The sequence below is a fragment of the Comamonas avium genome, assembly GCF_014836675.1.
In the GTDB taxonomy this organism is placed as follows: Bacteria; Pseudomonadota; Gammaproteobacteria; order Burkholderiales; family Burkholderiaceae_C; genus Comamonas; species Comamonas avium.
The window spans coordinates 467,841-525,511 of the sequence record NZ_JACSQK010000003.1 but is presented as its reverse complement, the minus strand read 5'-3'; the positions used below and the strand labels follow the sequence as shown (position 1 = coordinate 525,511).

Sequence of the window (57,671 nt, the reverse complement as noted above, 5' to 3'; positions counted from 1 at the left end):
CTTGGTGGCATCCGACAGTGGCAGGCCCACAGCAACGTTGGCTGGAGGAATAGGCTTGACGAACCACTTGTCCCACAGCTTGGCCAGCGTGCCATCCTTGACTTGGCGCGCGATCGAATCGTTCACTGCCTTCAGGAAAGCAGGGTCGTTCTTGCGCACCATGCAAGCGATTGGCTCAGTGGACAGAGGCTCGCCCACGATCTTGAAATCCTTGGGATTCTTGGATTTGGAGATGTTGCCAGCCAGGATGGAGCCATCCATCACAAACGCATCGGCACGACCTGTTTCCAGCAGCAGGAAGCTGTCTGCGTGGTCCTTGCCCATGATGTTCTTGAATTCGATGCCTTCAGCGCGCTTGTTTTGGCGCAGCAATTGCACCGAAGTGGTGCCCGTAGTTGTCGCCACGGTCTTGCCATTCAGATCTTTCACATCATTGATGCCAGACTTGGCATTCACAGCAATGCGCACCTGCTCCACGTAGGTGGTGTTGGCGAAGTCCACATCCTTTTGACGGTTCAGGTCATTGGTCGTAGAGCCGCACTCCAGATCCACTGTACCGTTGACGACCAGTGGAATACGGTTTTGCGATGTCACTGGCTGGTATTTGGCTTCCACCTTCACGCCCAACTGCTTGGCCACATCGGCGGTGATGTTTTCAGCCATTTCGGTGTGAAAACCCACGTACTTGCCATCGCCCAATGTGTAGCCCAATGCGCCCGAGGATTCACGCACACCCAGTGTCAGGCTTCCAGACGACTTGACCTTGGCCAATGTATCGTTGGCTTGTGCCATGGCGCTACCAGCAGCCAGCGCCATCACAGCTACGGCCAGCAAATGTTTCTTCATACAGTGCTCCTCAGATCAAACTTAGTGAACAGGCAGACCCACACGTCAAACGCATAAGGTCATGCATGATGTACATAATTTGCCACACATTGTCGAATGCGTGACAGAGATTCCCGCCCTCCTCGCGTCGCCAAGCGGAATGTCTTCCATCGTAAAAGCTTCAGCAGCTTTTACAGAAGAAGTTTGATGCGGGGAAACACCTAGAAATTCGTGTTTTCTTGCACCAACATGATTTCGCCAATAAAAAAGCGACTTCCCCTACCTCAGGAAAGTCGCTTGACAAGAGGAGGATTACCCCAACTCTTATGCAATCTCTATGCCAGTTAATCGGCTTTGGATTTGTCTTGGCCCACCGCTTGCTGCTGCAAGAAACTCCACAAAGCCTGCACCACCGTTTTCTGGCTGTCTTTGCCAGTGGGCTTCTCCCGGTAAGCCAGCACATCCATTGGCAGCTGAAACTTGGTGGTGCCTTCGGGCAATGCACTCACCAAGCGCCCAGACGCCAGCTCATTGCGTACCGCGCTGTATGGCAAGAACGCGATGCCATGACCTTCAATAGCCATCGCCTTGAGCCCTTCAGCCATATCGGTTTCATACACACGCTCCAGATGGACGGGCATGTCCGCCTCTTTGAGCAGCAGTTCCGTCAAGCGCCCCAAATAGGCTCCAGGGCCATACGCCAAGAAAGGCAAGGTGGCACCCGCCGATCCCGGCAGCATGAACATGGGCTTGCCTTTCGCATCGGGCTTGGCATAAGGCGCTAGCAGCTCTTCACCCAAACGCACCATTTCATAGCGCGAGGTGTCCAGCTGGAAAGGCTGTGAACTGTGGTGATAGGCAATCAGCAAATCACATCCGCCCTCCACCAGGCGCATGACGGCGTCATGCACGTTCAATGCAATCAAGCGGCTTTTGAAAGAGCCAAACTGCTCCTGCACCTGAGATACCCATGCGGGAAAGAACGTAAAAGCCAGCGTGTGGGGCACGGCAAAACCCACCATGCCCTTGTCGCTGCTTGAGTGGGCGCGCAACATCGAACGTGTGCTTTGCAGCGACTGCAGCATCTCCAGCGCCTGGTCGTACATGGTCTTGCCCGCCGACGTCAGCCGGGTGGGGTAAGAGCTGCGATCGACCAGATCGGTACCCGCCCATGCTTCCAGCGCCTGAATACGGCGCGAAAAAGCGGGCTGGGTGACATGGCGCAGTTGAGCGGAGCGGCTGAAGCTGCGCGTTTCAGCCAGACTGACAAAGTCTTCAAGCCATTTTGTTTCCATACTGCAGATTATCGCCTTGCCGCAGCCTGACACCTTGGGATGTTCCGCATAGTCAGCGCAAGCAAATGCTTCAATAATGTTTGGTGGGTTCTGGCACACATCCGTGCTAGCTCTCAACATCCGGCTGGCGTGCACAACACCGACCACACCGGAATCGACATTGGGCGTTGGGTGACCCCCAAGCAGTTGGCGCTTCACACGCCTGCACGCCTGATCACTTGCTTAGCTTTTGTTTCCGATTCCGCGACATGCCCGAACCTACATCCAGCCCGGCTTCCAAGGCCGAAGGCTCTCAAGAGCCGCGTTCCCTGCGCATTGAAGATTGGCTCACCGTCATCATCATGGCCTTGCTGGCCTTGATCACCTTTGGCAATGTACTGGTGCGCTACTTCACCGATGCATCTTTTGCATGGACGGAGGAGTTCTCTATCTTCCTCATGATCTTGCTGGCCATGGTGGCAGGCAGCGCCGCCGTAGCGCGCGATCAGCACATCCGCATTGAATTTCTGACCAGCCGTGGCAGTTCTGCACGAAAAAAGGCACTCGCCCTTTTGGGGTCTACATCCGTAGCGCTTCTGTTCATGCTGATTGCCGTTTTGAGCGCGCGCATGGTCTGGGACGACTGGCGCTATGAAGAGACCTCCCCCGGTATTGGTGTGCCGCAGTGGTGGTATTCCATCTGGCTGCCCATTTGCTCACTGGCCATCACTGCGCGTGCCGTGGGTCTGTTCATGCGGCAAACCAAGCCCGGCGCATTTGAAGGCGAGACCATCGACGCCAGCGACAAGGAGCAAGCATGATCGCCACGCTGCTCTTTGTCGCCTTTCTGGTTCTGATGTTTCTGGGCGTGCCAATTGGCGCAGCCCTGGGTCTGGCGGGTGCTGCATGCATTGCGCTGGCCAATATGGATGCGCAGTGGTTCGGCCTGCTGGCAGTGCCACAGAATTTGTATGCCGGTCTGGGCAAATACCCACTGCTGGCCATTCCCATGTTTGTGCTGGTGGGCTCCATCTTTGACCGCTCTGGCGTGGCCGCACGGCTGGTGAACTTTGCCATCGCCATCGTGGGGCGCGGCCCCGGCATGCTGCCACTGGTCGCCATTGTGGTGGCCATGTTTCTGGGGGGTATTTCAGGCTCCGGCCCCGCCAATGCTGCCGCCGTCGGCGGCGTGATGATTGCAGCCATGTACCGTGCCGGCTACCCCGGTAGCTTCTCCGCCAGCGTGGTGGGGGCTGCGGCTGCCACCGACATTCTGATTCCACCCTCTGTGGCCTTCATCATTTACTCGGTGCTGGTGCCCGGGGCCTCGGTGCCTGCACTGTTTGCCGCAGGCATGATTCCCGGCATCTTGGCGGGCATTGCCTTGATTGTTCCAGCCGTATGGATGGCGCGCAAACACAAGATGGGCCATCTGGAAGCCGCCCTGCCCCGTCCTGAGTTATGGAAAAGCTTCAAACAAGCCATCTGGGGTCTGGCTGCCCCGATCTTGATTTTGGGTGGCATGCGCGCGGGCTGGTTCACCCCTACCGAGGCGGCGGTAGTCGCTGTGTTCTACGGACTGTTTGTTGGCATGGTGATTCACCGCACGATTGGCGTGCGCGATCTGTTTCCCATTCTGCGTGAGGCTGGCGAGCTGTCGGCCGTCATCATGCTGGTGGTGGCGCTGGCGGGAATTTTTGCCTTCTCGCTGTCCACGCTGGGGGTGATTGACCCAGTGGCCAAGGCCATCGTCAACTCTGGCCTGGGTGAGTATGGCGTGCTGATGCTGCTGATCTTGCTGCTGATCACCGTGGGCATGTTTCTGGACGGCATCTCCATCTTCCTGATCTTTGTGCCGCTGCTGCTGCCCATCATGAACCACTACAACTGGGACCCCGTGTGGTTTGGCGTGATCCTGACATTGAAGGTGGCACTGGGCCAGTTCACCCCCCCGCTGGCCGTGAACCTGATGGTGTCTTGCCGAATCGCCAACGTGCGCATGGAAAGCACCATCCGCTGGGTGATACCCATGCTGATTGCCATGTTCGGCGTCATGCTGCTGGTCATTGCCTTTCCGCAACTGGCCCTGTGGCTGCCTGCCAAGCTGGGCTACTGATTTCCCCCGAGTGCTTGACAACTTAAACCCAAAGAGGAGACACACCATGAAACTTCGCACCTTCTTGAGCGCCACCGCCGCTGCGGCCACCTTGCTGAGCATGGGCCTGCCCGTAGCCCACGCCCAAGCCAAGTACAAAGAGGAATACCGCCTGTCCGTCGTACTGGGCACCGCTTTTCCCTGGGGCAAGGGCGCAGAAATCTGGGCCAATAAAGTACGCGAGCGCACCGAAGGACGTATCAACATCAAGCTGTACCCCGGCACTTCGCTGGTACAGGGCGATCAGACGCGCGAGTTCAGCGCCATTCGCCAGGGCGTGATCGACATGGCCGTAGGCTCTACCATCAACTGGTCGCCCCAGGTCAAAGCACTGAATCTGTTTTCGCTGCCCTTCCTGTTCCCGGACTACGCTGCGGTCGATGCCGTGGTGCAAGGCCAGGTAGGCCAAGAAATTTTCAAGACCATCGACAAAGCAGGCGTGCTGCCTTTGGCTTGGGGCGAAAACGGTTACCGTGAAATTTCCAACTCCAAACACGTCATCAGCAAGCCTGAAGACTTGAAGGGCCTGAAGATCCGCGTGGTGGGCTCCCCCCTGTTCCTTGACACCTTCACGGCACTTGGCGCCAACCCCACCCAAATGAGCTGGGCCGATGCACAGCCCGCCATGGCCAGCGGTGCGGTCGACGGCCAGGAAAATCCTGTGTCGGTGTACATGGCTGCCAAGCTGAGCACCGTGGGCCAAAAGTACATGACGCTGTGGGGCTACATGAATGACCCGCTGATCTATGTCGTGAACAAAGACGTATGGAACAGCTGGACCCCCGCAGACCGCGCCATCGTCAAACAGGCCGCACTGGATGCCGCCAAAGAGCAGATCGCCATATCCCGCAAGGGCATGAGTGAAGCCGACAAGCCGCTGGTCAAAGAAATCACCGCACAGGGCGTGACCGTAACTGACCTGAGCGCTGCACAGCGCAAAGTGTTCGCCGATGCCACCCGCAGCGTGTACACCAAGTGGAAACCACAGATTGGCACCAACCTGGTCGACATGGCTGAAAAGGCGATTGCCGAGCGCAAGAAGTAATTCACAGAGGCGGCACACCCACACGCGCATGCCAACGTAAAAAAGCGCCCTTGCCCAATTGCTTGGCCAAGGGCGCTTTTCATTTCACGTTGACCGTCAGCGCACTGTGCCTGTGACACATGCTCGCAAAAAGCAGTGGCAGATGCGCTTTGCGCTGCAGCAACCGGAATATTTTCTGAACATCAGCTGCCCGCCTGACGAGCCATTAATACCGCGCCAAGGGCTAGCGCTGCCGGAACCGTCTGGATAAAGAAAATCTTTTTCGATGCGGTCAATGCACCATAGGCCCCCGCCACCATGATGCAGACGAGAAAGAAGATTTTGAACAGCTGCCCCTGATCCCCCAGCAGCAAGCCTGTCATAAGACCTGCGGCCAGAAACCCGTTGTAGAGGCCTTGGTTGGCCGCAAGCACTTTCGTCTGCTGTGCAAACTCCTGCGTCATGCCAAAGGCTCGTCGCCCTTGTGGCTGGGTCCACAGAAACATTTCCAGCACCAGAATGTAGATGTGCAGCAAGGCAACGGCAGCAACAACAATATTGGCAAACACCTGCATATACGTCTCCAGTTGAGATGAAAAGCCCCTTGCCATGGTTCACGCATGGCATCAAAGACACATGCATGGCGCCATTGAAGGCAGGCAACCTGAAATCTTGAGCATGCATTTACACACAAAAGATTACCAGTAGCACTTGTCACGCAAGCGCCCGCCGTGCATTGAACGGAAACAGCCATTACACAGGGCGGAGCGAGTTTTTCTTATCTGCTCATGCCGCTTGAATCAACGGATCATCGCCCATCAGCAACTGCAGCTGGCGTGCGGCTTCATGCCCTTCACCCAAGAGCAGCACATGGCGCAGCCCCTGAATGATGTTCTGTGCAAAGCCCAGATCATTCATGAGTGAACTGGCGGTGAAGCTGTCCAGCAAACCTCCACGAATGGATGCGAACAAATGTTTGCGAAACTGCGTATCAAAAGCTGCAATGCGCTCATCCAGGGCCTGCAACTGAAGTGTCCATTCGGCTTCCGGGGTGTCCGATACGCTCAGTACGTGCATATCCTTGAGTGTCTGCAGCATGTGCATGCGCAACTCCAGATAGCTGCTGCGTGCAGCAGAGTCATCCGGGCCTTGCAAGTATTTGTGCATGTTGCGCTGCAGCCTGTGTGCATCTTTCACCGCCTCAACCAGCTGAAAAGCTGCAACCTGGCTGTTGTGCCAGAAGTCTTGCTGCGCCCCATCCAGAGGCTGAACCATGCTGCCCATGAACTCCAGCAAGTCGGCGTACACCCCTTTGATGTGCGTTTTATAAAGTACATCGGCATTGATGGCTTGCTGCTGCAGGCGGCTGCGCAAATCCGCATCCTCTCGCACCAGCTCATCACGCATATTGGCTGGTGCGTACAAGGCATGTGCCACCACCTCCAGCCCCAAGCGCCCCATGTGCTGCAGCTCTTTGGACACTGCGCTGCATGCGCTCTCTACGGTTTGCAACGATGCAGGCTGCAGGTAGCGCGCGCGTGTGATCTGCGTGGCTTGCTCGGTGTGCGTGGCGATCAAGACTGCGGGCTCTTGCGGGTCAGGCATCCAGCGCAACAAAGCCCGTGCCAGCTGGCCCTGCAAGGGCCAGAAAAACAGCACGCCCATGACGTTAAACAGGGTATGGAACATGGCCAGCTGAATGAGCTTGTTCTCGCCCATGCCCATCCAGCCCGTTGCTTGCAAGACCAGCCACGTCATGGGAGAGAGCAGGAAAAAGGCAATCACCGCCGTGGTGCAGTTGAACACCACGTGCGCCACTGCCAGCCGTTGCCCGCTGCGCGCACTGCCGATCATGCCCATCACCCCGGTCGAGACGGCCGAGCCTACGTTAGAGCCAATCGCAATGGCCAGCGCCTGTGACAGCTCCAGCTGCTGGTTGGCCAATGCAGCCAAAGTCAGCATCAAAGTGGCATGGCTGGACTGCAGCACCACGGTAATCAAGGTACCGATACCGATAAACAGCAGCGCCCCCTTGATGCCTTCTGCGCTGTAGCGGTCCAGTTGCAAATCACCAAAGCTGGAAAAGCCCTCCTTGATCTCATCGATCCCCAGAAAGATCAGCGAGATACCAAGCAAAAAGCGGCCTATTGCCTTGCCTTTATCGCCTGCAAAACCCAGCAAGACACCAAACACCAGCAGCGGCATTGCCAGTGGTGCCATGCTCAGGTTTTGTCCTGCCATAGCCAGCAGCCAGATGCCGCTGGTAGCCCCCAGGTTGGCACCAAAGAGCACTGAAATACTGCCCGCCAGGCTGATCAGCCCCGTACTGAGAAAAGCAATCGTCAGCAGCGAAACCAGGGTGCTGGACTGCAGCACAAAGGTAGCCGCTGTACCAAACAGCAAGCCTTTGAACGGCGTAGCAGTGCTGGTGGACAGCCAGCCTTCCAGCTTGCTGCCTGCCAAACTTTTCAGGCCTTGCTCCAGGTTCTGCATACCGAACAAAAACAGGGCCAGGCCTGCACACAGCACCAGCCAGCCGGAGCTATACCAGAACGACCATGCCAGGGCCGCAAAAGCCAGCACGATCAAAGAATGTTTCGAATAGACGGGACTGATCACGCCACACCTCTGCAAATTATTGGTTTTAAAGGCCTGAGTCTTGCACCCAGGCCGCGCCTCTCCCGCGTGTGGCGTGGCGCACAGGCTTGCAGTGTATGACGACTGTTTTTGCTATACAGGCGTCACCAGGGGTTGTCCGGAGAAATGTCGCTGTGCATTGTTCAAAAACAAATCCACAGTGGCCTGCACAGCCTCGGGCGACCAGCCTGCCACGTGCGGAGTCAGCACCACGTTCTCCAGCTCCAGCAGTTGTGCTGGCGGCAGAGGCTCACTTTCGTACACATCCAGCCCGGCACCAGCGAGCTTGCCGGTGCGCAATGCCTGTGCCAGCGCGGCTGTGTCAATCACAGAACCACGCGCAATGTTCACCACATAGCCCTGTGGGCCCAAAGCCTGCAGCACCTGTGCGTTGACCAGATGCTTGGTGGCTGCGCCCCCTGGTGTGGCCACCACCAGCACATCTGCCCACTGCGCCAGCTCCAGCACGCTGGCAAAGTAGCTGTAGCCCACACCGTCTTTGGGCTTGCGGTTGTGATAGCCAATGGGCATATCAAACGCCTGCGCACGGCGGGCAATTTTCTGGCCAATGGTCCCCATGCCCAGAATGCCCAGGCGTTTGCCCGAAACGTTGGGGGGCAAAGGAATGTCGTTGCGCCACGTACCTTGCCGCGTGAGCTTGTCCAGATGCACGATGCCGCGCACAGCGGCAATCACCAGGCCAAATGCATGGTCTGCCACGCAGCTGTCATTGGTGCCCGCACCATTGCTGACTGCAATGCCGCGCGACTGGGCATGGGCGAGGTCAATATTTTCATAGCCAGCACCCAGCGCCCCCACCATGCGCAGCTGAGGCATGGCATCCATTTGTGCAGCACTCAAGCCAATTGCACCAATCGTCAGCACCACATGAATGCGCCCACCGTCTTGCGCAATAGCCTGCGCTGCTTGCTGCGAATCGGGCGCATAAATCACCTCATAGGACGCAGCAAGCTGGGCACGGTGCGCCTCAGACAAAACATTCAGGATCAATAAAACCGGCTTAGAGGCAGACATGGCAATGCATCTCACAAACTATAAAAGTGGGGGAAATTATTAAGCGTCAGAGCTTTGCTGCAGGGCCCACATTTCGGCATACCGCCCACCTTGGCCCAGCAATGCCGCATGCGTGCCTCGCTCAATGATCTGGCCTGCGTCCATCACCAAAATCTCATGGGCATCGACCACCGTAGACAAGCGGTGCGCAATCACCAGTGTGGTTTTGCCCGCTGCTGCGCTGGCCAGCTCCTGCTGAATGGCGCGCTCGGTTTCACTGTCGAGTGCCGAGGTGGCCTCATCAAAAATCATAATCGGAGGGTTCTTGAGCAACGTGCGCGCAATGGCCACACGCTGCTTTTCGCCACCTGACAGCTTCAGCCCCCGCTCACCCACCTTGGTGGCATAGCCTTGCGGCGTGGACATGATGAAATCGTGAATGCGCGCTGCTTTGGCGGCAGCCTCCACCTGGGCCTGCGTTGCACCTGCACGCCCATAGGCAATGTTGTAGGCCACGGTGTCATTGAACAGCACCGTGTCTTGCGGCACGATGCCAATTGCTTTGCGCACGCTGTCTTGCGTTACCTGCCGAATGTCCTGCCCGGCAATGCTGATGTGACCGCCCTGCACGTCATAAAACCGGTACAGCAGACGGGCCAGCGTACTCTTGCCCGCTCCCGAAGCGCCAACCACGGCCACAGTCTTGCCCGCCGGGATACGAAAACTCAGTCCTCTCAAAATCGCACGTGCAGGCTCATACGCGAAATACACGTTGTCAAAACACACATCTGGCTGACCATGTAACTGCAGCGGCTGCGCGCCAGGGGCATCGGCCACTTCGCGCTCTTTATCCATCAGCGAGAACATGCGCGACAGATCCGCCATGCTCTGCTTGATCTCGCGGTACAGGGTGCCCAGGAAATTCAGCGGAATGTACAGCTGAATCATGAAGGCGTTCACCATGACAAAGTCACCCAGCGTCAGCTCGCCGGCCACCACCCCTTGCGTGGCGCGCCACAGCATTGCCACCAAAGCGGTGGCAATGATCAGCTGCTGCCCGCCATTGAGCAAACTGAGCGTGCGCTGGCTTTTCAAACGCACCGTGCGCAGTGCCTGCAGGTTCTCGTCGTAACGATGGGCCTCAAAATCTTCGTTGTTGAAGTATTTGACCGTTTCGTAGTTCAGCAATGCATCGACGGCCTTGGTGTGCGCAGCGGAGTCCTGTGCGTTCGCCTCACGGCGGTACTGCGTGCGCCATTCCGTCACTTTCACGGTGAACGTGATGTAGCACACCAGCGCCACGGCCGTAATCGCTGCAAAGCCCACATCAAAGGTGAACGCCAAAATGCCCAGCACCAAGGCCATTTCAATCAGCGTGGGCAAGATGCTGTAGAGCGAATACGACACCAGTGATTCGGTGCTGCGCACGCCACGCTCAATATCGCGCGTCATGCCGCCGGTCTGACGCTCCAGGTGAAAGCGCAGGCTCAAGGCATGCAGGTGGCGAAAGGTCTCCAGCGCAATCGAGCGTGTGGCCCCTTGCGTGGCTTTGGAAAAGACCAGGTCGCGCAGCTCCGAAAACATGGAAGTAGAAAACCGCAAAACACCATACGCCAGCAGCAGCCCCACCGGCACCACCAGCAGGGCAGCGGGGTCAGTGGCTTTAACGTTGAGTGCATCTACCAGTTGCTTGAGCAGCAGCGGCACTCCCACATTGGCGACCTTGGCACCCACCATGAAAAGCAGTGCGGCAAGCACACGCCATTTGTACTCCCACAAATAAGGCATAAGTCGGCGCAAGGCCGACCACTCAGCGGCATTAGCCACGTTGGAAGCTGAGGGTTGTGGAGAAGCTATTTCGCCGCTACGTCGCATGGGGGACAATTCCGAGCTGTTTTTGTACTCAGATTGTCACCCATGCCCCGTTCACCCGTACTGCCCAGCGTTGCCCTGCCCACCGACAAAGAGTTGGTGCTCAAGGTTGTGCCTATGCCTGGAGACTGCAACGCCAACGGTGACATCTTTGGTGGCTGGGTGATGTCGCAGGTGGACTTGGCAGGTTGTGTGCTGGCCATGCGGCTGGCAGGAGGTAACCGCATGGCCACCGTGGCTGTGAAGGAATTTATCTTCAAGCAACCCGTGCGCGTGGGCGATGTGCTGTCGTTTTACTCCTGCGTGACACGCGTGGGGCGCACCTCCGTCACTGTAGATGTCGAGGTGTTTGCCGAGCGCATGACACACCAGGGCGAGTTCGTCAAAGTGACCGAGGCCGTCCTGACCTATGTGGCCATTGATGCGCAGGGCCAATCGCGCCCCTTGAACCTGCCCGCAGAAGAGCGCACCCCGGCCTGATGCCATCTTGGCCCTTCAGTAAAAAAGCCTGAGCGCGTTCTGCACTCAGGCTTTTTTTATGGCCGCACCGCTGAAATCAGGCTGCTGCAGCCACCGTTTGTGTTCCAACCGGCTTGAGCGCGCTGCTGCCTGGTTTTTCCGCACGGTTGTGCACACCCACCTCAATTTCACCGGAAAGCTGGCCGCCTTCTTCAATCACAATTTTTCCGTAACGGATTTTACCGCTGACCTTGCCTGTGCTGTGAATGACCAGCTTCTGGCGCACCGTGAGCGAGCCTGTGAACTCACCATGGATCTCGGCAATATCGATCTCTGCCGAACCATGAAAAGCGCCTTGCTGCGTAATCTGAATCACGCGCGAGTCCATGGTGGCTTCCACTGTGCCTTCCACCACCAAGGTATCGCAATCCGTGATCTCGACGCCCTTGAGCTTGATATTGGGCCCTACGGTCAGCTTGCTGCCGCCATGTTCTGTGGTTGCCGCCTGCTGCTCTGGCACATGGCTGCTGGTATCCACCGGGCGGGCACCCACTGCGTCACTGCTGCTGGATGCTGCAGGGGTTGATTGCAAGGTACTGCTGGTTGCGCTCAGGCCGCCGGGCGTAGTCGTGGTGCGGGTGGAAAATGTCTGTGGTTCACGCTTGGTAAAAAAGGGACTGTTCACGGCCATGCTTGCTCCTGATAGAAAGTCTTGAGCTTAGGAATGGTCTGCGGATACTTTTTCCCTCGTTTCGCAACAAGCGTAAGCAAAGACTACGGCTGTGGCGTCTGCTTACGCGTGTTGCCTGCACATACAAGACGTACAGGTACTCAGCGCCACCCAAGTGGCAGATGCTTGCCCTCAAGACGTGATGTAAGCGGCCATGCCCACTGCCAGCATCTCGCCCTCTTCACTCAAAAAATCCATGCGTGTGGTTGCCACGCGCGAGCCCAGCCGCAGCACTTCGGCTCGCACCAAAAAGCGCTCTCCAATGCCCGGGCGCATGTAGTCCACGCGCAAGTCAATGGTGCCCAGTCTGGCAAACCGCTCGGTGCGCTTCATCACGGGCTCGTCCATGTGTTTGGCGCCAATGGCGGCCATCACCGCCACCCCGGCCATGGCATCCAGCGCCGCACTGATAGCACCGCCATGAATGCGGTTGTACGTGGCGTGCCCTACCAGGTGCGGCTGCATCTCCATGCGGGCCGTTACCGTGGTGGCATTGGCGCTCTGCAGCTTGAGGCCAAGCACTTTGTTGAAGCTCACAAACTCTTCCGTCAAATGCTGGAGCACGGCCATGAACTCAGGCTCAAATTGCAGCACTGCCGCATCGGTTTTGGTAGATGGCATAGACATTCAGAAAAAAAAGAGAGCTACCTTCGCTTTAAATTCAATAGTTTCAGATAGTTTTCTATCTGAAAACCAATGTACATAAGCGCTAACAGCTCTTATTTATGAAACTCCGCGAGCAACCCACACATCCAAAGGATTGCGTCTGCAGCTGCGGTTCTATGCAGAGCCTTCGCACCACACAGCGTTCGATACAAGCGCAACGTCAGCTGCGACTGCTGCAGTCAGCCAGCCTCGTTGCACGCAAGCTCCTGCCCACTTTGCGGTGCGGCAGGCTGCGCCTGCCTTCTGACTTCAGCAGTTGCGCAAGTCAGGCTTGCGTTTTTAGTGGAAGACCACACCTTCGCTTCGCTCTATGACCGATACAAGATCGGCCTAGATTTCAGCACTTGCTGAAATCAGGTTTTCTCTTCTAACGAAAACGCTCGCCCACTTTGCAGTGCGGCAGGCTGCGCCTGCCTTCTGACTTCAGCAGTTGCGGAAGTCAGGCTTGCGTTTTTCCATAAAAGCGGTGAATGCTTCGCGGGCAGCGGGCTGGGTCAGCATGCGACCAAAACTTTGGCCTTCTTCGGCCATTTGTGCCTTGATGGCATCGCGCTGGCCGCCCTTCATCAGTCGCTTGGTTTCCACCAGGGCTGACAAGGGTTTGGCCGCCAGCTTGGCCGCCTGTGCCTGGGCCACGCCATTGACTTCAGTGGGTGGCACTACGCGGTTGACCAGACCTACTTCCAGCGCTGCTTCGGCCATGAAAGGCTCGCCCAGCAACAGGGCTTCTGCGGCACGCTGGTAGCCCATCAAGCGGGGCAGCAGCAGGCTGGATGCGGCTTCAGGACACAGCCCCAGATTTACGAAAGGCACAGAGAAAGCCGCGTTGTCGCCGGCATAAACCAGGTCGCAATGCAGCAGCATGGTGGTGCCAATGCCCACAGCCGGGCCAGCAACGGCGGCAATCAGTGGCTTGGGGAAATCAGCCAATGCATGCAAGAACTGAAACACCGGGCTTTGCTGGGGCAGGCCATCGCCAGCGCCTTGGCGCGACAAAAAGTCACCAATGTCATTGCCTGCGCTGAACACGGTGGCATCGCCTTGCAGCACCACCACGCGCACAGCGTCATCGGTGGCAGCGCTGGTCAACGCGGCTGCCATTGCGCCATACATGGCCTGGGTGATGGAGTTTTTCTTATCGACACGATTGAGTGTGACGGTGCGCACACCGGCTTCGGTGTGTACCAGGATGTCTTGGGTAGCGGTATCTGTCATGGGTTTTCCTGCAAAAAATTCAACACAAAGGCCGTGCTGCGCCGAGACGAGGTCAATACACCACGTCTAGGGCGTGCAACCACGGCACCTTACTCTTTGTAATAAACGATTTGATGGCTGGTTGCCAGCAAGCTGCCTTCGCTGTCCCACAGCTGGGCGGTCTGGTCAAAGTAACCATTGCGAAAGGCCTGCGCGCTGGCCTGGGCCAGCAGGTGCTTGTCGCCCTGCTTGGTCAGCTGCTCACTGCTGGCATGGAAATATACGGTCATCCCGACGGTGCCCGCAGGAACCCGGCGGGCACGGCGCAGCCAGACACGGGGGAAAAACACATCTGACAAGGCGGTCAGTGCGGGAAAGTCCAGCGCGCGCGCAGGCTCGTCGCGCACCCACAGCTGGGAAATGCTTTCGTGCCCGCTGTCATCCCAGGTTTTAGGGATTGCGCCCTGCACCACGCGCATGTCGTAACGCTGCAGCCATTCCATGGCGCCGCGCGTGTCAAAGCGCTCGCAGCTTTGTGGATCAGGCATGGCCGGATGCGCAATGTCATCAAGGCTGAATGTCTCTCGGCGCACGGCGGTAATCACCGTTGCCGTGGTGGACACCACCAGCTCGCCTTGCGCATTGCGTTGCCCCATCAGCACCGTCCAGTGCTGGGTTGAGCGATTGGTTCGCACAGGAGTGGCTTCAATGCGCACATCCCCCGCCTCAACAGGCCCCGCGAAATTGACGGTGATGGATAACGGATCGCCCAGCACCTGGGGGTGCTGCAGTACCGCTTGCAGCATCTGCGCTGCGGTGATGCCGCCGTACGGCCCCACCATGTTCCAGTAGGCTGCAGGTGCCTGGGTGTGCACACTGCCATCGTGCTGGGGCGTCATGCGCAAAGCAGCATCCAGAGGATGTATATCCGTGACAGTCATGTCCTTGTGGGAGTCTTGCGGGGCGCTCATATCATGAAATCTCCGAGAAAAGCTCACCTTGCCCTGGCTGCTTGGAAGCTGCCAAGGCGCTACGTTCTATCTTAGAGAATGTAGTGCCATGGCCCGCAGGTGGCTGACCCTTAGGTGTCATCTGTGTAGTGCCATCCAGCCAGCGCTCCAGCACCGACAAGGCGCGGGGCCACAGCGAGCGCTCCATCTCTGCGCGGAAAAATCCAAAATGGCCAATGCGCCGCAGCGGGGTGTCCAGCATGCGCAAGCGCTCAATACTTTGCGGACAATTGCGGTACCAGCTGACCAGCGAAGCGGTGGAGCGCCACGACATCATTTCGTCATCCTCCATCGAAAATGCATGCAAGGGGTAACGCGCTGCGGCGTAGGCCTTGCGCAAGGGCTCGCCTTCTACCCCGATTCCGTAATTGGGGTGCATGCACCACTTGCGCCATTGCCAGATTACGCCAGCGGGCAAATCGCCCACCAGGCCCCATTTCTTGCCGGGCATGCAGCCGCACACACTGGTGATCAACGGCGCAATCCCCCACCACCACAGCAAGACTTTGCGCCGCGTGGGTGGTGCGTTATCACGCCAGTAACCGCTGCCACTGGCAATACAGAGCAAACCATCAATGGGCAGGGGGGGTGCATTCATGCCGGGCAGCTGTGCCCCTACGCTGTGCCCAATCCAGTACAAAGGCACGCTGGGCGACTGGATGCGCAAATGCGTTGCGACGGCCGCGCAGTCCGCAGCCCAATCCATAAGATTGACTTTGGCCTGGCGCAAAGGGCCATGCAAAGACTCGGCATGCCCCCGGTAATCAAACGTAGTGACGGCATAGCCATGGGCCGCCAGCCACTGAGAAAATGCGGTGTAAAACCGCTGCGGTACGCCGATGGCTGCGGCCACCACCACCTGACCCCGCACCCGGATATCTACAGGCAGGCACTGCCGCAGGGCCAGTGGCCCTGCGGCAGTGCCTGCAACCTCTAATGTTGACGCTTGCCAGCGCACCTTTACCCCTTGGCCCGCTGTAGCGTCGTGCATGGCTTAAACCCGTTCGAAAATACCAGCAGCGCCCTGACCTGTGCCTACGCACATGGTGACCATGCCGTACTTGAGGTTGTGGCGGCGCAGGGCGTGCACCACCGTAGCGGCACGAATGGCACCTGTGGCCCCCAATGGGTGGCCCAGCGCAATCGCGCCTCCCATGGGGTTTACTTTGGCGGGGTCAAGACCCAAGGTGTTCATCACCGCCAGTGACTGAGCGGCAAAGGCTTCGTTCAGTTCAAACCAGTCAATGTCCTGGTGGTTAATGCCGGCATAACGCAGCGCAGCAGGAATGGCTTCAATGGGGCCAATGCCCATGATCTCTGGCGGCACACCGCGTGCGGCAAAGCTTACAAAACGCGCCAGCGGGGTCAGCCCAAACTGCTTGACAGCTTTTTCACTGGCCAAAATCAATGCACCTGCGCCATCGCTGGTTTGTGACGAATTACCGGCTGTGACCGATCCGCGTGCCGCAAACACCGGGCGCAGTTTGCCCAAGGCTTCCAGCGTGGTGCCTGGACGCGGGCCTTCATCCAGGCTCACAGTGCGTGTCTTGGTCATCACTTCACCAGTGGCCAGATTGGGCATGCGATCGATGATGTCAAACGGTGTGATTTCGTTGGTGAACTCACCCGCCTGCTGCGCCTTGACGGCGCGCAGGTGCGACTCCAGCGCAAACGCATCTTGCTGCTCGCGGCTGATCTTCCACTGCTGCGCCACCTTCTCTGCGGTCAGCCCCATGCCATAGGCAATGCCCACGTTTTCATCGCGTGCAAACACCTCGGGGTTGAACGATGGCTTGTTGCCGCCCATGGGCACCATGCTCATGGATTCAGCACCACCAGCGATCAGCACGTCGGCCTCACCCACACGAATGCGGTCAGCGGCCATCTGAATGGCAGACACACCCGATGCGCAAAAGCGGTTCACCGTGATACCGCCAATGGGGTGATCAAACGCCAGCCCCACAGCGATACGCGCCATGTTCATGCCCTGCTCTCCCTCTGGGAAAGAGCAACCGATGATGGCGTCTTCGATTGCCTTCGGGTCCAGCGTCGGCACTTGCAGCATGGCCGATTTCATCGCGGCCACCAGCAAATCATCGGGACGGGTATTTTTAAAGTAACCGCGGCCAGAACGACCAATAGGGGTGCGTGTTGCGGCAACGATGTACGCGTCTTGTACTTGTTTCATGACCAAATTCCTTGGTTGTCTCTTCGCTCTTTAAGCTGTTACGGGGCTTCTCACACTGTGCGCAGCGCATGCCAGCAGTCAGCGCACAAGGGCCACCCCGCAGCGTTGCTGGCGCCCCCCGTCCCGCGAAGCGAGAGAAGGGGGAAGGCGCGCAGCGACTCAGTGGGGTGCTTCAATTTCGAACAGGTTTGCCCGTGTTGAGCATGCCCAAAATACGTTCATGCGTTTTGGGCTGGCCAATCAGATGACAGAAAACTTTGCGCTCCATGGCCAGCAGGTACTCCTCGGTGACCAGGGAACCTGCGTCCACCTCGCCACCGCAGACCACCTCCGCAATCATGGCTGCGATCTTGAAGTCATAGGCGCTGATAAAGCCGCCATCACGCATATTCACCAGCTGCGCCTTGATGGTGGCAATACCGCTGCGCCCCGCCACAGGGAAAGCGCGCTTGATGGGGGCGCGCCAGCCGCCCGTGGCCATGGCCTTGGCTTCGTTGATGGCCACAAACAGCACTTCGTCCTTGTGCGGCACGATGATGTCGCTGTCCAGCAAAAAGCCCAGCTTGCGCGACTCGATCGCACTGGTACCCACCTTGGCCATGGCCGCAGCGGTAAAGCCTTCGGTCAGGAAAGGCAGCACATCTTTGCTGGTGGAGCTGGCCATGTTCTCTGCAGCGCGGCGCGCAATATAGGTCAGGCCACCGGCACCAGGCACCAGCCCTACGCCCACCTCAACCAACCCGATATAGCTTTCCATGTGTGCCACGCGGCGAGCCGAATACACGGCCAGCTCACAGCCACCTCCCAGTGCCATGCCATTAATGGCCGCAACCACCGGTACTTGCGCATAACGGATGCGCATCATCATGGCCTGCAGCTCTGACTCGATGCTATCGATCGCATCAGCACCACCGACCAGGAAGGCGGGCATGGTGGCTTCCAGGTCAGCACCCACGCTGAACGGCGCATCGCCCGACCAGATCACCATGCCCTGAAAGTCTTGCTCGGCGGTATCCACCGCTTCAACCAGGCCTTCCATGACTTCCGGGCTGATGGCATGCATCTTGTTTTTGATGCTGGCAATCAAGATTTCACCGTCCAGCGTCCAGGTGCGCAGAGCTTTGGATTCGAACAGCGTCGTGCCTGCTGTCTTCCAGTCGGGCAAGCTGGTTTCACCCAGCAGTTTTTCAGGGAACAGCTGGCGTTCATATACGGGCAGCACGCGGCGGGCCACAAACTTGCCCAGCGCGGGGCTCCAGGAACCTTCACCCGTGTGCACGCCACCGGCGGCAGCCACCGGGCCTTCAAACACCCACTTGGGCAAAGGTGCTTTGGACAGAGCCTTGCCTGCGTCGATGTCTTCCTGAATCATCTTCGCAACGTCCAGCCAGCCTGCTTCTTGCCACAGCTCGAACGGACCTTGCTTCATGCCAAAGCCCCAGCGCATGGCCTGGTCCACATCGCGGGCGGAATCGGCAATGCTCTCCAGGTGCACAGCAGCATAGTGAAAGCTGTTGCGCAAAATGGCCCACAGGAACTGGCCGGGCGCGCCTTCTGCATTGCGCAGCAGCTTCAGTCGCTCGGCAGCAGGCTTTTTGAGCATGCGCGCATACACCTCATCGGCCTTTTGGCCGCCGGGAATGTAGTCCTCGCTGTCCAGCTCAAACTGCAAAATGTCACGGCCTACTTTTTTGTAGAAACCGGCCTTGGTCTTTTGCCCCAGATTGCCCAGCTCCAGCAACTTCTTCAACACGGGCGGTGTGCCAAAGCTGTCGTAGAAGGGATCGGTCTCGGCGCTCAAGGTGTCTTGCAGCGTCTTGATGACGTGGGCCATGGTGTCCAGACCCACCACATCTGCGGTACGGAAGGTGCCCGACGATGCACGACCGAGCTTTTTGCCAGTCAAGTCGTCCACCACGTCGAACGTCAGGCCAAAGTTTTCGACCTCCTTCATTGTCGTCAGCATGCCGGCAATGCCGATGCGGTTGGCGATGAAGTTGGGCGTGTCTTTAGCGCGCACCACCCCCTTGCCCAGGCCGCTGGTGACAAAAGCCTCCAGTTGGTCCAGCACTTCGGGGTTGGTAGTGGGCGTGTTGATCAGCTCCACCAGCGGCATATAGCGTGGCGGGTTGAAGAAGTGAATGCCACAGAAACGCGGCTTGATGGCTTCAGGCAGCGCTTCAGACAGCTTGGTAATGGACAGACCCGAAGTGTTCGATGCCACCAGCGCGTGCTTGGCAACAAACGGCGCGATCTTGGTGTACAGGTCCAGCTTCCAGTCCATGCGCTCGGCAATCGCCTCAATGATGAGGTCACAGCCCTTGAGCAGCTTGAGGTGTTCCTCGTAGTTCGCGGGCTGGATCAAGTCCGCGTCTTCCGCCACGCCGATGGGCGATGGCTTGAGCTTTTTCAGATTGGCAATCGCCTTTTCAGCGATGGCACTTTTAGCGCCTTCCTTGGCTGGCAGGTCAAACAAAATGACCGGCACTTTGACGTTCACCAGATGCGCAGCAATTTGCGCACCCATCACGCCAGCGCCCAGCACGGCGACTTTCTTCACATTGAATCGGGACATGAGAATGTTCCATTGAATGCTGCCCATAGGCCTGCATGACGCCCCACCAGGTAAGCGCCATGCAGGCCGGGTCAGCGTTGTTCTTCTTTACTGTACGCGCACCCAGGTCTGGGTACGCCCGAAGGGGCCGATAGAGCCGCGCACTTCCAGCTTTGCACCGCCTTCAATCGGGGTCATGCGCAGCGTGTAGGTTTTGCCGTTTTCGGGGTCAAGAATCTTGCCGTCTTCCCAGACGTCTTTGCCCTCAGCCTTTTTGGCACCACGGATGATTTCCAGACCCACCACAGGCTTGTCTTTGCGGTCATCCGCGCACTTGTCGCAGACCGCGTTGGGGTTGGCACCCTCACGCAGCACACGCTCCACCTTGCCGGTCAGTACGCCACCGTGGTCGGTGATGCGCACTTCCGATTTGGGGGCCTGGGTTTTTTCATCCAGGCTCTTCCACAAACCGACTGGTGACATCTGCGCCATGGCTGGCGCACCGAAAGCTACGAAAACCAGAGCTGCTAACACTTTATTCATGAGAACCTCCGTATCAAAGACTTTCACATTGAAGGAAATACGTGCGCTGGCAGCTACTTAACTAAGAGCTGCGTCGGTATCCATCAGCACCTTGCTACCGGCACGTGCGGTACGCATCAGCGTGACGGTTTCGGGGAACAGCTTGGCAAAGTAAAAGCGTGCGGTTTGCAGTTTGCCGACGTAGAACGGATCGGTATTACCGGCCGCAATGGCACGCAATGACACCTGGGCCATGCGGGCAAACAGGTAGCCGAACACCAGGTGGCCGGCTACACGCAGGTAATCCACCGATGCAGCACCCACTTCGTCAGGGTTTTGCATGCCCTTGAATCCGATTTCGGTGGTGAACTTGGTCATCTGCTCGCCCAGCATGGCGATGGGGTTGATGAACTCGGCCATCTTCTCGTTGACGCCCTCTTCTTCCACCAGCTGCGCCACCAGCTTGCCAAACTTCTTCAGTGTTGCGCCCTGATTGCCCAGCACTTTGCGGCCCAGCAGATCCAGTGCCTGCACGCCGTTGGTGCCTTCATAGATCATGTTGATACGGTTATCGCGTACGTACTGCTCCATGCCCCATTCTTTGATGAAGCCATGGCCGCCAAAGACCTGCTGGCTGGCGGTGGTGGCAATCCAGCCGTTGTCGGTCAGGAAGGCTTTCACGATGGGCGTAAGCAGTGCCACCAAGTCAGCGCTGTCTTTTTGCACCTTCTCGTCAGGGTGGTTCAGCTCTTTGTCGATCAGCAGTGCGCAGAAAGTTGACAGCGCACGGCCGCCTTCGGCATACGCCTTGGCCGTCAGCAACATGCGGCGCACGTCGGGGTGCACGATGATGGGGTCGGCAGGCTTGTCTTTGGCTTTGACGCCCGAGAGGCTGCGCATTTGCAGACGATCCTTGGCGTAGGCCAGCGCGTTTTGGTAAGCCACTTCGGTCAGACCCAGCGACTGGTTGCCCACGCCCAGACGTGCGGCATTCATCATCACGAACATGGCTTGCAGGCCCTTGTTGGGCTGGCCCACCATTTCGCCAACTGCATCTTCCATCACGATCTGAGCGGTCGCGTTGGACTTGATGCCCATCTTGTGCTCCAGACCACCGCAGTAAATGCCGTTACGCTCACCGAGCGAGCCATCGGCATTGACTTTGTACTTAGGCACCACAAACAGGCTGATGCCCTTGGAGCCCACAGGCGCATCGGGCAAACGTGCCAGCACCAGGTGAATGATGTTGGAGGTGAAATCGTGCTCACCTGCCGAAATAAAAATCTTGTTGCCCGTGATCTTGTAGGTGCCATCCGCCTGTGGCTCAGCCTTGGAGCGCAGCAGTCCCAGATCGGTGCCGCAATGGGGTTCGGTCAGGCACATGGTGCCAGTCCACTCACCACTGGTCAGCTTGGGCAGGTACTTGGTCTTGAGGTCATCAGAGCCATGGGCGTGCAATGCTTCGTAAGCGCCATGCGACAGACCCGGGTACATGGTCCACGCCTGATTGGCGCTGTTGAGCATTTCGTACAACGCCGAGTTGACGGCAAAGGGCAGCCCTTGTCCACCGTATGCCGGGTCGCACGACAGTGCAGGCCAGCCACCTTCTACAAACTGTGCATAGGCTTCTTTGTAGCCCTTGGGGGTGGTCACTTCATGCGTGGTCTTGTCCAGATGGCAGCCCTCTTCATCACCGCTGATGTTCAAAGGAAATGCCACGTTGGCAGCAAATTTGCCTGCCTCCTGCAGCACGGCATTGATGGTGTCGGCATCCACCTCGGCATGCTTGGGCAGCGCTTTGTATTCTTCTTCGATCTTGAACACTTCGTGCATCAAGAATTGCATGTCGCGCAGGGGCGGGTTGTAGCTGGGCATGGTTTGTCTCCTCGTGTATCAGCAATAACAGTTGTGAAGGGTGTGGCTTACGCCTGAAGGGGCTGTGCGCCGTAGCGCAGCAAAATGCTTTCAAAACCTGCCAAAGCGCGCTGCATGGCACCCGAGCTGCGCATGAAGCGCGCCTCGTAATGCAGCACCAGAATCAGGCCGTGAATTTCTGACAGAACCTGGCTTTCATCGACATCTGCGGCCAGGTCACCAAGTTCTTTGCACTGGGTGATGGAGCGGCGCATGGCCTCGTGCCACGTGCCCACGGAGTTGACCAGCGCATCGCGCACAGGACCAATGTTGTCGTGGAACTCAATCGCGCCACTGATATAAATGCAGCCCGAGTCCAACTCGACGCTGGTGCGCTTCATCCAGTTGTCGAACAGTGCGCGCAGTCGCAGCAAGCCGCGCTCAGCCTGCAGCGCCGGGTAAAAAACCTCTTGCTCAAAGCGCTGGTGATATTCACGAATCACCGAAATCTGAAGTTCTTCGCGTGAACCGAAGTGGGCAAAAACGCCTGACTTGCTCATCTGCGTTGCTTCGGCCAAGCCACCAATCGACAAGCTTTCCAGGCCGTTGTGCATGGCCAGCTGCAAGGCAGCATCAATAATGTGGGCCTTGGTCTGCAGCCCTTTGGGAGAAGCGCGATGGCTGGCCCCTGCTCCCCGCGGCTTAGGTGCAGCGGCAGAGCTGGTTGGGACGGTGGGAAAAATGTGTGGGGTGAGAGACATGCATTACCAATAAAAACGAACGTGCGTTCTTTTTTAATCGTAAAAACATCCCTCTGCTTTGAGCATAGGTGCAAACCCTTGGCTTCAAGGATTTTTTATTCTCACCCCGGCATCCGTGATTCCAGCAGGTAACAAAAAAGGGCGGCAGCCTTCGCTGTCGCCCTTTGGGGTTGGGTGCCTGGTATTTTTAAATCAGCATCGCCAGGCTGGCATCCATGTTTTCTGTGGGCTGCCGGCGAAAGCCTGTACGCACGAAGCGCTGCATGCGTCCTAAAACAAAAGACATCAGCACACTGGCTGCAACCTGCGCTTCCACCGTGGGCGTCGCAGAGCCCAAAGCACCCGCAGCAGGACGCAGGCATTGGCGAAGTGTCGACTCGATACGGTCAAAAAACTGATTCATGCGTGCTTGCAAGCGGTCATGCTCCAGCTGCAAGGCATCGCCCACCATCACTCGCACCATACCGGGGTTGCGCTCAGCAAATTGCAGCAGCAACGCAACAATGCGCGCTGCGCGGCGAGCACCGTCTTCTGGCGTCATTTCAACTGCTTCCCCCTCGCGGCCAGCGACCTGCTGCACCAAGGCGAAGACTGACTGCTCGATAAAGTCAATCAACCCTTCGAACATCTGCGCCTTGCTGGCGAAATGACGGTACAACGCCGCTTCACTGACAGATAGATTCGCTGCCAGGGCTGCCGTAGTGATGCGGTCACTGCCAGGCTTTTCCAGCATGGCCGCCAATGCCTGAAGAATCTGCTCACGACGCTCACCGGGTTTAGGGCGCTTGCGCGTGCGGGGCTGCTCCTCCAGCGAAGGATTGGCAACTACAGTCTCGGCTATTTCGGTCAGTGGGCTCAGAACTTCAGATACGGACATAAGGCAGGCAAATCAACAGGTAAATCAATTCATTCTCTCACAGAGCATAGCGGAAGTAACCGTTTGTCAGATCAAGAGAATCAGAAGTTGTTACTCACTGAATATGAGTTGTACTTTCATTCCTTGGTCATACGCACCTTGCCCAAAACGCAGGTCAGCACCGTGGCCTTGGGCTATTTCTTGTGCAATCGCAAGTCCTAATCCAGTCCCCTCTGCGACAACACCAGGCACACGGTAAAAGCGCTGGGTCAAACGTGTGTACTCACCCACTGCAACACCCGGGCCATCATCTTCGACTTCGACATAGGCGCGCATACCCCGCTCGTCTGCAATTTTTCTGCCGCACCGCAATGTCACTTGCCCGCCTTGCGGCGTGTATTTGATGGCGTTGTCTAAGACGTTGCTTATTAATTCACGCAGCAACCATTCGTGACCTGTGACGTGGGCTGACTCCGCCTCCAGCCCCAAATCCAGGCCTTTGACCAAAGCGCTGTCCAAAAATGACTCCAGCAACGCCTCGCACAGGCTTTTCAAATCCACCCGCTGCGCCGCTGCGCCCTGCTCCAGGCCACTGTCTACACGCGACAAGGCCAAGAGCTGGTTGGCCAATTGTGTGGTTCTGCGCGATGCCTTGCGCAACTGATCGACTTGCTCAGCCGACAGCACAATGCTTTTGCCTGAAGCACTCTGGGCCATCAAAGCCCACGCCTCGACTTGCGACTGCAAAGCCGCCAAAGGTGTGCGCAACTGGTGTGCAGCATCAGCGATAAACCGCTGCTGGGTCTCATTTTCAGCATGGGCTTTTGCAAAAAGCCGATTTAGCGCATTGGCCATGGCCTGTACCTCGGCAGGTGCATCCGGTACGTTGTCAATCGGACGGACATCTTTGGGCAATCTGGATTGAACGGCCTGCGCCAAAGTGAGCCAAGGCGTCAGCGCCCTGCGAGCGGCCATATGCGCCATGGCTGCCAGCACCAGCAGCATCAGCAAAGCGGGCAAGCTGGTGAGCAACAGGTCTTGCACAGCAGGCGACTGCCCCGGATGCTCGGCAATCTGCGTGGCCACGCTGTAACCCAGCCAAACGGCCGACAGCATCAGCCCCAGCATGGGCAGCAACATTGGCAAAAACAAAGCCACCCAGCGCTTGCGAATGAGTAATTGCATAAATATTAAAAAATGAGCTTATAACGCTTATGCACATTAGATTTCAATGTAAATAAGCATTGAAATCATTGAAAACAAAGCGCTTGCAGCTATTAAATTCAAACAATCACAGTTTCTTGTTGAAGCAAATCCAGGCGGTATCCAAAGCCTCGGATTGAACGCAAGGCCACCCCATACGGCTCCAATTTGGCGCGCAGGCGCGATACATAAACTTCCACTGCGTTCGGTGTGATCTCTTTATCCCAGCCTGTCAAGGCCTGAAGCAGCTTGTCTTTGCTGGCGGGCTTGGGCGCATGAATCAGCAAGTACTCCAAAACAGTCCACTCACGAGGCCCCAGGTCAATGGTCTGCAGCTCGCCACTGCCCTCCTGGCCACCCGCCCATACACAGGCACTGCGCGCTGCAGTATCCAGAGCCAGCGGACCAAAGCTCAACACCGCACTGTTAGCGGCTTGTGAGCGGCGCAGCAATGCACGCAGCCGCGCCAAGAGTTCAGGCAGCTCATAGGGCTTGACCATGTAATCGTCAGCCCCCAGATCAAGCCCACGTACACGGTCATGCAAGCCATCACGTGCCGTCAGCATCAGCACTGGCATACACGTGCAGTTCATCCCTTTGCCACGCATGCGAGACAGCAATTCCAGCCCGTCCATGCCTGACAGGCCAATGTCCAAAATAGCGATATCGAAAGACTCCTGCGCCAGCACTTCCAGCGCACGCTCAGCGCTGCTGACCCAGTCCACGGCATAACCAGCATCGGCCAGACCCAGCTTCATACCGCTGGCCACCATCAAATCGTCTTCAACCAGCAAAAGCCGCATCACATGCCCCCTATGTGCGCCTTTTTATGCTCTTGGCGCTCCATCTGCGTTGAATGGTGCAATCCGCACGCGGAACTGCCTTGTATACCTTCACGCGATAGTAGTGACTTTTCTCACTGGCTTGGCAGTGGCCAATTCTCGCTCTTGCATCAAATGCATAAAAAAACGCTGAGACTTTTCAGTGCTCAGCGTATTCGTGGATTAGTGGCTGCGAATCATCGTGCCATAGGCTTGGTCCGTCAAAATCTCCAGCAGCATGGCATGCGGCACGCGGCCGTCAATGATGTGCACGGCATTCACGCCAGCCTTGGCCGCATCCAGCGCACCGGCAATCTTGGGCAGCATGCCGCCAGAGATAGTGCCATCTGCAAACAAGCCGTCAATCTCGCGCGCGGTCAGATCGGTCAGCAGGTTGCCCCCCTTATCCAGCACCCCTGGAGTATTGGTCAGCAACACCAGTTTTTCAGCCTGCAACACGGTGGCCAGCTTGCTGGCCACCACATCAGCGTTGATGTTGTAGCTCTCGTTCTCTTCGCCAAACCCGATGGGGCTAATCACCGGAATGAAGGCATCATCCTGTAGCGCCTGCACCACATTCGGGTCAATTGCCACAATGTCACCCACTTGCCCCACATCATGCTCGATCGATGGATCTTTGTTATCCAGCAACTTCAATTTCTTGGCACGAATCAAACCACCATCGCGCCCTGTCAGGCCCACGGCCTTGCCACCCGCCTGATGAATCAGGCCCACGATGTCCTGCTGCACTTCACCGGCCAGCACCCACTCCACCACTTCCATCGTCTCGGCATCGGTGACACGCATGCCTTGAATAAACTGACCCTTTTTGCCCAATCGGTTCAGAGCGGTTTCAATCTGCGGCCCCCCGCCATGCACCACCACCGGGTTGATGCCCACCAACTTCAAGAGCACCACATCTTCCGCAAAGTCCGCCTGCAGTGCAGGATCGGTCATGGCGTTACCGCCATACTTGATGACCATGGTCTTGCCATGGAACTTGCGTATGTAAGGCAAGGCCTGAGCCAGAATTTCGGCCTTGTCGCGAGGGGCAATGTGGGTGGTGGAGTCGGTCATGATTGCTAATGTTCAGTCACGTGGGACAATGATCAATACGGATGGGCTGCATTGTGCCGCAATTAGAGCCTCAATTCAGATGCACCAAGACTGCCGACAGACCAATAACTTAGCCCCTAAAGAAAAAACCGGATGTCTTCAAGCCAATTTTCATTTTTAGAATTATTAAGGTATGACGCATTTATTGCACTTCTTGCCTCGTTTTTTACCTGCCTATTTCTGGTATTGACAAAGAAATGGCATGGCAATTTTTCAATGGACTCAAGTGATGGTGTTCAAAAAGTTCACACAACCCCAACACCCCGCATCGGTGGCATTGGTATTGCGATTGGCATACTTGCAGGATTTGCAGCCTCAAGCCATGACATTGCAGCTAGTGAAAAAAGAGTCATTCTGAGTGCTATTTTGTTAGCGGGTATACCTGCATTTATTTTTGGTCTACTTGAAGACCTGACCAAGAAAGTATCAGTCAAAGTCAGGCTTTTGGCGACTATGGCCTCTGGTGTACTTGGCTGGGGTATTACAGGCGTATCACTTACCCACGTTGATATACCAGGATTTGATTACCTTCTCGGTTTCACTCTAATTTCTGTTATTTTCACTGCCATTGCAGTTGGTGGTGTCGCCAATGCAATCAATATTATTGATGGCCTGAATGGACTTACAGCAGGTACTGCCCTTATTATTTTAGCTGCATTTGGATTCATTGCCCGCCAAGTGGGCGATATTCCACTAGCGTTCACATGCCTGATCATAGCTGGTGCCGTAGGTGGATTCTTTCTTGTAAATTGGCCCAAAGGAAAAATTTTCCTCGGTGATGGTGGTGCTTATTTTCTAGGATTTACGCTTGCTTGGATCGCTGTACTTCTTCCAGAGCGTAACAGCAGCATCTCGCCATGGACAAGCCTTCTTATATGCTCTTACCCGATTATTGAAGTAGCTTTCAGCGTTTTGCGTCGTTGCTTGCGCGAGGGTTACAGCCCCACTGAGCCAGATTTTTCTCATTTGCATTCTCTAGCCAACAAGCGTTGGGCAAAAAAACTTTTTTCTAATTTTTCTAAGGCAATGCAAAATGGCCTAACTTCACCTTTTCTCTGGGTTTATGCAATGATTCCGTGTGGATTGGCCGTTCTAACGTATCAAAGCAAATTACTGACCGCAGTGTCTTTTCTATTTAGTTTCGTTTTTTATCTGATGTTCTATAGCAAGCTTGCATTTTTCAGGTGGATACCTAAATAGATTGAAAATATTTTCTCAAACGTTCTAAGTAATTTTCGCTTTCCAGCGTCATTTCATCAGGGGCCCAAGGTGCAAAATATTTTGGGGCTTCTGGATTAAATGGCCCACCCTTAACTTCCAATAATACAGATCCCTCTTCTAATGAGACGACGGTGTGCCATTGCCCTGGCTGAACCTCAACGCCAATTGCCACACCTTTTTCACCTGCATGCCGCCCGGCACCAAATAAATGCGTGAACTCCACCTCACCTTTATTATCAAAAATCACTAGCCCTAACAAGCCCTTCACAGCGATCAAGGTTTCCGCTCCTTGCTGGGAGCCATGACAGTGCGGCCTTAAATAGCTCTCAGGTTCAATCGCATTAAAAAATCGCTGACAAGCCTCTTGAAAGTCAGCATGCAAGTTCTTGTGCTGTCTTTTTCTAAGGTTTTTTTTAGCCTGAGAGCTCAACTCATTCAAAATATTTTCTGAAAATATATTTGCATGCATAAGTTACTTCTTCAATCTAGACACAATTTGTTTGACTGCATTTTCAGGTGAAAAAAGTTCGCGATAAATCAGACGACATTTTGAATAAATATCTTTATCAGTCTCTATATCCTTCATTAAAATTATTAATTTTCGCTCCAACTCTTCCACATTGGCATTCTCACAAACAACTCCTACTCCATAACCATCAATAATTTCCTTCAGATCATTTCCAGGATTGATATTTGCCAATACAGGGAGACCACTTTGCATGTAAGAAAGAAATTTACCAGGAATGTTATGTGATTTATGCCTTTGGTCTAGAGAAACTATGCCAACAGCACATTGTGCATAGAGAGCGGGTATATCATCAGGATGAATTTCATCTTTAAACAGAACATTATCCAGCAACCGTCGCTCTACTTGCGCAGTCAATCTTTTCACTTCGCTACCGCGACCAACAAACAGAAATCCGATATTTTTTTGATATTTTAATTTTTCTGCCAAATCTATCAGGACATCCATTCCCTGAGCAATACCCATATTTCCAGCATAAACAAAAATTTTACGACCTGCTAATATTGTATTTTCTATATCTATCGAGCATTTATCAGGCTTTGTATCAGCCAGCCAATTTTGAAGAACAACGACTTCTTTACCTTTATTCTCTATCCACTCTTTAAAATACGTCAAATTACCTGGAGTTTGCACCCCTATGGTATCTGCCACAGAATATTGATATCTTGCAATCGCGTTGAAGAAATGATAGGGAGCCCCTTTTCCCATCAATTCCATGTCTACCGCCCATTGAGGAAAGATATCTCTAATAATTAAATAACTTTTGCAATTATTTTTCTTTTTCAAAAAATTAACAAAGTATCCATGAAAAATGGAAGGCGCGTACCACACGACCGCATTCCATTGCACATTCATGAATGGGCTTTTTTTAAAATTTCTCCGCATGGAAAAAGACATCAGCAATTCTGCAATTGTTCTTCTTAAATAGCTGACATCTTTACTCTTTAAGGACTTTAACCTTAAAACCTGAAACCCATCCATTTCTTCAATTGAATAGTCTTCCTCAATATCCCACGAGGGAAGAATTACTGTCAACTGATGGCCTTGCGCAACAAACTCTCGTGATAAATCCCTTAGTTGTACTGCACCAGAATTACGCAAAGGAGGAAAAGTATCAGCAATTAAGGCTATTCTCATTATTCAATAATATTTAATATTTTTTCCACACTACACGGTTCACATAATCGGTATAGCTATGTACGATACGTAGAACCTTGTCACTCACATTCGGCATGCTGTAGTCATACACAGGGCGAATTCCGTGCGGATTACTGCGATCACTGCCACGTGGCTGACTGGCCAAAATGGCCAGCCCTTGCCGCACACGATTGACCTCTAAGCCCACCATCATGGCTGCAGCCTCTTCCATGCCTTCGGGGCGCTCATGCGCCTCGCGCAAGTTCAACGCGGGGAAGTTAAGGATGCTGGCCTCTTCATTGATAGTGCCGCTGTCTGATAGCACGGCTCTGGCGTGCAATTGCAGGTGGTTGTAATCATGAAACCCCAAAGGCTTCATCAGCTGCACCAAGGGATGAAACTGTATGCCCGTCACGTCAATGCGTTTTTGAGTACGAGGGTGCGTGCTCACCACCACTGGCAGGCCGTAGTCTTCTGCCAAAGTATTGAGTACCGCAGCTAGCTTGGTAAAGCTGCGCTCACTCTCAATGTTTTCCTCACGGTGGGCGCTGACAACAAAGTAGCCCTCTTTGGTCAGCCCCAAGCGTTGCAGTACAGAGGAAGCATCAATCTGTGGTCGGTAGTGCGTTAGCACCTCGAACATCGGGCTACCGGTTTTAATGACTTGATCAGGCGGCAAACCTTCACGCAGCAGGTAGTCACGTGCAATGCTGCTATATGTGAGGTTGATATCAGCGGTGTGGTCAACGATGCGACGGTTGATCTCTTCGGGCACTCGCATGTCAAAACAACGATTGCCAGCCTCCATGTGAAAGATGGGAACCTTGCGCCGCTTGGCTGGAATCACACTCAAGCAACTGTTGGTATCGCCAAGCACGAGCATGGCCTCAGGTTGTTCAGCTAATAGCAGACCGTCCATCTTGGCAATGATGGTGCCAATCGTCTCGGCAGCACTGCCAACCGCAGCGTTCAGAAAATGATCAGGCTTGCGAAGGCCCAGGTCATCAAAAAAAATCTGATTCAACTCGTAATCGTAGTTTTGACCCGTGTGCACCAGCACATGCTCGCAATGCTCATCCAAACGCGCCAGCACACGTGAAAGGCGAATGATTTCAGGCCGGGTACCAACCACGGTCATGATTTTGAGTTTTTTCATTGAAATAGTAAGAAAAAAACGGATACCCGGCCATGCTGGGCATCAGGTACTGTGAGCTACAGCAAACAGGCAAAAGTATCTGGCCGTGCGCGGTCAAATACCTCATTGGCCCAGAGCATGACGACCATTTCGTCAGAACCAATATTCGTGATGTCGTGCGTCCAGCCAGGGACTGTTTCCACAATTTCGGCCTTATCGCCGTTGGTCACCAATTCGTACGCTTCGCCAGTCAGCATGTGGCGAAATTTAAAACGGGCCTGCCCCTTTATCACCAAAAACTTTTCCGTCTTGGTGTGGTGGTAATGCCCTCCCCGCGTAATACCCGGGTGTGCAGTGAAGTAACTGAACTGACCGCAGTCGGGCGTTTTCAACATCTCTGCAAACACCCCACGTTGGTCACCATACATCGGCACAGTGTAGGCAAAGGTATCCACAGGCAAGTAGCTGACGTAGGTTGCGTACAGCGCACGCACCAACCCTGTGCCCACACGCTCTGTCATCAGCGTGCTACGGCTGTTCTTAAATGCCTGAATCTGCCTCGCCATCTCACCAACTGTTGTTGTGTATTGCGGTGACACTGTTGCAAGCCCATTGACATCCACCATGGCATCCGCGCCATCCAAGAGTTCAATGAACCTTTTAACCACATCATCTACATACACCAGCGTCAGCGGCGCATCAGGATCGTTCACCTGAATAGGCAGATCACGCGCAATGTTGTGGCAGAACGTAGCTACGGCCGAGTTGTAATTGGGTTTGCACCACTTGCCAAATACATTCGGCAAGCGAAACACATGCACCGGCACACCCCAAAGACGTTGCAACTCAAACAACGCCTCTTCAGCCAAGCGCTTGCTATTGCCATATGGGTTATCGCGTAAAGCTTGTGTGGACGAGGTGTACACAACGGGAATTTTTCGCCCTGTATCTGCTGCAACACCTCTCACTGCATGACACAACACCTCTGTCAGTGCAGCATTACCGACAACGAACTCCTGTGGAGTTTGTGGTCGATTGACACCTGCCAAATGGAAAATAAAGTCTACATCACGCAATAAATGGGGCAATTGCGCTACATCGCTTTCACGCGTAAAGCGCAGCACTTGCACATCCTTGCGATCGGCCAGATGAAGCTGCAAATTCTTGCCGACAAAACCATCTGCGCCGGTTACCAAGACCTTTTTCACAGCAGTTACTCCTCAGCCTCTGCGTGCTCGCCACGTGCAATGCGCTGCATGAAATCGAGTTTGAGCAACAACTGCTTCATGCCATCCACATCCAAGCGCTTGGTATTGTGCGAGTTGTAGTCTTCTTCCTCAGAAGTCTCCGTCAAACGTTGCGCTCCTTGCTCCGTAAACTTGGCATAGTTGAGATCACGCCCATCCGGTGGAACACGGTAGTAGTCCCCCATGTCCTCGGCACATGCCAGCTCCTCACGACTGAGCAAGGCCTCGTAAAGCTTTTCTCCATGTCTGGTACCAATGGTGTGCACAGGGTGGTCAGCCTTGCCCATTAACGTCAGGACTGCGTGGGCCAGCACCTGCACCGTCGCAGCGGGAGCCTTCTGTACAAAAATATCACCGTTGTTGCCATGCTCAAACGCATACAGTACCAAGTCCACAGCATCTGCCAACGTCATCATGAAGCGGGTCATGGCCGGGTTGGTCAGGGTGAGGGGATTGCCTGCAAATGCCTGCTGCACAAATAGCGGAATCACCGACCCGCGCGAGGCCATCACATTGCCATAGCGCGTGCCGCAGATCACCGTGCCCGTGCCTTCCAAGTTACGGCTAGCCGCAACCATCACTTTCTCCATCATGGCCTTGCTGATACCCATGGCATTGATGGGATACACCGCCTTATCGGTGCTCAGACACACCACGCGCTTAACGCCTGCCTGGATGGCGGCTTCCAGCACGTTTTCTGTTCCAAGTACGTTGGTACGCACCGCTTGCATAGGGTGAAATTCGCACGATGGCACCTGCTTGAGTGCCGCAGCATGGAACACATAGTCGACCCCACGCATTGCCTGCTCTACGCTGCGCGCATCGCGCACGTCACCAATGTAGAACTTGAGCTTGTCGCTGTTATAGCGCTTGCGCATGTCGTCTTGCTTCTTTTCATCCCGACTGAAGATACGAATTTCAGCAATATCAGTATCCAGGAAACGCTTGAATACCGCATTACCGAAAGAGCCTGTGCCACCGGTAATCAGAAGGGTCTTATTAGTAAACATCATTTCACTCAAATTTTGCGCTGCAAACCCAAAGCCTCTCGGCACAGGACATCTTTTTGCTGCGGTGTCGGATAACTGATCAGTACCGCGCGGTACTGCCCTTTGAAAACAAACAAGCTTCCAGCTGCAGCGCCTATCACTCCACAGGCCTTCAGTAAGTCTCCAATATGCTCCAGTGAACCCGCACCTCCAAGCACCGTAACAGGTACATTGACGGCAGCCCGCACCTGCTTGGCCAGTTCAATGTCGTAGCCCTTCATCTCACCATCGTGGTTGACGGAGTTAATCACGATCTCTCCGGCACCTGCCTCTTGCAATTGCCGAGCAAACACAACTGGATCCAGCTTGTGCGCCGTCTTTGCATTGTGGGTACATAGCTCATACCCTTTGCTAAAAAGGCCAGTTTTTTTACGCACATCCAGCACAGCAACCACGCTTTGCCGGCCAATCGCACGAGCCATACGAGTCAGAAGCAATGGATCAGATATAGCAGCAGAACTGACAGACACTTTCTCCACACCAAGATCGATAATCCGTGACGCTTGCTCTGCAGTGCGAACGCCGCCGCCATAGCACAGGGGCATACGACACTCTGCCGCCAGCTTTGCTATCAACGCATAGTTAGGCTCAACCTCATTCACGGTGGCGTCAACGTCGAGAACCATCAACTCATCGGCCTCTTTCTCATTGAAGATTTTGACTGCATTGATGGGGTCGCCAACATACTTCGGTGCCTTGAAATTCTGGGTCTTAACCAAACCACCTTTATGGACAAGCAAACAAGGAATGATGCGGGGGCGCAGCATAGTTCAAAACTCCACAAAATTCTTCAAAAGCTGGGCACCGAAATGGTGGCTCTTTTCTGGATGGCACTGCACACCATGAATATTCCCTTTGGAGACAATGCAATCAAAGTTCATACCGTATTCCGCAGTAGCAGCAACATCTTCTTTGTTATTCGCATCGAAATAATAAGAATGCAGAAAGTAAAAACGCGGCTCCGGTTCAAAACCGGTGAACAGCTTATGCTCCGGTCGAACTTGAATGTCATTCCACCCCATGTGCGGCATTGGCAAATCCTTTGAGGCAGGCGTAGAGGCGAATGCCTTGACACGCCCTGGCACCCAGCCCAGCCCCGGAAGCTCGCCCTCATCACTGCCGTTGGCCAACATCTGCATGCCAACGCAGATACCGATCACCGGCACTTGCTGAACCCGCACCATCTCTTCCAGCCGTTGCCGCATGCCCGACTCGTTGAGCAGCCCCATCGCATGGTCAAACGCTCCTACACCCGGCAACACAAGACGCGTAGCCCCCTCAAGCTCCTCCACAGTGCGAGCGCGCGCGGCCTCAACACCAAGGCGCTTGAACATGGTCAGAAACGCCTGGATATTCCCAACACCGTAGTCAATGATTCGAATCACCGGAAATACCTCTTTTCCAGGCCCAGCCAGCGCATGACATTAGCGCCCAAGCCAATCAACCACCGCTTGTTTTTATAGTCACGATAAGTCTTGTTAGGTGCATCAAATATCTGCTGCAATTCATCAACAGTCAGATCGAGCTTATGGGCTACGTATTCGAACTCCTGCTTCAGAAAATGTTCGTCCATTTCGGGCTTTGCAATACGCTCAAGTGCAGCTTCCCGCGTCATTTGCCCAGTCATGATCAAACTGGAAAAGTGTGCACGGCGCTTATGGAAGCCGAATTTACGAGGGAGCCAATAATCTTCGTAGAAACGGGTGAATCGCGACTCGTGGTGCTTGTGCTGAAAGCGCTGCCAGCCAAATAAGCGCTCCAGCTCATCTTCAGCATCCTTCTTCACGAAAGGAACAAGATTTAGCGGATGGTGCACCTTCATCCCAAGAATTTTTTGATAGAACAGCTTATAAACCAAGATATCTTTGATTGGAAAGGTTTCCAGCGGACGTTTACCAAATTGACGGTGAATGTCGCGGAACAACATAGTATCGATACCCAGATATCCACCCCACTCTTCAGGCTCTCGGCAGCACTCCGTTGAAAAATTTGATCCTGTAATCACATGCTTGATTTTGTGTTTACGAGCAAACTTATAGAGAGAAGAGAAAAACGATGCATCCTGAGGCAGGTCTTGGTCTGGAATCCCTGACTTCAAGAAGGCAACCTGCAAATCCTTCATTTCTTCCCAATTAATAACCTCGGTGTACAAATCCACCCCTAGGCCATCAACCAGTTTTTCGATATTACCTACAGCCTGATCCGTATTCCAGCCTGCATCCACATGGAATAGTAATGGGCGTAGACCCATTTTCTTCGCGGCTATATAAGCTGCATAAGAACTGTCTAATCCGCCACTAAGACCAATAATGGCATCAAACTCTTTGCCTTGGGTATCCGCCTTGATCTGCTCGGCCATGTGCGCCAGCGCTGCAGCACCTTGAGCGCCTGTATCCCAGTTGGGCTGAATGGTAGTTTTAAAATTATTGCAGTATTCACAAACCCCATGGTCATCAAATTGAATGTGGGGATCTGAAGTATCCATGATGCAGTGAGTGCAGATTTTGTAGCTCATACTTATATCGACCTAATAATTTTTCTCATAGCGTAGAAATATTTATTTGAATATGCCAGAAATCTTAATTTATCAGATAGCGTAATTTTAGCAAATAAGATATCTAGCCAATCTCCTTTACGACGATAGTTTTCTGCGCAAGAGAGATTTTTCAAATAGGCAATTCGATCGATGGGTAAGATTTCTTTATATTTATTTAAAAATTCATCAATTACATTCATTCGCTTGGAGAATTTTTTATTGAACGTTTGATAGTCATCTTTGATGGTAATTGAATTACCAGAGTGAACTCTCCATAAACAAGCCACATCGTCATGTGATTTCACATGCAGCATAGGTAAATATGTCAGGCAAAAATCCATCCAAGTATCTTCATTGGGGAGTGAATCAGGGATATCCATCAAATATTTTGCGGCCGCTCTATCAAACATGATGGAAGCCCCAGAAGGGTTGCCGCGCCCTTTCCTCTTTGGAATTAGTATTCCATCAATTCTTTTATCTTCAGATAAAACCTGAATCTTTGACATTAATATCGCCGGCGATTCCATATTTTGCATATCATTCATTCTTTTGGCCAAAGAGTCCAAAGGCATGATGTCATCACCCGCAAACAAGGCGATACATTCACCCTGTGCTAATCGATATCCATGCTTAAATGCAGATACTTTGCCAGATGTTGGATTATTATCAAAAATAATTCGACCATCCGTTAAAGCAATTGATTTTATAATTTCCACAGTCGAATCAGTTGAACCATCATCTATAACAATTATCTCTATATTCCCAACATTCTGCCTTTGAATACTTTGAATCGCAGATTCAATGTGCACACATTCATTTTTCACCGCCATTAAAACACTGATTAACATACACTCTCGATTTTTTTATTATTTCCATTAAAACTTTGCATGCGACTTTCTTGCATGAATAGCACTATCATTACAAAAACAATATATCCATTTCCAATCATCAACCCCAATAGCGGCGCTGAAAACAAATACCACCCCAACAAAACGCCTTGAATACCAATTGCAGGATCTTTATTTTTATTTAGCAACCGAAATAACAAACCTATTAAAAATGAAAATACAACAACACCAGGCCATAAAAAATTAACATACAAATCAACCGCAAAAAATGCATTCGCATTCGCAATTTCATTCCATGAACCAAATTGGTATTCAAACACATAGCGCTCTATATTTATTTTCTCCATACCAAAAATACCAGAAATAAATGTACTAGATGCACCAAGCAGTGGCACGGAATGAAATTGATTTAAAAATACAAAAAGCATGTCCTGTGCCGTAAAGACAGGGACGGCAAAAGAGCGCCACAAAAAATAATCTAGAGCACTAATAGGCAAATACTGCGCTGAAAAATATGATGCTCCTCCACCTTCATCACTTAAATCTGATGATGTTAACCACACAAGAGAAAAAAGAATTAAAAATATTAAAATACAAAAATTAAAGAAATGCCTTGTTTTAAATTTTCCCACAACAACCAAAGCAAATATTACTGGCAATAATATATTAAGAAATAATGCCTTTTGCATAAAACTCAAACAATAAACAAGGCAAATTACCAAAAAAACATATCTCCATCTCTTGTTGTCAATAAAAGATTTAGCGGCAATCAATGGAAGAATGGTATAAGTAAAAAAAGCACTTATATACTGAAATATTACCTCCCACCCTTGTCGCCCTTTAAGAAAAGCACCTCTGGAAAATGAACTCTCGCTGTCTGTTGCGCCGCGTAACGTATCGAGAAGAGGTATTGAATCCGCTGTCGAGTATACCAAAAACAAATAAACAGGAAAAAATATCCATACAGCTATATACAATATATTCCAATTTAATTTTATTTTCCTATTTTTTTTTGAATACACGAATTTCTCAATTTTACATCGAAGTCCCAATTGAATAAAAACCACTGAGCACAGTGTAATTGCAGCCAATAATCCGTACTCTCCCTCAAAATCTTTATTTATCCATATAAACCCAGGTAGAATAAAATAAAAAAGCAAAAATACTGCCGACCATAAATTCGCACAGTTTTTATAATTTAAAAAAGAGTCAAACATGGGCTTTAATTATCTAAACTGCTTTCATAGAATTTTTTTGCCTTATATTCAGCTGTAGAGTTGTGCCAAAGTACAGTAAAGCATCCCTGCACCGCCTTGCAAGCATCTTTTAATTGCGCAACCTTTGCCAGTGCAAGCGCCCCAGTACCAAGCCCCAAATAACAGACGTCGATCACCGAGCACTCCATCACCACCAATGGTCGCACACGCAGTTTTAACGCCTCGTCCGCCACCGGATCAAACGCTGGGTATTCAAAGCAGGTGCCACATCTAAAGCCGGGTCTATCGGCATAGCCGAGCGTACTGTCGTAGTCCATGCCGGCATCGGCCCAAGCCCGCAGAGTGGTGGGCTGTTCCCAGCGCAGGTAATGCATGCGTCCACCGATCTCGGTTTGTTGGATATTTTCTTCGGCCAGAATAGTGCGCAAACGGCCTGCCTCGTGCGTAATCAGCTCTGGTTTCTGATAGGTACCGTAGCTGGGGTGCAGGCCAATCTCATGCCCACGTTCATGAATACGGCGCATCAGGCGGCGTATGGCAGGGTGCTCAGGCTCATAGTCGGCATCCATATTGCTCGAGCGGCCACAGATGAAGTAGAAAGCGCTGCTCAGGCCATGCTGATCTGACAGATCCATGATCCACTCAAAAGTGTTGAATGGATCACTCAGGTGCAATGCATCACGGGTGTTGAGCCGTATCCAGGGCGCGCGCAGAGCATTGGGGATGTCACCACGCTTAAGTACATCGCTAGCCATGCTGCGCAGCAAGCCTTTAGCGCTGGCAAAGCCGTAGCGACTAGGGGCATCCACGTCATGGCTGACTTTCATGCTGAACTGGTGCTCTTTCAATGCCATGCCCGGCCAGGTTCGCGCGATGACCTGGCCCAGTACGTAAAGCCATTCATCGACGATGGGACGCTCCAGATAGTCGTGCTTCCATGCATGCGAGGATGAAGCCGGAAAACGCCCGTGAGCATCCAGATCAGTGCGGCCCACTTCTTCCTGACGGGTCAGCATCCAGTAGGTCAAACCAAGAATGTCGTAGCCTATATGCCAGCCGCCGTTAACGGTGGCCTCTATTAATGGCAAAGACAAATGCACTGCACCAGGGGCTGGCAGATTGCCCGGCAAAGCGGTGACCCAGCCATCGGCAGGGGCGGGCCATGTGGCACAGGGCAAATCCGAATCTGCGCGAGTGAAGGTCGCGCCATCCAACGCTAGGGTGACACAGCGCGTATCGCCAGACAGTTGCATGGTGATGCAGTTGCCATCTGGCTGTACTTGCAGCTCAAACAGGTGGCCAAAACGCTCTTGCAGCAGGGTTTGCAGCCAGGCAAGGGCTGCCGTTGAATGCCACGTTGCAATACTCATCACTTCGCCTCCTTGAGGCTTCGGGCAAACAGCGCCGCTTTCAGGATAAACGATGTAGTTTTGCTCACGGTGAAGTAAGGGGTTTGCTGCGCTCCAAACGCGCGAAAAAATTTCTCTACGGGTTCAATCATCGACCCCTCAAAATCAAAGCGCTTGGTAACCGTTGCCGCAAATTTGATCGCCTCCCACATGCACAGACTGGTGGCGCCGCTGTTGCGCAATTCAGGGTCGCCGCCGCCCATCAGGTAATAGGCACTGTTGCCATCCCACACGATGTACACCCCGGCGTGGCGGCGGCCTTGCTCGTCTTCGGCAATGAAGATCTTGCGCGCTTGGCGTGCAACGCACGCCTGATCAAGCTTGTGCACAAAGGCCTCGGTATAGGGCAAGGCCATGTCCTGGCGGGCAAAGGTCATGCGGTTAAGCACCAGTAAATCATCGACAGTTAAATCATCACGTACGCGCAGTTGGAGGCGGTTGCCGGCTTTTTTGATTTCTCTGCGGATATTTTCTTGCAAGCCCTGCCAAAGCTCCTCCTCATCACTCAGTTCCTGCAGGATGTAGGTGTAGCGCGTGGTCTGCTGAAAGCCCGCCCAGTAAAACGGCAACCAGTTGCCCATTCGCCAGTGCCAGTTCTGGGTGAAGTGGGCAAAGGGCGGTAGTTGATCAATCAATGCCTGCAACCAATCCTTGTGCTGCGCCAGCTTGGTGGAAGATTTTCCGTCCGTCTCGCGCAGCCAGGGCCCCAGGGTTTGCGTCAAGGCGGGCTGGCCCAGGAAGGTGAAGCCGTAGCGCTTGCGCGGCACATAAGGCATGGCAGCGACGATGGCACCGCCTTTTTCCACCAAGGCCACATCCCACGCCCCTTCGCCTGCAGTAGCATCGAGCCACCAAGCTTGGCTGAATAGGGGGATGGAGGGTTCCAGGCTGCAGAGAGTGCGGTATTTATCAACGGTGGAACTCAAAACATCACCTCAAAACTTACAAATCATGTAATACCGCTTTTCACCTGTCGAAGGCTCTTGGTATTCTTCAACGGGTTGAAAACCGATTTTTTTTGCCGACATCAACGAGGCCGTATTATTTAATGAAATTCGCGAGGATATTCCAGAAAAACCTGCCAACTTGAAATTATTAATAGCCGTCTGTCGCATTTTTGTGGCAATACCTCTCCCCCCCATCTCAGGCAAAACACCGATAAAACCCTCGTGAATTGTATTCTCTTTAATATCTCTCTGATTTAGGTAATACATATTCATTCCAACAATTTTCGATGTACCAACAGCATCTCTTTGCTCAACAACCAACAGACAACGCCTGCCAATATGGCTGTAAAGACTGCGCAGCATCCATGAAAAAGCAGCCCCTTCATTGAGTTGTTGGTAAATTTTTGTAATCGCTTCTACGTCCGATGACGAATACCCGCGAAACAGCAACCCATCAACCTCTTCACTCGTTATTTTAACGAGTCTTCGCGCGGCACTGAGGTTTCTCGCGGCAAATACGAATCCACTCAATTTTGATTTAATTTTTGCAAGCATCATTTCGCCATCCATCTCCCAATGGCAAGCAAATAAGAAACAATCCCATTGATGCCATACATCAAACAATAAGAACCAGAGAAAATGGTGAGAGCGATTTTTTCATTTGAAAAAAATTCACCACTAAAGAATGAAGCTACAACAAGAACCAACAGGCATATTTGCCATAAAAGATCAATCTTTTGTTTTTCGGCCAGCATGAACATTGAACTCAAAGGGCTGGTAATGAACTGCAAAAATGCCATGGGCGTCAGGATTTGCGCATATTCACCGGCCACGCGCCACTGTTCGCCAAACATCCAGGCAAATAACGCAGGAGCGACAAAGAAAAAGATGGTGAAGGGCACTATCGAGATCAACAGTAGACGCTTGAATGTCTTCTGATAGATAGCCTTGCATTGGCCTTGGCGCATATAGGCTTGGCTAGCTTCTTGCCGAAACACATCGCCCAGAGCTCCAGCAACCAAAGCCATGGGCGCAGCCATAACCCGCTGGGTGAGGGTGAAAAAGCCCGCCGCCGTGGTATTGAACAGGGCGCTGAGGAGCAGCACAGGCATCTGACCTGAAGCGGTGTTGAAGCCGTGGGCGACGATCAAATATTTGGGAAAGTTGATGTATTTTTTGGCCAGCGCCACGCTGCGCAGGGGGCGCAGGGTGCGGATGAGGCCGTGGTCTTCGCGCCAGATCAGGCGTGCTAGCACGCTAGTAGCCAGCACCTGCCCGGTTATTTGCCCCCCCACCAGGCCTACGGCACCACTGCCTGCGTAGCCACTGCCCAACTGCGCCAGCGCGGCGCTGCCGCTTTGCACCGTCCGGCTGATGGCCAGGCGCTTGTACTGGGCTTTGCGGTTGCTCCAGTAGTTGAGGCTTTGGTACAGGCCCAGCAGCAGGGTAGATGCAGGCACCCAATACAACCAGGGCGCCAGCGCGGCATCACCCAACAGTACGGCGATCGGTTGAGCAAGGAAGAGGACGACGAGCAACAACACAGCGCTGATTGCGATGCTTAGCGCCATGGCCAAGGCAGCAATGTGCAGCGCATCGCGATCCTGGCGTGGCAAGAGGATGGCCAGTTCATAGCGCCCAGTGACCAATACGCTGGCAATCAGCGCGACCGCCATATAAAGTGCAAAGCGGCCAAATTCCTCCGGACTATACAGCCGCGTAAGAATAGGACTGATGGCGATTGGTATCGCCTGCGCCAAGCTTGTGCCGGTCATCAAAGTGAGGACATTGCGGGCGTAAGCGCTTTTAGGAAGTAAATTTCGCATGCGCTTTAATTCATGATGCTTTTGAATACACTGCGTGCTGTTGCGGCATAACGCTTGGCACCCTCTTCATTCAAGTGGTGCTCATCTAGGTAGATCGGTACGCCATCAGCAAAAGGCGCTTGGGTAAACAAGCCAGAAGATTCGAAATTTAAACTGACTGTACTCGAATAGAGTTCTGCGTACTGCCGCAGAATTAAGTTGGTTTGCGCATAAGCGGGGTCAATATCAATTATTGAATCAAGACCCAGTGCTCTGAATCGTATGGCCCGCAGCGGGTTCTTTCTTAATAAAGGCTCTTGTTCAAGAAGATAAATTTCCTTACCCGCCTGACTTTGCTCTGACAAAAAAACATTCAAAGCCTTTTTAAAGTCCTCAGATGCCAATTGCCAGTTCCAGCTTGCAGCCAGAAATAGCACCTTTGTGTGTGGCAAATATTTCTTGGCCTCCTCAATTTGTTCCAAACAGGGTCGATGTGCCCACTCGGCAATACGCTGATAATCAAACCCTGGAATGGTCACGCAACTGCTGGCAGTGATGATGCGCGCCTTGAACCCCAAATCCTTTCCCAACTGGTCAAAAAAGAGATTGAGCATGGCTGCATGAGAATCGCCCAGAACCAGCACTTCCTTGTCGCTGTTCAGATCACCTTTGAGGCAATCGTCAACAATCTGTCCATGGCAAATTTTTGTGGGATCAGCGTAGCGCTGATATTCGATGGGCAGCGGTGGAGGTGATAGCGCTTGATTGATTTTGGTCATGCCGACCCCCACCCCCAAGACCGAACCAGCCAGTAAACCGTAACCCAGCATTTTTCTCAGACGGGGGAGGTTGCTCGAACGTAGTGGTATTTCTACCCAATAAAACGACAAGCATGCCAAGAGCCAGGTCAAGGCAATAAACAGCAGACTAAACGGTACATCCAGTACTTGCGTGCCTGTGTAGTAGCGCAGCAAGGCCAATACCGGCCAATGCCACAGATAGAGTGAATACGACAGTTCACCCAGCAAGACCAGAGGCTTGCTTGCCAGTACTCGTCCTAGCCCCCCCTGAGCAGGGTGCAGCAGAACGAGTGCGGCTCCAGCCACAGGCAACAAGGCCAGCAAACCGGGGAAAGGTCCAAGTTGAGGCTGCAAAGTGGCAGCCGCGATGATCAAGACCATTCCTAATTTGTTGAGCCAAGGTTTGTTTTCCTTTGATGATTTTTCAGCATACAAATGGAGTGCTACGAGCGCTCCAGCAAAGAATTCCGGCAGACGCGCATATAAGCTGTAGTAAGTTGCCTGCTCGATACCCAGTACACGCAGACGATATTCCGCTAAGCAGGTGAAGCCGAGCAGCAACGTTGCAAACAACCATTTAAGCGCCTTGACGGGCAGTAGCAAAACCAGCAGTGGGGCCAGCAGGTAGAACTGGATTTCTACTGCCAGCGACCAAGTGTGCAGCAGGGGTTGTTCATGACTAGCAGGAGCGAAATAATCACCAAAGCCAGCAAAGTAGTTGTTACTGTTGAACCATGCTGCTTGATTCAGGCCTTTTTTATAAATGGCAAGATCTTGCGGCAAAAACAGGACTGCGGCGAGCAAAGAGACTACCGTCAGCATTGCAAAATACGCAGGTGCAATACGTTTCAAGCGACTGACGTAGAAGTACTGCAACGTATTAAAGATCCGGTAATCTGATTGATTTTTTTTGTGCAGTAATATGCTGACAATCAAAAAGCCAGAGATAACCAGGAATATATCGACCCCGACAAACCCACCAGGCATCCAGGCAGGGTTGAAATGAAACAACATCACAACCGACACCGCAATCGCACGCAGACCTTGGATGTCGGGGCGGTAATTAATGGTACTCATTAACCAGCCGATTTATGTCGCTCGTTACTGCTGGGCAACTAATGTTGCAATTTGGGTAATGCTTTCTTCGCCCAAATAAGGGTGCATGGGCAAACTGACCACCTTCTGCGCAACTGCATCACCCACAGGTAAATATGCACCCACATCCGCCACAGCAGGCTGCAGATTCAACGGTATTGGGTAATGCACTGCTGTAGGAATGCCTTGCGCCTTAAGCTTGTCTTGCACTTGCTGGCGGTTGGGCACCTGCAGCGTGTATTGGGCCCATGCGCTGGTGTTGCAGGACTCAACATGTGGAAGCTGAATGCCAAACGCTTCGTCACCTTCTTGTACGAACTTTCGCAATGCATCAGCGTATTGCTGGGCGACTTGCTGGCGCTGGGCAACTTCTTGGTCCAGTACAGCCAGTTTCGGCAGCAAAATTGCAGCCTGGAGCGTGTCCAAACGGCTGTTCACACCTACGCGAACATGGTGGTAGCGGCGATCTTGCCCATGGCGAGCAATCTGGCGCATCACTTTCGCCAGTTCATCATCATTGGTAAAAATAGCCCCACCATCGCCGTAGCAGCCCAAGGGTTTGCTTGGAAAGAAACTGGTACAGGCAATAGTGGTGAGATTGCAGCTTTTTCGCCCCTTGTATGTTGCCCCAAAACTTTGGGCAGCATCTTCAATGACAGTCAAGCCGTGTTTCGCGGCAATCACATTGATGGCGTCGTAATCGGCACATTGCCCATAAAGGCTCACGGGGATGATCGCTTTGGTCCGCGGGGTGATGGCTGCTTCTAACAACTGTGGGTCAAGATTGCAGGTACGTGGATCAATATCTACGTATACAGGCTTGGCACCCAACAGAGCTACGGTTTCAGCCGTTGCGATGTAGGTAAAACCAGGAGTAATGACTTCATCACCGGGTCCAATACCCAATGCCATTTGGGCGATTTGCAAAGCATCTGTGCCGTTAGCCACTGAAATGCAATATTTTGTACCGGTATAAGCTGCTAATTTTTCTTCTAGTTCAGCAACTTCTGGTCCCAAAATGTATTGGCCATGATCCAATACACGCTGAATACCAGCATCAATTTCTTTTTTTAAATTCTGATACTGCGTTTTAAGATCAATAAATTGCATGGCTTACTCAGGCTGGTTGTTGTATGACGGTAGTGCCACTTAATACATAAAGTTTTCCGGAGTGCGCGCAGACTACTTGCCCTTCTCCTTTAAGCGGCAGATTTAGTTGTTCGCCAAATTCGCTCATCCAGCCAATTTGCTTTGCGGGTACACCCACCATCAGTGCGTAATCTGGCACATCTTTATTCACCACCGCGCCGGCGCCTACAAATGCATAGGCACCCACCGTGACACCGCAGACAATGGTGCAGTTGGCGCCCAAAGTGGCACCTTTCTTGACCAAAGTATCGCGATATTCATTTTTTCGCTCAATCAAAGAGCGGGGGTTATAAACGTTGGTGAAGACCATGCTGGGGCCGCAGAACACGCCGTCTTCCAGTGTTACGTTGTCATAAACGCTCACGTTGTTCTGTACTTTGCAATGATCGCCAATCACGACTTTGTTACCAACAAAGACGTTTTGCCCCAGCGAAACACCGCGGCCAATTTTTGCCTGCGCACAGACATGAACAAAGTGCCAGATACGGCTACCTTCTCCAATCTGCGCGCCCTCGTCGACGATGGCGCTGGAATGCACTGAGTAATTCATGAATCAGCGCTCCAGTGGCAATGCAACGCGAACGCCATCACGTGCTGAGCGGTACATGGCGGTCAGTAGCTCCAGGCTCTTGAGTCCTTCACGACCATCAGTTTCCGCCTCTGCTTGGCCTTGCAGGGTTTTGATGACGTTGTCGTAATACAGCGGGTGGCCAAAACCATAAACGCTGGTTGTGGCGTAGCTGGCCTGCTTGATCTCTTCATCTTCCGGTCGTTGATCTGCAAACTGCCATTGCTGAATTTCATTGACAGCTACGCCCCCTACACGGACCGTACCCTTTTCACCCAAGATGGTGATGCTGCCTTCCAGATTTTTGGGATACGTGAGCATGGTGACATTTAAGGTACCCATGGCACCATTGCGCCAGCGTATGGCAGAAACGCCTGTGTCTTCAGCCTGAATATTGCGTGCCAACGTTCCGGTATAGCTCATTACGCTTTCGACTGGGCCAATCAGCCAGTTGAGCAAGTCAATATAGTGGCTGGCCTGGTTCATAAAGGCCCCGCCGTCCCATTCCCACGTACCACGCCACTTGGCAGCGTCGTAATACTCTTGGGGACGCGTCCAGAACACATTCAGGGCAACGCTATATATGCGACCAAAACGGCCCTGCTCTACTGCTTGCTTTAACAGCTGCAAAGTTGCATTGCGGCGGTTTTGTTTCACAACAAAGAGCTTGACCCCTGCGTCGTCGCATGCTCGTACCATGCCCAAAGCTTCATGCCATTGTGTGGCCATCGGCTTTTCGCTGACTACATGTCGCCCCGACTGCGCAACTTCAATCGCTTGCCTGGGATGAAGGCCACTGGGTGTGGTCAGTATCACGGCATCAGCCGTTGTCTTGGCTAACAGCGCTTGCAAAGATGCATGGCCTTGGGCTCCGGTTTTCTCGACAGCTTGTGCCAGCGCTGTAGAGTCAATGTCACAGACATCCACCACCTCGCACCGATCCTTGTGCTGGTCCATAGCACCAAAGTGGTTGGCTGAAATACGGCCGGCACCAACGAGTGCAAAGCGAACTTTTCGGTCTTGAACAGGGGTCAGCATTAAAGTCTCAATTACAAGCGGAAGATGGAAAAACCTTGGTCAGCCAGCGCATGGCGGTCGTATAAAGACTTCACATCGACCAGAACTGGCTGATTGCCTCGAGTCAAAGCCTTGAGTTGCGCCCCAGACAAGCTGCGATATTGGTTGTGCCCCACGGCTACCACCAGAGCGTCCACTGGATGTGCTTCATCAATTTGCCCCAAGGTAATGCCATATTCGTGGCGCACCTCCTCGCTATCAGCCCATGCGTCAGCAACGACAACCTGCGCGCCCCAAGCTTCGAATTCATGCACCATGTCCACAACCTTGCTATTGCGGATGTCAGGGCAGTTTTCTTTGAAAGTAATGCCCATCACACCAATACGGCAGCGTGGCACATCCATGCCGTTTTGCAGCATCATCTTGACGGTATTGCGTGCGACATAACGCGCCATGTTGTCGTTAATTCTGCGCCCCGCCAAAATCACTTGAGGGTGATATCCCACCTGCTCAGCTTTGTGCGTCAGGTAGTAGGGGTCCACGCCAATGCAGTGACCGCCCACCATTCCAGGTCGGAAAGGCAAGAAGTTCCACTTACTGCCGGCAGCCTCCAGCACGTCTAAAGTATCAATTCCCAAACGGGCAAAAATCACTGAAAGCTCGTTGACCAGCGCAATATTCAAATCACGCTGCGTGTTCTCAATGACCTTGGCAGCTTCTGCCACCTTGATGCTGCTAGCCAAGTGCGTACCTGCCGTGATGATTTCACGGTACAGGCCGTCGACTGCCGCGGCCACTTCTGGGGTGCTACCACTGGTAATTTTTTTAATCGTGGTCAGTGTGTTGACCTTGTCACCTGGGTTGATGCGCTCAGGGCTGTAGCCACAAAAAAAGTCCTGATTGAATTTCAGGCCACTCATGCGTTCAAGCTCCGGCACACAAACCTCTTCGGTTGCGCCCGGATATACCGTGGATTCATAAATCACCACATCGCCAGCTTTCAGTACAGCACCCACGGTCTGACTGGCTTTGATCAACGGCGTCATATCTGGACGATTTGCCTGATCAACGGGCGTTGGCACTGTCACGATAAACACCTTGCAGGCACGCAGATCTTCAATCTCGTGGCTGTAGTGAAGGTGAAGCGCATTACGCAGCTGTTCAGGGCTGCATTCCAAGGTATGGTCTTGCCCGCCGCGCAGTTCATCGATGCGCCGTGCGTTGATGTCAAACCCTAAAGTCTTTCGCTTGGTACCGAATTCGACTGCCAAAGGCAGACCTACGTAGCCAAGACCAATAATGGCAATGCTGGCATCTGAAAAGTTCATCGTTTTAACTTCTTCTTAAGGTGTTTACCTACCCCACGCTGAGGTACGGCATGAGGTCAGCACTTTTATACAGCCAGTTTTGCCAGATCAGCCACGCGGTTCATGGCCACATGCAATGCTGCCAACAAGCCCAAACGGTTGGCCTTCAAGGCAGCATCTTCAGCATTCACCATGACGTGCTCAAAAAACGCATCCACCGGAGCACGCAATGCTGCCAAGGTTTGCAAACTTGCGGTGTAGTCACCTGCTTCAAACTGCTGCTGCGCCTTGGGTGCAACGGATTGCAATGCTGCAAACAGGTCTTTTTCAGCCTGCTCTGCCAGCAACGCCTCGTTCACCTGAGGTTGCACTTCTGTTTCGGCTTTCTTCAGGATATTGCCCACGCGCTTGTTGGCAGCAGCCAGTGCTTGCGCTTCAGGCAATGCGGCAAAGGCACGCACGGCTTCCAGGCGTTTTTGCACATCGGCCAGGCGCTGTGGGCGCAAAGCCAGCACAGCTTCAACTTCTTGAGCACTAAAGCCTTGTTCACGCAGATTGACCGACAGGCGGTCGTAAAAGAACTCCACCAGTTGCGCCGTTGCGTCGGTGATCTTGTCGCCAAAAGCTGGCACAGCGCTGACGAGCAGCGTTTGCAGATCCAAGGGCAGGTCTTTTTCGACCAGCATGCGAATCACACCCAGCGCATGACGGCGCAGGGCGAAGGGGTCACGGTCACCGGTGGGCAGATTGCCGATACCGAACATACCCACCAGCGTTTCCATCTTGTCAGCCAGCGCCACCACCACGCCAGCATTGCCACGCGGCAGGTCATCGCCCGCAAAACGGGGTTTGTAATGGTCTTCAATGGCGTCGGCCACCGCCACATCCAGGCCGTCGTTCAATGCGTAGTAACGGCCCATGGTGCCTTGCAGCTCTGGGAACTCGCCCACCATATCGGTCACCAAATCGGTCTTGGCCAGCATGGCAGCCTGGTCGGCTTGCTGCACCAATTGCGCGTCACCCATTTGCTGGGCGATGGCTTTGGCAATGGCGCGCACACGTTCTACGCGTTCGCCTTGGGTGCCCAGCTTGTTGTGGTAGACCACCTTACCCAGGCCTTCAACACGCGAAGCCAGTGTTTTCTTGCGATCTTGGTCGAAGAAGAACTTGGCATCAGCCAGACGGGGGCGCACGACGCGTTCATTGCCTTCGATGACAGCCGACGCGTCTTGCGGCGTGATGTTGCTGACAATCAAAAACTGGTGCGTCAACTTGCCTTGCGTATCCAGCAAGGGGAAGTACTTCTGATTGGCCTTCATGGTCAGAATCAGGCATTCCTGCGGCACGTTCAAGAACTCTTTTTCGAACTCGCAGACCAGCACATTGGGCCGCTCGACCAACGCAGTGACTTCATCCAGCAGTGCCGCGTCTTCAATGGGGCGCACACCGCCACCCACACGTGCAGCCGCCGCCTGCAACTGGCGAGTAATGTCTGCGCGACGCTCGGTAAAGCTGGCAATCACTGCGCCCTCTTCACGCAATTGCTCGGCGTAGCTGTCAGCGTTGCGGATGACCACGGGGTTCACTTTGGCTTCAAAGCGGTGACCGTGCGTGGCGGAGCCTGCTGTCAGACCCAAAGCCTTCACGCTGATCAGCACTTGCGTGCCGTGCATCACCACCAGCCCATGCGCAGGACGCACGAAGTTCACACTGGTCCAGCCATCTTGCAACTGGTAGCGCATGACCTTGGGGATGGGCAGCTTGGTGAGTGCCTCGTCCAGCGCTTTTTGTACGCCATCTGCCAGCGACACACCTTTGGCGGTGGAGGCAAAGAACAGGGTTTCAGCCTTGCCCTCTCCCTGGCGCTGCAGACTGGCCACGGCAGTGGCATCGGCCCCGAGCGCAGCCAGCTTCTTGAGCAGTGCGGGCGTGGGCTTGCCATCGGCATCCAGCGCCACGGCAACCGGCATCAGTTTTTGCGACACAGCCTTGTCTTCGGCCTGAGACAGCACTTCAGTAATGTGCGCCGCCAAACGGCGGGGCGAAGCGTAAGCCGTCAGTCGCGATTCACTGGAGGCCAGCAGGCCTTGCGCCTTGAGCTGCTCAAACAGCACGCCTGCAAAAGCATCTCCCAGCTTTTGCAACGCTTTGGGTGGCAACTCTTCAACAAACAGTTCAACAAGAAGATTCGATGCGTTCATAGTATTTGATAGCTTCCAGCGCTTAACAGATAGGGGCTAGAGGCTGATTTGTTTAGTATTTAACAGCGACCGCTTAAGCGGCCTTCTTGCTTTGTTGCTCTGCGGCTTTGGCCAGCTCGGCCAGCACTTCGTCGGCATGTGCTTTGGAGGCCATGGGAAAGCCCAGGCGCGCGCGGCTGTCCAGGTAGCTCTTGCCCACTGCGCGGGCCAGATTGCGAATGCGGCCGATATACGCTGCACGCTCAGTTACCGAGATGGCGCCACGTGCATCCAGCAAGTTGAAGGTGTGGCCAGCCTTGAGCACCTGCTCATAGGCGGGCAGCGCCAGTTGCGCCTCAATCAATTTGCCCGCTGTTTCTTCGTGCGCGGTGAAGGCGCTGAACAAGAAGTCAATATTGGAGTGGTCGAAGTTATAGGTTGACTGCTCCACCTCGTTTTGGTGGTACACGTCGCCGTAACTCAGACCGTCAGTCCAGGTGAGGTTGTAGACGTTGTCCACCCCTTGCAGGTACATGGCCAGACGCTCCAGGCCGTAGGTGATCTCGCCTGTCGCAGGCTTGCAGTCAATACCGGCTACTTGCTGAAAGTAGGTGAACTGCGTCACTTCCATGCCATTGAGCCAGACTTCCCAGCCCAGACCCCATGCGCCCAGCGTTGGGTTTTCCCAGTCGTCTTCCACAAAGCGGATGTCGTTTTTCTTCAGGTCAAAGCCCAGCGCTTCCAGCGACCCCAGGTACAGCTCCAGAATGTTGTCTGGCGCTGGCTTTAAAACCACCTGAAACTGGTAGTAGTGCTGCAGGCGGTTGGGGTTCTCGCCATAGCGGCCATCTTTGGGGCGGCGGCTGGGCTGCACATATGCTGCCTTCCATGGCTCAGGGCCGATGGCGCGCAGGAATGTGCCGGTGTGCGAGGTGCCGGCGCCCACTTCCATGTCATACGGTTGAAGCAGTGCGCAGCCGTGGTCGGCCCAGTAGGACTGCAGTTTCAGAATAATTTGTTGAAAGGTCAGCATGACTTCAGAAAATGTCTTGGCTGCGCAAACGTGCTGCGCTGGCGCGTGATGTTGGTGGTGAAACGCTCACAGCAAACGGGCACAACAAGTGCCACGCACAGGCGCGTGTAAAGCAGCGATTCTAGGCCCGTAGGCCCAGCTTTTCTGTGCCTGTTTGTGTGACCGTGCTTGCCATGTCGACTTAAGCTTTAAAAAAGAGAGCTTCAAACGCTTTCAAAACAATAACTTCAGATATTTTCATCTTCCATTAGCTTCTCTGACTTGCGATTGAAGCTCTCTTTTTTGACATTTTGTAATGTATGCAAAGAAAAACGCAGCTCTACAATGCTTGCCACTGTTTGCTTTGACCATTGCTTACCGCTTGCGAGGATTGGCATGAACCTGTTCAACATCATCAAAAATCAGCTGATTGAAGTCATCGAGTGGACCGATGATTCGCGCGACACCCTGTCTTACCGCTGGCCGGATGACGACAAGGAAATCAAGAACGGCGCACAACTGATCGTGCGCGAGTCGCAGCAGGTGCAGTTTGTGGCCGCCGGCCAGTACGCCGATTTGTTTGGCCCCGGCAAGCACACCTTGACCACCGAGAACGTGCCGGTGCTGTCCACCATACTGGGCTGGAAATACGGTTTTCAGTCGCCCTTCAAGTGCGATGTTTACTACATCAACACGCGGCTGTTTACAGGCAATAAATGGGGCACCTCCAACCCGGTGCTGATGCGCGATAAGGATTTTGGCGTGGTGCGCATTCGCGCCTTTGGCTCGTACGACTTTCGTATCGTTGAGCCAGCCAAGTTTTTGAAGGAAGTGGCGGGCACTGACCAGAACTTTCGCATTGATGAGTTTGCCGACACCATGCGCTCGCGCATCGTCAGCGTGTTTACTGAGGCTCTGGCCAAAGCACAAGTGCCGGTGCTGGACGTAGCCACGCGCTACAGCGACTTGGGTGATGCACTGGTGCAGATCATCAACCCGGTGATGGTCGAAAAATACGGTATCGAGGTGGCAACCTTCGTGCTGGAAAACGTCTCCGTCCCGCCGGAAGTGGAAGAGGCCATCGACAAGCGCTCCAGCATGAGCGCGATTGGCAACCTCAACGACTATGTGAAGTACCAGATGGGCCATGCCATGGCCAACGGCGGCGAAGGCGCTGCAGCAGCCACCATTCCCGCGACCATGGCCATGGGTTTTGGTATGGCGCAGGAAATGATGAAACAAATGCAGCAGCCTGCCCCGCAAGCACCCGCTTTTGGTGCGCAGGTATCCAGCGATGCGTTCTCACCAGCTGCAGCACAGGCGGCACAAGTGCTCTCCACATCGCCATCGCCCGTTGCCGCAGGTCTGCTGGTCTACACACCAGAGCAAGCCGCACAGGTGCTGGGCGTGGAAACAGCCGATGTGCTGGCCGAGCTGGAAGCAGGCAATCTCAAAGGCCGCAAGATTGGTACGAACTGGCGTATTGCGCAAACTGCTTTGGATGAGTTCTTGCGCGGTGCATAAGAACGCCACCTGAGCCGCTAGCGGCCTCCCCCACTGGGGGGCGGCAGCCTTAGCCTTGCTGCGGGGCGGCCCTTGCTCGCTGCGCTGGCTGCTCTACGCTTTTCTCAGCGCCCTGTTTTCCTTTTAGCTGTGACTGACACTTCTTCATACACACCAGCCCCTGATGTACCCAAGCCATCCATGGTGCGCAAGCACCCATGCCCGGAGTGCGGTGCCAATCTGGAGTGGAATGCCAAGGCGCAATCGCTCAAGTGCCCGTACTGCGGCACCATAGTGCCGTGGAGCAAGGAAGTCCGCGAAGAACTGGGCCAGGCCATCGTTGAGCAAGACTTGGCCGAAGCACTCAGCCAGCCGCCCAGTGGCCGCGGCTGGGGCCAGCAGCGCAATGAAGTGCAGTGCCAAAACTGCCGCGCAATTTCAGTGTTTGTGGACGGGCGTGTCGCGCAGCGCTGTGACTTTTGTGGCTCTCCCGCCATCGTGGCGCATGAAGATGGCAGCGATGCCATCACCCCGCAAAGCATCCTCCCGTTCAAGATCAGTGATGGGCAGATCCGCGACAAGATTCGCCAGTGGTACGGCTCACGCTGGTTTGCACCGAATAAGCTCAAGCACGCCGCACTGACGGACACGCTGCATGGCGTCTATCTGCCGTACTGGACGTTTGATGCCTACGTCAGCGCCACATGGCAGGCTGAGGCAGGCTTTTACTACTACACCACCGAAAGCTACCGCGATGCCAACGGCAATACCCAGACACGACAGGTGCGCCACACCCGGTGGGAGTCGGCATCTGGGCAGCTCAAGCATTTTTTTGATGACGAATTAGTACCCGGCACTGTGGGGGTGCATGCCAAGCTGCTGCGTGCGGTGGAACCATTTCCCACCACCACCGACCTTCAGCCCTACACCCCGGAGTTTGTCCGGGGCTGGACGGTTGAGCGCTACCAGGTGGATTTGCACAAAGCCGCCACACTCAATGAACAGGACATGGACCACCAGGTGCAAGCCATGTGCGCACACCAGGTGCCCGGCGATACCCACCGCAATCTTCGCGTGCAGCGCCAGTACGCAGGCCGCACCTTCAAACACGTGCTGGTGCCCATCTGGGTGGTGGGCTACACCTATGGCAGCAAAAACTACCAGATCATCGCCAATGGCTATACCGCACAGATTGCCGGTGAGCGACCGTACAGCTGGGTGAAGATTTTCTTTGCTGTGCTATGTGCGGTGCTGATATTGCTCACGGTGATGACCTGGGTACAAAACAGTTGATTGAACACGCACCCAATGCACCCGGCAAAACGGCAGCCCATGGCTGCCGTTCTTAATTGAATGCCGCGTGGTTTTGCGTTCAGGCCGCAAAGACTTGCGCATCTTTGAAAGCAGGCTGTTTCTGGTCTTTGTCAGACAACAGAAAATCCACGCCCAAATCAGGCCACTGGATACCGATGTCCGCATCGTTCCACGCTATGCCCCGGTCAGACTGGGGCGCGTAGTACGCCGTGGTTTTGTACATGACATCTGCAGTCGCACTCAGCACAAGAAACCCATGGGCAAATCCAGGAGGTATCCAAAGCTGTCGGGCATTTTTTGCCGAGAGTTGATGGCTCGTCCATTTTCCAAAATTTGGAGAACTCTTTCGAATATCCACCACAACGTCCCAAATCTCACCTTGAATCACATAGATCAATTTTCCCTGTGCACAAGGAGCCACCTGGTAATGCAAGCCTCTTAAAACACCTCGCCGACTATGACTTAAATTGTCTTGCAAGAAAAGGACATCATCGCCTAAGAAATCAGCATAAACACGCTGATTAAAGGCTTCTTGAAAAGACCCACGAGCGTCCATCCAGACTTTGGGCTCGAGCAACATCAGTTCAGAAAAATCTGTGGGTATTTTTCTCAAAACTTAGGCCCTTTAATAAATTGCATTAAATATTTTCCATAGCCATTTTTAAGCAGCGGCTGGGCCAGTTTTTCTATTTGTGCTGCGTCAATCCACCCTGAGCGAAATGCAATTTCCTCTGGGCAAGACACTTTCAGCCCCTGCCTTTGCTCCAGCGTGGCGATGAACTGCCCGGCCTCTAGCAAACTCTCGTGTGTTCCGGTATCCAGCCACGCATACCCACGACGCATGAGCTGCACATTCAACTGATTTTTTTCGAGGTACAACCTGTTCAGGTCGGTGATCTCCAATTCACCACGCAGCGATGGCTGGAGGCCCTTGGCCATTTCTACGACTTGTGCATCGTAGAAATACAGCCCTGTAATCGCAAAATTGGATTTTGGATTTTCCGGTTTTTCTTCTACAGACAGCACTTTGCCGTGATCATCGAATTGAGCAACGCCATAGCGAGAAGGATCTTGAACATGATAGGCAAACACCGTCGCACCGGATGTCTGGTCACTGGCTTCTTTGAGTAAGCGCTGGAAATCATGGCCATAGAAGATGTTGTCGCCCAACACCAGGGCACTGGGTGCACCGTTGAGAAACTTCTCGCCAATCAAAAATGCCTGTGCCAATCCATCAGGGCTGTGCTGTACCTCGTAATGAAGGCTCAATCCCCATTCACTGCCATCACCCAGCAGTTGCGCAAAACGCGGCGTATCTTGCGGCGTACTGATAATCAAAATATCTCGGATACCCGCCAGCATCAAAGTACTCAGCGGGTAGTAGATCATGGGCTTGTCATAGACGGGCAGTAGCTGCTTGCTGATGGCTAGCGTGGCCGGGTGCAGACGTGTGCCGGAGCCACCCGCCAAAATAATGCCTTTGCGCTGTGCAGTCATAATGTTCACAAATTAATAGCATCGAGTGCTTGCCAGTCAATAATTTAGCCTGCTTTTACTTGAACTCACAAGATCTCGCGCAACATGCGGTCAACACCTTGCTGCCAGACAGGCAGATGCAGCCGCATGGCAGCCTGCAACTTGACAGTGCTAAGGCGTGAATTCAATGGCCGCTGGGCAGCCGCGGGAAAGGCAGTGGTGGGCACCGCAGCTACATGTTGCACCTTCCAGGGCAGATCGGGGCGCAAAATTCTCGCCTGTGCAATGACGTGGCTGGCATAGGCATGCCATGTGGTTGTACCACCTGCAACCAGGTGGTACAGGCCCAGATCGTGGTCGTGCGCTCGGACATGGCGTAGGGCATGGGCAGTGACATCTGCAATCAGATCAGCACCTGTTGGCGCCCCCCACTGATCGCTGATGACGCTGAACTCGTCATTTTCTTGCGCCAGACGAAGCATTGTCTTGGCAAAGTTTCTTCCACGCGAGCCATACACCCAGCTGGTACGAAAAATCAGGTGGCGGCACCCTGTCGCCTCAATGCGCTGCTCGCCTTCAAGCTTGGTTCGGCCATAGACCGACAGCGGCCCTGTTGTATCGCCCTCTTTGTGTGCATTGCAGCCACTGCCATCAAACACATAGTCGGTGCTGTAGTGCACCAGCAAGGCACCCAGAGAATGCGCCTGCAGAGCCATGACCTCAGGGGCCTGAGCATTCAGGCGCAATGCCAGCGCCTGCTCTCCCTCTGCCTTGTCCACTGCTGTGTGCGCCGCAGCATTCACAATCACATCCGGGCGTACGGTACGGATGGTCTGCGCCAGCCCTAGCAAGTCACTCACATCACCGCACAGGCCGTCAGAGGGCGTTCGGTGCTGCAATGCGATCACTTCGCCCAAAGGGGCCAGGCTGCGTTGAAGCTCCCAGCCAACCTGCCCGGTACTTCCGAACAGCAAAATCTTCATGCGCTGCCCTCTAGGCTGTAGTGCTTTTGCACCCAGTCGCGGTAGCTACCAGACTGCACGCTGGCGACCCACTGTGGGTTGTCCAGATACCACTGGACAGTTTTGCGAATACCGGTTTCAAACGTCTCAGCAGGCTTCCAGCCCAGCTCACGTTCAAGCTTGCGAGCATCCATGGCGTAACGCCGGTCATGGCCAGGGCGGTCTGTCACAAAGGTCATTTGCTCTGCATACGACTTGCGATCTGCACGAGGGCGCAACTCATCGAGCAGTGCACACACGGCTGTGACGATGTCTAGATTGGTTTTTTCATTCCAGCCACCCACGTTGTAGGTTTCACCAAGTTTGCCCGCATCCAGCACATGGCGGATCGCGCTGCAATGGTCACGCACATACAGCCAGTCGCGCACCTGCATTCCATCGCCATAAATAGGCAGTGGCTTGCCCGCCAAGGCATTCACAATCATCAGCGGGATCAGCTTTTCAGGAAAGTGCAGCGGACCGTAGTTATTGCTGCAATTGGTGGTCAACACCGGCAAACCATAGGTATGGTGCCAGGCACGCACCAAATGGTCAGATGCCGCTTTTGACGCGGAGTACGGGCTGTTGGGCGCGTAGCTGTGTGTTTCGGTAAAAGCCGGATCGTGGGGTGCCAGTGTTCCAAAGACCTCATCGGTGGAGACGTGCAGAAACCGGAAACTGCTTTTGGCGGCACCCTCTAAATCACTCCAGTAGGCACGCGCCGCTTCCAGCAAGCGAAAAGTACCCACCACGTTGGTCTGAATAAAGTCTTCTGGCCCATGAATGGAGCGGTCCACATGGCTTTCTGCCGCGAAGTTGATGATGGCACGCGGTTGGTGCTGGGCCAGCAACTGAGCCATTGTCTTGCCATCGGCAATATCAGCCTGCACAAAGATGTGACGTGCATCGCCATGCAGGCTGGCCAAGTTTTGCAGATTGCCCGCATAGGTCAGCTTGTCGATATTGAGTACTGGCTCATTCGTGACAGCCAGCCAGTCGAGAACAAAATTTGCGCCAATGAAGCCTGCGCCACCGGTGACAAGAATCATGGTACTTGGAGTAATTCAGGAGTGAGCACGCATTATCGTGACACCAGCCCTTGTGCCCGCAGGCTGACTATCACCCCCAGCGCTGCTGTGCCATCACCAGCAAGCCTTCAAAGATCAGGTTGTCGACCAGTTCGAAGGGGCGCGTCATGCTGGGCACCATCTTCCAGCCCGCACCACCGGCCATCACACAAGCTGGCTCCATGCTGCAATGCAGGTACAGGTGCTGGTATGTGCGCTCTACAGCTCCTGCGATGGCGTAGGTGCCGCCACTGGTCAAGGCATCGCTGGTATTTTGGGGGAACGGCGTGACTGACCCCGTTGGAACATGCAGCCCCGCCGTTCCACTTTCCAAGGCCCGCAGCATGATGCCGTGGCCCGGCAAGATCAA

At 53.9% G+C, this 57,671-nt stretch carries 54 protein-coding genes (2 of these 54 cut by a window edge); 7 read left to right on the top strand and 47 right to left on the bottom strand.

The window, feature by feature from the left end; all coding sequences use genetic code 11:
* Together H9646_RS07660 and H9646_RS07655 are read right to left on the bottom strand one after the other, a co-directional pair.
* Window positions 1-846, bottom strand: partial view of an amino acid ABC transporter substrate-binding protein gene (locus H9646_RS07660; protein ID WP_191722750.1) — the 5' portion only. It extends 51 nt beyond the left edge of the window; 846 of the gene's 897 nt are visible here — the first part of the coding sequence; its start codon is at window positions 844-846; its stop codon lies beyond the left edge, outside the window.
* A gap of 323 nt (window positions 847-1,169) precedes the next feature.
* Window positions 1,170-2,120 (bottom strand): LysR substrate-binding domain-containing protein, encoded by a 951-nt coding sequence (locus tag H9646_RS07655; RefSeq protein ID WP_191722749.1) that lies wholly within the window; start codon window positions 2,118-2,120, stop codon window positions 1,170-1,172.
* A gap of 248 nt (window positions 2,121-2,368) precedes the next feature.
* Between H9646_RS07655 and H9646_RS07650 the strand changes: the two genes are divergently transcribed.
* Genes H9646_RS07650 through H9646_RS07640 form a run of 3 tightly spaced genes read left to right on the top strand, consistent with a single transcriptional unit; the run spans window position 2,369 to window position 5,299 of the window.
* Window positions 2,369-2,920, top strand: coding sequence for a TRAP transporter small permease (locus H9646_RS07650; protein ID WP_191722748.1), 552 nt, complete (start codon window positions 2,369-2,371; stop codon window positions 2,918-2,920).
* Window positions 2,917-4,215, top strand: coding sequence for a TRAP transporter large permease (locus H9646_RS07645; protein ID WP_191722747.1), 1,299 nt, complete (start codon window positions 2,917-2,919; stop codon window positions 4,213-4,215). Before H9646_RS07650 ends, H9646_RS07645 begins: the two co-directional genes overlap by 4 nt.
* A gap of 46 nt (window positions 4,216-4,261) precedes the next feature.
* Complete coding sequence (locus H9646_RS07640) at window positions 4,262-5,299, top strand: DctP family TRAP transporter solute-binding subunit (RefSeq protein ID WP_191722746.1); 1,038 nt, start codon at window positions 4,262-4,264, stop codon at window positions 5,297-5,299.
* Between the two features lie 182 nt (window positions 5,300-5,481).
* Here the strand turns inward: H9646_RS07640 and H9646_RS07635 are convergent, their stop codons facing one another.
* The 4 genes from H9646_RS07635 to H9646_RS07620 form a co-directional block, all read right to left on the bottom strand.
* Complete coding sequence (locus H9646_RS07635) at window positions 5,482-5,853, bottom strand: DUF1304 domain-containing protein (RefSeq protein ID WP_191722745.1); 372 nt, start codon at window positions 5,851-5,853, stop codon at window positions 5,482-5,484.
* Window positions 5,854-6,064: 211 nt separating this feature from the next.
* Window positions 6,065-7,897 (bottom strand): Na/Pi cotransporter family protein, encoded by a 1,833-nt coding sequence (locus tag H9646_RS07630; RefSeq protein ID WP_318244909.1) that lies wholly within the window; start codon window positions 7,895-7,897, stop codon window positions 6,065-6,067.
* A gap of 111 nt (window positions 7,898-8,008) precedes the next feature.
* Window positions 8,009-8,950 carry a 2-hydroxyacid dehydrogenase gene (locus H9646_RS07625; protein ID WP_191722744.1) on the bottom strand — a complete coding sequence of 314 codons (942 nt, stop codon included), beginning with the start codon at window positions 8,948-8,950 and terminating at the stop codon, window positions 8,009-8,011.
* A gap of 39 nt (window positions 8,951-8,989) precedes the next feature.
* A complete protein-coding gene (locus tag H9646_RS07620; RefSeq protein ID WP_191722743.1) occupies window positions 8,990-10,804 on the bottom strand; it encodes an ABCB family ABC transporter ATP-binding protein/permease in 1,815 nt (604 codons plus the stop codon).
* 42 nt (window positions 10,805-10,846) lie between these two features.
* On the opposite strand from H9646_RS07620, the gene H9646_RS07615 reads away from it, so the two are divergent.
* A complete protein-coding gene (locus tag H9646_RS07615) occupies window positions 10,847-11,281 on the top strand; it encodes an acyl-CoA thioesterase (RefSeq protein WP_191722742.1) in 435 nt (144 codons plus the stop codon).
* Between the two features lie 76 nt (window positions 11,282-11,357).
* Here H9646_RS07615 and H9646_RS07610 read toward each other — a convergent pair whose 3' ends face one another.
* From H9646_RS07610 to argB, 14 genes are all read right to left on the bottom strand, one after another.
* Entirely contained in the window at window positions 11,358-11,951 is a 594-nt protein-coding gene (locus tag H9646_RS07610; protein WP_191722741.1) for a bactofilin family protein, read from the bottom strand.
* A gap of 171 nt (window positions 11,952-12,122) precedes the next feature.
* Window positions 12,123-12,611 (bottom strand): thioesterase family protein, encoded by a 489-nt coding sequence (locus tag H9646_RS07605; RefSeq protein WP_370551139.1) that lies wholly within the window; start codon window positions 12,609-12,611, stop codon window positions 12,123-12,125.
* Window positions 12,612-13,079: 468 nt separating this feature from the next.
* Window positions 13,080-13,871: an enoyl-CoA hydratase gene (locus H9646_RS07600; RefSeq protein ID WP_191722739.1), complete on the bottom strand. Its 792-nt coding sequence runs from the start codon at window positions 13,869-13,871 to the stop codon at window positions 13,080-13,082.
* An 89-nt stretch (window positions 13,872-13,960) separates the two neighbouring features.
* On the bottom strand, window positions 13,961-14,821 hold the full coding sequence (locus tag H9646_RS07595; RefSeq protein WP_225214037.1) for an acyl-CoA thioesterase: 861 nt from the start codon (window positions 14,819-14,821) through the stop codon (window positions 13,961-13,963).
* 1 nt (window position 14,822) lies between these two features.
* A complete protein-coding gene (locus tag H9646_RS07590) occupies window positions 14,823-15,851 on the bottom strand; it encodes an alpha/beta hydrolase family protein (RefSeq protein WP_191722738.1) in 1,029 nt (342 codons plus the stop codon).
* A gap of 3 nt (window positions 15,852-15,854) precedes the next feature.
* A complete protein-coding gene (locus tag H9646_RS07585; RefSeq protein WP_191722737.1) occupies window positions 15,855-17,048 on the bottom strand; it encodes an acetyl-CoA C-acyltransferase in 1,194 nt (397 codons plus the stop codon).
* A 172-nt stretch (window positions 17,049-17,220) separates the two neighbouring features.
* Window positions 17,221-19,623 carry a 3-hydroxyacyl-CoA dehydrogenase/enoyl-CoA hydratase family protein gene (locus H9646_RS07580; RefSeq protein ID WP_191722736.1) on the bottom strand — a complete coding sequence of 801 codons (2,403 nt, stop codon included), beginning with the start codon at window positions 19,621-19,623 and terminating at the stop codon, window positions 17,221-17,223.
* An 87-nt stretch (window positions 19,624-19,710) separates the two neighbouring features.
* On the bottom strand, window positions 19,711-20,145 hold the full coding sequence (locus H9646_RS07575) for a DUF2147 domain-containing protein (protein WP_191722735.1): 435 nt from the start codon (window positions 20,143-20,145) through the stop codon (window positions 19,711-19,713).
* Window positions 20,146-20,202: 57 nt separating this feature from the next.
* Window positions 20,203-21,999 (bottom strand): acyl-CoA dehydrogenase C-terminal domain-containing protein, encoded by a 1,797-nt coding sequence (locus tag H9646_RS07570; RefSeq protein WP_191722734.1) that lies wholly within the window; start codon window positions 21,997-21,999, stop codon window positions 20,203-20,205.
* A gap of 47 nt (window positions 22,000-22,046) precedes the next feature.
* Window positions 22,047-22,739: a TetR/AcrR family transcriptional regulator gene (locus tag H9646_RS07565; protein WP_191722733.1), complete on the bottom strand. Its 693-nt coding sequence runs from the start codon at window positions 22,737-22,739 to the stop codon at window positions 22,047-22,049.
* 187 nt (window positions 22,740-22,926) lie between these two features.
* Window positions 22,927-23,616 (bottom strand): nucleoid occlusion factor SlmA, encoded by a 690-nt coding sequence (gene slmA / locus H9646_RS07560; RefSeq protein ID WP_191722732.1) that lies wholly within the window; start codon window positions 23,614-23,616, stop codon window positions 22,927-22,929.
* A gap of 90 nt (window positions 23,617-23,706) precedes the next feature.
* A complete protein-coding gene (locus H9646_RS07555) occupies window positions 23,707-24,780 on the bottom strand; it encodes an ATP-binding protein (RefSeq protein WP_191722731.1) in 1,074 nt (357 codons plus the stop codon).
* A gap of 98 nt (window positions 24,781-24,878) precedes the next feature.
* Window positions 24,879-25,601: a response regulator transcription factor gene (locus tag H9646_RS07550; protein ID WP_191722730.1), complete on the bottom strand. Its 723-nt coding sequence runs from the start codon at window positions 25,599-25,601 to the stop codon at window positions 24,879-24,881.
* 201 nt (window positions 25,602-25,802) lie between these two features.
* Window positions 25,803-26,696, bottom strand: a complete 894-nt coding sequence (argB, locus tag H9646_RS07545; RefSeq protein ID WP_191722729.1) for an acetylglutamate kinase — start codon at window positions 26,694-26,696, stop codon at window positions 25,803-25,805.
* Between the two features lie 132 nt (window positions 26,697-26,828).
* On the opposite strand from argB, the gene H9646_RS07540 reads away from it, so the two are divergent.
* The gene (locus H9646_RS07540; protein ID WP_191722728.1) at window positions 26,829-27,935 is read left to right on the top strand and encodes an MraY family glycosyltransferase; all 1,107 of its coding nucleotides are present in this window, start codon (window positions 26,829-26,831) and stop codon (window positions 27,933-27,935) included.
* On the opposite strand, the gene H9646_RS07535 is transcribed toward H9646_RS07540, so the two are convergent.
* From H9646_RS07535 to H9646_RS07430, 22 genes are all read right to left on the bottom strand, one after another.
* Window positions 27,928-28,425: a WbuC family cupin fold metalloprotein gene (locus H9646_RS07535; RefSeq protein ID WP_191722727.1), complete on the bottom strand. Its 498-nt coding sequence runs from the start codon at window positions 28,423-28,425 to the stop codon at window positions 27,928-27,930. The two genes, H9646_RS07540 and H9646_RS07535, sit on opposite strands and share 8 nt — an antisense overlap.
* Window positions 28,426-28,428: 3 nt before the next feature.
* Window positions 28,429-29,619 carry a glycosyltransferase family 4 protein gene (locus H9646_RS07530; RefSeq protein ID WP_191722726.1) on the bottom strand — a complete coding sequence of 397 codons (1,191 nt, stop codon included), beginning with the start codon at window positions 29,617-29,619 and terminating at the stop codon, window positions 28,429-28,431.
* A 13-nt stretch (window positions 29,620-29,632) separates the two neighbouring features.
* A complete protein-coding gene (gene wecB, locus H9646_RS07525; RefSeq protein ID WP_191722725.1) occupies window positions 29,633-30,775 on the bottom strand; it encodes a non-hydrolyzing UDP-N-acetylglucosamine 2-epimerase in 1,143 nt (380 codons plus the stop codon).
* A gap of 56 nt (window positions 30,776-30,831) precedes the next feature.
* The gene (gene wbjC, locus H9646_RS07520) at window positions 30,832-31,962 is read right to left on the bottom strand and encodes a UDP-2-acetamido-2,6-beta-L-arabino-hexul-4-ose reductase (protein WP_191722724.1); all 1,131 of its coding nucleotides are present in this window, start codon (window positions 31,960-31,962) and stop codon (window positions 30,832-30,834) included.
* A gap of 5 nt (window positions 31,963-31,967) precedes the next feature.
* Entirely contained in the window at window positions 31,968-33,011 is a 1,044-nt protein-coding gene (locus H9646_RS07515) for a polysaccharide biosynthesis protein (protein WP_191722793.1), read from the bottom strand.
* 8 nt (window positions 33,012-33,019) lie between these two features.
* Entirely contained in the window at window positions 33,020-33,817 is a 798-nt protein-coding gene (locus H9646_RS07510; RefSeq protein ID WP_191722723.1) for an AglZ/HisF2 family acetamidino modification protein, read from the bottom strand.
* A gap of 3 nt (window positions 33,818-33,820) precedes the next feature.
* A complete protein-coding gene (gene hisH, locus H9646_RS07505) occupies window positions 33,821-34,435 on the bottom strand; it encodes an imidazole glycerol phosphate synthase subunit HisH (protein WP_191722722.1) in 615 nt (204 codons plus the stop codon).
* Entirely contained in the window at window positions 34,432-35,565 is a 1,134-nt protein-coding gene (locus tag H9646_RS07500; RefSeq protein ID WP_191722721.1) for an N-acetyl sugar amidotransferase, read from the bottom strand. The genes hisH and H9646_RS07500 overlap by 4 nt, the downstream gene beginning before the upstream one ends.
* A gap of 2 nt (window positions 35,566-35,567) precedes the next feature.
* Window positions 35,568-36,416, bottom strand: coding sequence for a glycosyltransferase family 2 protein (locus H9646_RS07495; protein WP_225214036.1), 849 nt, complete (start codon window positions 36,414-36,416; stop codon window positions 35,568-35,570).
* Window positions 36,417-36,427: 11 nt separating this feature from the next.
* Window positions 36,428-37,651, bottom strand: coding sequence for an O-antigen polymerase (locus tag H9646_RS07490; protein WP_191722719.1), 1,224 nt, complete (start codon window positions 37,649-37,651; stop codon window positions 36,428-36,430).
* 5 nt (window positions 37,652-37,656) lie between these two features.
* Window positions 37,657-39,021 carry a polysaccharide deacetylase family protein gene (locus tag H9646_RS07485; protein WP_191722718.1) on the bottom strand — a complete coding sequence of 455 codons (1,365 nt, stop codon included), beginning with the start codon at window positions 39,019-39,021 and terminating at the stop codon, window positions 37,657-37,659.
* Window positions 39,021-39,986, bottom strand: coding sequence for a GNAT family N-acetyltransferase (locus H9646_RS07480; protein WP_191722717.1), 966 nt, complete (start codon window positions 39,984-39,986; stop codon window positions 39,021-39,023). Before H9646_RS07480 ends, H9646_RS07485 begins: the two co-directional genes overlap by 1 nt.
* A 9-nt stretch (window positions 39,987-39,995) precedes the next feature.
* Window positions 39,996-40,565 carry a GNAT family N-acetyltransferase gene (locus H9646_RS07475; RefSeq protein ID WP_191722716.1) on the bottom strand — a complete coding sequence of 190 codons (570 nt, stop codon included), beginning with the start codon at window positions 40,563-40,565 and terminating at the stop codon, window positions 39,996-39,998.
* Window positions 40,562-41,833 carry an oligosaccharide flippase family protein gene (locus H9646_RS07470; RefSeq protein WP_225214035.1) on the bottom strand — a complete coding sequence of 424 codons (1,272 nt, stop codon included), beginning with the start codon at window positions 41,831-41,833 and terminating at the stop codon, window positions 40,562-40,564. The genes H9646_RS07475 and H9646_RS07470 overlap by 4 nt, the downstream gene beginning before the upstream one ends.
* 5 nt (window positions 41,834-41,838) lie before the next feature.
* Window positions 41,839-43,689, bottom strand: coding sequence for an acyltransferase family protein (locus tag H9646_RS07465; protein ID WP_191722714.1), 1,851 nt, complete (start codon window positions 43,687-43,689; stop codon window positions 41,839-41,841).
* Between the two features lie 24 nt (window positions 43,690-43,713).
* Window positions 43,714-44,817 (bottom strand): DegT/DnrJ/EryC1/StrS family aminotransferase, encoded by a 1,104-nt coding sequence (locus H9646_RS07460; protein ID WP_191722713.1) that lies wholly within the window; start codon window positions 44,815-44,817, stop codon window positions 43,714-43,716.
* 7 nt (window positions 44,818-44,824) lie between these two features.
* Window positions 44,825-45,406 (bottom strand): UDP-2-acetamido-3-amino-2,3-dideoxy-D-glucuronate N-acetyltransferase, encoded by a 582-nt coding sequence (wbpD, locus tag H9646_RS07455; protein ID WP_191722712.1) that lies wholly within the window; start codon window positions 45,404-45,406, stop codon window positions 44,825-44,827.
* A 3-nt stretch (window positions 45,407-45,409) separates the two neighbouring features.
* The gene (locus H9646_RS07450; RefSeq protein WP_191722711.1) at window positions 45,410-46,462 is read right to left on the bottom strand and encodes a Gfo/Idh/MocA family protein; all 1,053 of its coding nucleotides are present in this window, start codon (window positions 46,460-46,462) and stop codon (window positions 45,410-45,412) included.
* An 11-nt stretch (window positions 46,463-46,473) separates the two neighbouring features.
* Window positions 46,474-47,769 (bottom strand): nucleotide sugar dehydrogenase, encoded by a 1,296-nt coding sequence (locus H9646_RS07445; RefSeq protein WP_191722710.1) that lies wholly within the window; start codon window positions 47,767-47,769, stop codon window positions 46,474-46,476.
* Between the two features lie 65 nt (window positions 47,770-47,834).
* Window positions 47,835-49,949, bottom strand: a complete 2,115-nt coding sequence (glyS, locus tag H9646_RS07440) for a glycine--tRNA ligase subunit beta (protein WP_191722709.1) — start codon at window positions 49,947-49,949, stop codon at window positions 47,835-47,837.
* Between the two features lie 73 nt (window positions 49,950-50,022).
* Entirely contained in the window at window positions 50,023-50,961 is a 939-nt protein-coding gene (glyQ, locus tag H9646_RS07435; protein ID WP_191722708.1) for a glycine--tRNA ligase subunit alpha, read from the bottom strand.
* A 227-nt stretch (window positions 50,962-51,188) separates the two neighbouring features.
* Window positions 51,189-51,338 carry a hypothetical protein gene (locus tag H9646_RS07430; protein ID WP_191722707.1) on the bottom strand — a complete coding sequence of 50 codons (150 nt, stop codon included), beginning with the start codon at window positions 51,336-51,338 and terminating at the stop codon, window positions 51,189-51,191.
* Between H9646_RS07430 and H9646_RS07425 the strand changes: the two genes are divergently transcribed.
* Window positions 51,337-52,464: an SPFH and helix-turn-helix domain-containing protein gene (locus H9646_RS07425; protein WP_191722706.1), complete on the top strand. Its 1,128-nt coding sequence runs from the start codon at window positions 51,337-51,339 to the stop codon at window positions 52,462-52,464. The two genes, H9646_RS07430 and H9646_RS07425, sit on opposite strands and share 2 nt — an antisense overlap.
* 129 nt (window positions 52,465-52,593) lie before the next feature.
* Window positions 52,594-53,736 (top strand): zinc ribbon domain-containing protein, encoded by a 1,143-nt coding sequence (locus H9646_RS07420; RefSeq protein ID WP_318244908.1) that lies wholly within the window; start codon window positions 52,594-52,596, stop codon window positions 53,734-53,736.
* Between the two features lie 79 nt (window positions 53,737-53,815).
* Here H9646_RS07420 and rfbC read toward each other — a convergent pair whose 3' ends face one another.
* From rfbC to H9646_RS07395, 5 genes are all read right to left on the bottom strand, one after another.
* Window positions 53,816-54,370 carry a dTDP-4-dehydrorhamnose 3,5-epimerase gene (gene rfbC, locus H9646_RS07415; protein ID WP_191722705.1) on the bottom strand — a complete coding sequence of 185 codons (555 nt, stop codon included), beginning with the start codon at window positions 54,368-54,370 and terminating at the stop codon, window positions 53,816-53,818.
* Window positions 54,367-55,254 carry a glucose-1-phosphate thymidylyltransferase RfbA gene (rfbA, locus tag H9646_RS07410; protein ID WP_191722704.1) on the bottom strand — a complete coding sequence of 296 codons (888 nt, stop codon included), beginning with the start codon at window positions 55,252-55,254 and terminating at the stop codon, window positions 54,367-54,369. Before rfbA ends, rfbC begins: the two co-directional genes overlap by 4 nt.
* Window positions 55,255-55,319: 65 nt before the next feature.
* Window positions 55,320-56,216 carry a dTDP-4-dehydrorhamnose reductase gene (rfbD, locus tag H9646_RS07405; protein ID WP_191722703.1) on the bottom strand — a complete coding sequence of 299 codons (897 nt, stop codon included), beginning with the start codon at window positions 56,214-56,216 and terminating at the stop codon, window positions 55,320-55,322.
* Window positions 56,213-57,283 carry a dTDP-glucose 4,6-dehydratase gene (gene rfbB, locus H9646_RS07400; protein WP_191722702.1) on the bottom strand — a complete coding sequence of 357 codons (1,071 nt, stop codon included), beginning with the start codon at window positions 57,281-57,283 and terminating at the stop codon, window positions 56,213-56,215. The genes rfbD and rfbB overlap by 4 nt, the downstream gene beginning before the upstream one ends.
* 70 nt (window positions 57,284-57,353) lie before the next feature.
* Window positions 57,354-57,671, bottom strand: partial view of a type III pantothenate kinase gene (locus H9646_RS07395; protein WP_191722701.1) — the 3' portion only. The gene runs 456 nt beyond the window's last position; the window shows 318 of its 774 coding nt (coding positions 457-774); its start codon lies beyond the right edge, outside the window; it ends in the stop codon at window positions 57,354-57,356.

Coding starts and splice junctions, on each gene's coding strand:
- H9646_RS07655 (WP_191722749.1), bottom strand. CDS start 2,120: ATGGAAACAAAATGGCTTGAAGACTTTGTCAGTCTGGCTGAAACGCGC.
- H9646_RS07650 (WP_191722748.1), top strand. CDS start 2,369: ATGCCCGAACCTACATCCAGCCCGGCTTCCAAGGCCGAAGGCTCTCAA.
- H9646_RS07645 (WP_191722747.1), top strand. CDS start 2,917: ATGATCGCCACGCTGCTCTTTGTCGCCTTTCTGGTTCTGATGTTTCTG.
- H9646_RS07640 (WP_191722746.1), top strand. CDS start 4,262: ATGAAACTTCGCACCTTCTTGAGCGCCACCGCCGCTGCGGCCACCTTG.
- H9646_RS07635 (WP_191722745.1), bottom strand. CDS start 5,853: ATGCAGGTGTTTGCCAATATTGTTGTTGCTGCCGTTGCCTTGCTGCAC.
- H9646_RS07625 (WP_191722744.1), bottom strand. CDS start 8,950: ATGTCTGCCTCTAAGCCGGTTTTATTGATCCTGAATGTTTTGTCTGAG.
- H9646_RS07620 (WP_191722743.1), bottom strand. CDS start 10,804: ATGCGACGTAGCGGCGAAATAGCTTCTCCACAACCCTCAGCTTCCAAC.
- H9646_RS07615 (WP_191722742.1), top strand. CDS start 10,847: ATGCCCCGTTCACCCGTACTGCCCAGCGTTGCCCTGCCCACCGACAAA.
- H9646_RS07610 (WP_191722741.1), bottom strand. CDS start 11,951: ATGGCCGTGAACAGTCCCTTTTTTACCAAGCGTGAACCACAGACATTT.
- H9646_RS07605 (WP_370551139.1), bottom strand. CDS start 12,611: ATGCCATCTACCAAAACCGATGCGGCAGTGCTGCAATTTGAGCCTGAG.
- H9646_RS07600 (WP_191722739.1), bottom strand. CDS start 13,871: ATGACAGATACCGCTACCCAAGACATCCTGGTACACACCGAAGCCGGT.
- H9646_RS07595 (WP_225214037.1), bottom strand. CDS start 14,821: ATGAGCGCCCCGCAAGACTCCCACAAGGACATGACTGTCACGGATATA.
- H9646_RS07590 (WP_191722738.1), bottom strand. CDS start 15,851: ATGCACGACGCTACAGCGGGCCAAGGGGTAAAGGTGCGCTGGCAAGCG.
- H9646_RS07585 (WP_191722737.1), bottom strand. CDS start 17,048: ATGAAACAAGTACAAGACGCGTACATCGTTGCCGCAACACGCACCCCT.
- H9646_RS07580 (WP_191722736.1), bottom strand. CDS start 19,623: ATGTCCCGATTCAATGTGAAGAAAGTCGCCGTGCTGGGCGCTGGCGTG.
- H9646_RS07575 (WP_191722735.1), bottom strand. CDS start 20,145: ATGAATAAAGTGTTAGCAGCTCTGGTTTTCGTAGCTTTCGGTGCGCCA.
- H9646_RS07570 (WP_191722734.1), bottom strand. CDS start 21,999: ATGCCCAGCTACAACCCGCCCCTGCGCGACATGCAATTCTTGATGCAC.
- H9646_RS07565 (WP_191722733.1), bottom strand. CDS start 22,739: ATGTCTCTCACCCCACACATTTTTCCCACCGTCCCAACCAGCTCTGCC.
- slmA (WP_191722732.1), bottom strand. CDS start 23,616: ATGTCCGTATCTGAAGTTCTGAGCCCACTGACCGAAATAGCCGAGACT.
- H9646_RS07555 (WP_191722731.1), bottom strand. CDS start 24,780: ATGCAATTACTCATTCGCAAGCGCTGGGTGGCTTTGTTTTTGCCAATG.
- H9646_RS07550 (WP_191722730.1), bottom strand. CDS start 25,601: ATGCGGCTTTTGCTGGTTGAAGACGATTTGATGGTGGCCAGCGGTATG.
- argB (WP_191722729.1), bottom strand. CDS start 26,696: ATGACCGACTCCACCACCCACATTGCCCCTCGCGACAAGGCCGAAATT.
- H9646_RS07540 (WP_191722728.1), top strand. CDS start 26,829: ATGTCTTCAAGCCAATTTTCATTTTTAGAATTATTAAGGTATGACGCA.
- H9646_RS07535 (WP_191722727.1), bottom strand. CDS start 28,425: ATGCATGCAAATATATTTTCAGAAAATATTTTGAATGAGTTGAGCTCT.
- H9646_RS07530 (WP_191722726.1), bottom strand. CDS start 29,619: ATGAGAATAGCCTTAATTGCTGATACTTTTCCTCCTTTGCGTAATTCT.
- wecB (WP_191722725.1), bottom strand. CDS start 30,775: ATGAAAAAACTCAAAATCATGACCGTGGTTGGTACCCGGCCTGAAATC.
- H9646_RS07515 (WP_191722793.1), bottom strand. CDS start 33,011: ATGTTTACTAATAAGACCCTTCTGATTACCGGTGGCACAGGCTCTTTC.
- H9646_RS07510 (WP_191722723.1), bottom strand. CDS start 33,817: ATGCTGCGCCCCCGCATCATTCCTTGTTTGCTTGTCCATAAAGGTGGT.
- H9646_RS07500 (WP_191722721.1), bottom strand. CDS start 35,565: ATGAGCTACAAAATCTGCACTCACTGCATCATGGATACTTCAGATCCC.
- H9646_RS07495 (WP_225214036.1), bottom strand. CDS start 36,416: ATGGCGGTGAAAAATGAATGTGTGCACATTGAATCTGCGATTCAAAGT.
- H9646_RS07490 (WP_191722719.1), bottom strand. CDS start 37,651: ATGTTTGACTCTTTTTTAAATTATAAAAACTGTGCGAATTTATGGTCG.
- H9646_RS07485 (WP_191722718.1), bottom strand. CDS start 39,021: ATGAGTATTGCAACGTGGCATTCAACGGCAGCCCTTGCCTGGCTGCAA.
- H9646_RS07475 (WP_191722716.1), bottom strand. CDS start 40,565: ATGATGCTTGCAAAAATTAAATCAAAATTGAGTGGATTCGTATTTGCC.
- H9646_RS07470 (WP_225214035.1), bottom strand. CDS start 41,833: ATGCGAAATTTACTTCCTAAAAGCGCTTACGCCCGCAATGTCCTCACT.
- H9646_RS07465 (WP_191722714.1), bottom strand. CDS start 43,689: ATGAGTACCATTAATTACCGCCCCGACATCCAAGGTCTGCGTGCGATT.
- H9646_RS07460 (WP_191722713.1), bottom strand. CDS start 44,817: ATGCAATTTATTGATCTTAAAACGCAGTATCAGAATTTAAAAAAAGAA.
- wbpD (WP_191722712.1), bottom strand. CDS start 45,406: ATGAATTACTCAGTGCATTCCAGCGCCATCGTCGACGAGGGCGCGCAG.
- H9646_RS07450 (WP_191722711.1), bottom strand. CDS start 46,462: ATGCTGACCCCTGTTCAAGACCGAAAAGTTCGCTTTGCACTCGTTGGT.
- H9646_RS07445 (WP_191722710.1), bottom strand. CDS start 47,769: ATGAACTTTTCAGATGCCAGCATTGCCATTATTGGTCTTGGCTACGTA.
- glyS (WP_191722709.1), bottom strand. CDS start 49,949: ATGAACGCATCGAATCTTCTTGTTGAACTGTTTGTTGAAGAGTTGCCA.
- glyQ (WP_191722708.1), bottom strand. CDS start 50,961: ATGCTGACCTTTCAACAAATTATTCTGAAACTGCAGTCCTACTGGGCC.
- H9646_RS07425 (WP_191722706.1), top strand. CDS start 51,337: ATGAACCTGTTCAACATCATCAAAAATCAGCTGATTGAAGTCATCGAG.
- H9646_RS07430 (WP_191722707.1), bottom strand. CDS start 51,338: ATGCCAATCCTCGCAAGCGGTAAGCAATGGTCAAAGCAAACAGTGGCA.
- rfbA (WP_191722704.1), bottom strand. CDS start 55,254: ATGACTGCACAGCGCAAAGGCATTATTTTGGCGGGTGGCTCCGGCACA.
- rfbD (WP_191722703.1), bottom strand. CDS start 56,216: ATGAAGATTTTGCTGTTCGGAAGTACCGGGCAGGTTGGCTGGGAGCTT.
- rfbB (WP_191722702.1), bottom strand. CDS start 57,283: ATGATTCTTGTCACCGGTGGCGCAGGCTTCATTGGCGCAAATTTTGTT.